Annotated in this window: 35 protein-coding genes, 1 tRNA gene, 2 pseudogenes and 1 riboswitch (2 of these 39 only partly in view); of the genes and pseudogenes, 20 read left to right on the plus strand and 18 right to left on the minus strand. The window is 61.0% G+C overall.

The window, feature by feature from the left end; translation table 11 throughout:
- The 4 genes from gnpA to RAM15_RS08280 all read right to left on the minus strand — a co-directional run.
- On the minus strand, positions 1 to 913 hold the beginning of the coding sequence (gnpA, locus tag RAM15_RS08265; RefSeq protein ID WP_306221510.1) for a 1,3-beta-galactosyl-N-acetylhexosamine phosphorylase. 1,253 nt of this gene lie to the left of the window's left edge; only the first 913 of its 2,166 coding nucleotides appear in the window; the start codon lies at positions 911 to 913; its stop codon lies off the left edge, out of view.
- A gap of 66 nt (positions 914 to 979) precedes the next feature.
- Complete coding sequence (locus RAM15_RS08270) at positions 980 to 1,915, minus strand: carbohydrate ABC transporter permease (protein WP_198199416.1); 936 nt, start codon at positions 1,913 to 1,915, stop codon at positions 980 to 982.
- Positions 1,912 to 2,868: a carbohydrate ABC transporter permease gene (locus RAM15_RS08275; RefSeq protein WP_198199414.1), complete on the minus strand. Its 957-nt coding sequence runs from the start codon at positions 2,866 to 2,868 to the stop codon at positions 1,912 to 1,914. Before RAM15_RS08275 ends, RAM15_RS08270 begins: the two co-directional genes overlap by 4 nt.
- 143 nt (positions 2,869 to 3,011) lie before the next feature.
- Positions 3,012 to 4,337: an ABC transporter substrate-binding protein gene (locus RAM15_RS08280; protein ID WP_306221511.1), complete on the minus strand. Its 1,326-nt coding sequence runs from the start codon at positions 4,335 to 4,337 to the stop codon at positions 3,012 to 3,014.
- A 311-nt stretch (positions 4,338 to 4,648) separates the two neighbouring features.
- Positions 4,649 to 4,827, plus strand: a riboswitch (Lysine riboswitch).
- A 180-nt stretch (positions 4,828 to 5,007) separates the two neighbouring features.
- Here RAM15_RS08280 and RAM15_RS08285 point away from each other — a divergent pair.
- Together RAM15_RS08285 and RAM15_RS08290 are read left to right on the plus strand one after the other, a co-directional pair.
- Positions 5,008 to 6,399 (plus strand): amino acid permease, encoded by a 1,392-nt coding sequence (locus tag RAM15_RS08285; protein WP_372338686.1) that lies wholly within the window; start codon positions 5,008 to 5,010, stop codon positions 6,397 to 6,399.
- 204 nt (positions 6,400 to 6,603) lie between these two features.
- On the plus strand, positions 6,604 to 8,109 hold the full coding sequence (locus RAM15_RS08290) for an amino acid permease (RefSeq protein WP_306221513.1): 1,506 nt from the start codon (positions 6,604 to 6,606) through the stop codon (positions 8,107 to 8,109).
- Between the two features lie 204 nt (positions 8,110 to 8,313).
- On the opposite strand, the gene RAM15_RS08295 is transcribed toward RAM15_RS08290, so the two are convergent.
- The 10 genes from RAM15_RS08295 to fbaA all read right to left on the minus strand — a co-directional run bounded on the left by RAM15_RS08295 (position 8,314) and on the right by fbaA (position 25,692).
- On the minus strand, positions 8,314 to 14,115 hold the full coding sequence (locus tag RAM15_RS08295; RefSeq protein ID WP_306221514.1) for an Ig-like domain-containing protein: 5,802 nt from the start codon (positions 14,113 to 14,115) through the stop codon (positions 8,314 to 8,316).
- A 543-nt stretch (positions 14,116 to 14,658) separates the two neighbouring features.
- Positions 14,659 to 15,351: a helix-turn-helix transcriptional regulator gene (locus RAM15_RS08300; RefSeq protein ID WP_306221515.1), complete on the minus strand. Its 693-nt coding sequence runs from the start codon at positions 15,349 to 15,351 to the stop codon at positions 14,659 to 14,661.
- 111 nt (positions 15,352 to 15,462) lie between these two features.
- On the minus strand, positions 15,463 to 16,812 hold the full coding sequence (locus RAM15_RS08305; protein ID WP_306221516.1) for a D-serine ammonia-lyase: 1,350 nt from the start codon (positions 16,810 to 16,812) through the stop codon (positions 15,463 to 15,465).
- Between the two features lie 55 nt (positions 16,813 to 16,867).
- A complete protein-coding gene (locus RAM15_RS08310; protein WP_306221517.1) occupies positions 16,868 to 18,214 on the minus strand; it encodes a GntT/GntP/DsdX family permease in 1,347 nt (448 codons plus the stop codon).
- Between the two features lie 168 nt (positions 18,215 to 18,382).
- Positions 18,383 to 19,432, minus strand: a complete 1,050-nt coding sequence (gene ilvC / locus RAM15_RS08315; RefSeq protein ID WP_015022635.1) for a ketol-acid reductoisomerase — start codon at positions 19,430 to 19,432, stop codon at positions 18,383 to 18,385.
- Between the two features lie 266 nt (positions 19,433 to 19,698).
- A complete protein-coding gene (locus RAM15_RS08320; protein ID WP_195760154.1) occupies positions 19,699 to 20,955 on the minus strand; it encodes an MFS transporter in 1,257 nt (418 codons plus the stop codon).
- A 399-nt stretch (positions 20,956 to 21,354) separates the two neighbouring features.
- Complete coding sequence (locus RAM15_RS08325) at positions 21,355 to 22,323, minus strand: FAD:protein FMN transferase (protein ID WP_306221518.1); 969 nt, start codon at positions 22,321 to 22,323, stop codon at positions 21,355 to 21,357.
- 9 nt (positions 22,324 to 22,332) lie between these two features.
- On the minus strand, positions 22,333 to 23,634 hold the full coding sequence (locus RAM15_RS08330) for an adenylosuccinate synthase (RefSeq protein ID WP_029678349.1): 1,302 nt from the start codon (positions 23,632 to 23,634) through the stop codon (positions 22,333 to 22,335).
- Positions 23,635 to 23,776: 142 nt separating this feature from the next.
- Positions 23,777 to 24,631, minus strand: coding sequence for a CPBP family intramembrane glutamic endopeptidase (locus RAM15_RS08335; RefSeq protein ID WP_306221519.1), 855 nt, complete (start codon positions 24,629 to 24,631; stop codon positions 23,777 to 23,779).
- Positions 24,628 to 25,692 (minus strand): class II fructose-bisphosphate aldolase, encoded by a 1,065-nt coding sequence (fbaA, locus tag RAM15_RS08340; RefSeq protein WP_306221520.1) that lies wholly within the window; start codon positions 25,690 to 25,692, stop codon positions 24,628 to 24,630. Before fbaA ends, RAM15_RS08335 begins: the two co-directional genes overlap by 4 nt.
- Positions 25,693 to 25,966: 274 nt before the next feature.
- Between fbaA and RAM15_RS08345 the strand changes: the two genes are divergently transcribed.
- The 5 genes from RAM15_RS08345 (at position 25,967) to rlmB (ending at position 31,789) form a co-directional block, all read left to right on the plus strand.
- Positions 25,967 to 26,959, plus strand: a complete 993-nt coding sequence (locus RAM15_RS08345) for a nucleoside hydrolase (RefSeq protein WP_306221521.1) — start codon at positions 25,967 to 25,969, stop codon at positions 26,957 to 26,959.
- 13 nt (positions 26,960 to 26,972) lie between these two features.
- On the plus strand, positions 26,973 to 28,376 hold the full coding sequence (locus tag RAM15_RS08350) for an MFS transporter (RefSeq protein ID WP_045925037.1): 1,404 nt from the start codon (positions 26,973 to 26,975) through the stop codon (positions 28,374 to 28,376).
- Positions 28,377 to 29,222: 846 nt separating this feature from the next.
- Entirely contained in the window at positions 29,223 to 29,804 is a 582-nt protein-coding gene (dcd, locus tag RAM15_RS08355; protein ID WP_045925038.1) for a dCTP deaminase, read from the plus strand.
- 107 nt (positions 29,805 to 29,911) lie between these two features.
- Positions 29,912 to 30,682: a carboxymuconolactone decarboxylase family protein gene (locus RAM15_RS08360; protein WP_306221522.1), complete on the plus strand. Its 771-nt coding sequence runs from the start codon at positions 29,912 to 29,914 to the stop codon at positions 30,680 to 30,682.
- 114 nt (positions 30,683 to 30,796) lie between these two features.
- The gene (rlmB, locus tag RAM15_RS08365; RefSeq protein WP_306221523.1) at positions 30,797 to 31,789 is read left to right on the plus strand and encodes a 23S rRNA (guanosine(2251)-2'-O)-methyltransferase RlmB; all 993 of its coding nucleotides are present in this window, start codon (positions 30,797 to 30,799) and stop codon (positions 31,787 to 31,789) included.
- A 418-nt stretch (positions 31,790 to 32,207) separates the two neighbouring features.
- Here the strand turns inward: rlmB and RAM15_RS08370 are convergent.
- The 3 genes and pseudogenes from RAM15_RS08370 to RAM15_RS08380 form a co-directional block, all read right to left on the minus strand.
- Positions 32,208 to 33,569, minus strand: a pseudogene (locus RAM15_RS08370) (DUF4032 domain-containing protein); the annotation flags it as partial.
- A gap of 172 nt (positions 33,570 to 33,741) precedes the next feature.
- On the minus strand, positions 33,742 to 34,869 hold the full coding sequence (locus RAM15_RS08375) for an ABC transporter ATP-binding protein (protein ID WP_306221524.1): 1,128 nt from the start codon (positions 34,867 to 34,869) through the stop codon (positions 33,742 to 33,744).
- A 203-nt stretch (positions 34,870 to 35,072) separates the two neighbouring features.
- Entirely contained in the window at positions 35,073 to 35,471 is a 399-nt protein-coding gene (locus RAM15_RS08380; protein ID WP_306221525.1) for a carboxymuconolactone decarboxylase family protein, read from the minus strand.
- Between the two features lie 176 nt (positions 35,472 to 35,647).
- Between RAM15_RS08380 and RAM15_RS08385 the strand changes: the two genes are divergently transcribed.
- From RAM15_RS08385 to RAM15_RS08420, 8 genes are all read left to right on the plus strand, one after another.
- On the plus strand, positions 35,648 to 37,651 hold the full coding sequence (locus RAM15_RS08385) for a serine/threonine-protein kinase (protein ID WP_306221526.1): 2,004 nt from the start codon (positions 35,648 to 35,650) through the stop codon (positions 37,649 to 37,651).
- A 61-nt stretch (positions 37,652 to 37,712) separates the two neighbouring features.
- Entirely contained in the window at positions 37,713 to 38,636 is a 924-nt protein-coding gene (locus RAM15_RS08390; RefSeq protein WP_306221527.1) for a DsbA family protein, read from the plus strand.
- A 109-nt stretch (positions 38,637 to 38,745) separates the two neighbouring features.
- Positions 38,746 to 38,819, plus strand: a tRNA-Thr gene (locus RAM15_RS08395).
- 403 nt (positions 38,820 to 39,222) lie between these two features.
- Positions 39,223 to 40,626 carry a G5 domain-containing protein gene (locus RAM15_RS08400; protein ID WP_306221528.1) on the plus strand — a complete coding sequence of 468 codons (1,404 nt, stop codon included), beginning with the start codon at positions 39,223 to 39,225 and terminating at the stop codon, positions 40,624 to 40,626.
- Between the two features lie 33 nt (positions 40,627 to 40,659).
- Complete coding sequence (gene rsmA, locus RAM15_RS08405; protein ID WP_306221529.1) at positions 40,660 to 41,541, plus strand: 16S rRNA (adenine(1518)-N(6)/adenine(1519)-N(6))-dimethyltransferase RsmA; 882 nt, start codon at positions 40,660 to 40,662, stop codon at positions 41,539 to 41,541.
- On the plus strand, positions 41,538 to 42,458 hold the full coding sequence (locus tag RAM15_RS08410) for a 4-(cytidine 5'-diphospho)-2-C-methyl-D-erythritol kinase (protein ID WP_306221530.1): 921 nt from the start codon (positions 41,538 to 41,540) through the stop codon (positions 42,456 to 42,458). The genes rsmA and RAM15_RS08410 overlap by 4 nt, the downstream gene beginning before the upstream one ends.
- A complete protein-coding gene (locus tag RAM15_RS08415) occupies positions 42,448 to 43,080 on the plus strand; it encodes a LytR C-terminal domain-containing protein (RefSeq protein WP_306221531.1) in 633 nt (210 codons plus the stop codon). The genes RAM15_RS08410 and RAM15_RS08415 overlap by 11 nt, the downstream gene beginning before the upstream one ends.
- Positions 43,081 to 43,312: 232 nt before the next feature.
- Positions 43,313 to 47,050, plus strand: a complete 3,738-nt coding sequence (locus tag RAM15_RS08420) for an RCC1 domain-containing protein (RefSeq protein ID WP_306221532.1) — start codon at positions 43,313 to 43,315, stop codon at positions 47,048 to 47,050.
- A 123-nt stretch (positions 47,051 to 47,173) separates the two neighbouring features.
- Here RAM15_RS08420 and RAM15_RS08425 read toward each other — a convergent pair whose 3' ends face one another.
- On the minus strand, positions 47,174 to 48,586 hold the full coding sequence (locus RAM15_RS08425) for a CCA tRNA nucleotidyltransferase (protein WP_306222277.1): 1,413 nt from the start codon (positions 48,584 to 48,586) through the stop codon (positions 47,174 to 47,176).
- Between the two features lie 81 nt (positions 48,587 to 48,667).
- Between RAM15_RS08425 and RAM15_RS08430 the strand changes: the two are divergent.
- The 5 genes and pseudogenes from RAM15_RS08430 to RAM15_RS08450 form a co-directional block, all read left to right on the plus strand.
- Positions 48,668 to 49,335: pseudogene (locus RAM15_RS08430) on the plus strand (NUDIX hydrolase).
- Positions 49,332 to 51,545, plus strand: coding sequence for a DUF6049 family protein (locus RAM15_RS08435; protein ID WP_306221533.1), 2,214 nt, complete (start codon positions 49,332 to 49,334; stop codon positions 51,543 to 51,545). Before RAM15_RS08430 ends, RAM15_RS08435 begins: the two are co-directional and overlap by 4 nt.
- Positions 51,542 to 55,747: a murein biosynthesis integral membrane protein MurJ gene (locus RAM15_RS08440; RefSeq protein WP_306221534.1), complete on the plus strand. Its 4,206-nt coding sequence runs from the start codon at positions 51,542 to 51,544 to the stop codon at positions 55,745 to 55,747. Before RAM15_RS08435 ends, RAM15_RS08440 begins: the two co-directional genes overlap by 4 nt.
- Before the next feature lie 239 nt (positions 55,748 to 55,986).
- Entirely contained in the window at positions 55,987 to 57,270 is a 1,284-nt protein-coding gene (locus tag RAM15_RS08445) for an aminotransferase-like domain-containing protein (RefSeq protein WP_045925052.1), read from the plus strand.
- A gap of 3 nt (positions 57,271 to 57,273) precedes the next feature.
- Positions 57,274 to 57,671: the start of a D-alanine--D-alanine ligase family protein gene (locus tag RAM15_RS08450; protein WP_306221535.1), read on the plus strand. 817 nt of this gene lie beyond the right edge of the window; the window shows 398 of its 1,215 coding nt (coding positions 1-398); its start codon is at positions 57,274 to 57,276; its stop codon lies off the right edge, out of view.

Here is a 57,671-nt window from a genome sequence, read left to right on the forward strand (position 1 = left end):
TGCCTGCCTGGTGGGTCATGTCGACCATGGTCTTCACATTCTCCCGCACGAAATCCGAGAGGAAATCGATCCAATCGCGCTGTGCCCTGCCAGGAATGCAGAAGGAGGAGTTGTAGCTGCCCTTGTTGATGAAGTCCTCTGGACGAAGACGGTAACCGTACCGGGTCTCGAAGTCATCCAAGGCCTGAGGGGAGACCGTACAGGCATATCCGAACCAGTCCACCAGCTTCTCCCGGTGGAGCTGGTCGAAGATCAGCGTGAACTGGTAGAAGAAGGTGGTGAACCGGACCACGTCGGTCGCCGGGTTCTCATCCAGCCACTGCCGATAGGCATCCATGACGAACTTTCGGGTGGCAGGGTGGTAGATGTCCAGGGGAATCTCGTGTTCCTTGTCGCCCCAGTTGTTGGTCAGGTGGTTGTACATTTCGACAGGATCCCAGATGATGTAGGCCAGGAAGGATGCCGTGTACTCATGCATGGGGGTGGCCCCGGTCACGCGAACCAGGTCCTGATCCGGATCCAGGCTCCACTCCGACTGGTCCAGGACCCTCCCGGCGGTGCGGTCAATGACCTCCCAGTACCGGTGGGGGTCGGCATCCCTGTTGGGCCTGAGCTGCTGGTCGAAGTAGCGGTCCATCAAGGGAATCTGCACTTGGTCTTCGTGGGCCAGTATGCGCTCAGACATGAGGTAGACCTGTGGGGTCTCATCCATGTGCTTGCAGATCCACTCGTTGTGGGCGCGAGTAGGGAAGTAGGCGCTGTACACCTTCATCCCTAAGTTCAGCAGCTCCTGGTCCAAGCGGGTGCCGTCCGAGTTACGAATGGCATCCGCGCCCCAGAGCTTGGCCAGTTCCTTGGTCTTTTCGGCAAAGTTCTCTTCGCCCGGCAGGGTAAAGCGCCCGGTCGTGGTCATCGAATCAAATCTCCTTGGAATATCTCGTAACGGAATGACTGAAAAACTGTGTGCAGCCTTGGACCCTTACTCCTTGACCGAACCGGCGGTCAGTCCAGCCTGCCAGAACCGCTGCAGGCAGAAGAAGAGGATGATCACCGGCAGAACACCCAGCAGGGACCCCATCATCAGCGCCCCTCGATCGGTAAAGACCGGCAGAGAGACCAGACCATAGAGGCCAAGGGTCACCGGGAAGAGGTTCTCGCTGGAGAGCATCATCAACGGCAGGAGGAAGTTGTTCCAAGTGGCCACGAAGAGGAAGAGGAAGATCGTGACCATGGCGGGCGCAAGAATCCTCAGCACAATCGTGAAGAAGATCCTGGCCTCACCAGCACCGTCGATCCTGGCCGCCTCCAGAAGCTCGGTAGGGACCGAACTCTGGGCGTATACCCTTCCAAGGAAGAAACCGAATGGCGAGACCGAGCAGGGGATGATCACTGCCAGCATGGTGTTGCTCAGATGCAGGGCGTTGAAGATGGAGTACTGGGGGATGGTCATCAGCGCCGAGGGCATCAGCAGGGCGGACATGGCGATGGTCATGACGACGCCCCTGCCCCGGAATTGGAACTTGGCTGTGCCATATCCGGCCATGACCGAAACCACCGTGCCAATCAGGGCGGAGACCCCCGAGTAGATCAAGGAATTGAAGACCCAGTGCCAGAACTGTGAATGGGTCCAGCCCAGGAGAATCGAGTAGTTGGTGGCCACCGCCTGGGGAATCTTCTTCAGGTCGACCGCAAACCAAAGGCCGTTGCTGCTGACCAGCTGGGAGGGCGACTTGGTAGAGGCGATGATGGCCCAATAAATGGGAAAGAGGAAGTAGATCAGGGCGAAGACCAGGACCACGATGGTAGTGATCTTGACCACCTTGGTGGGCCTCATGGAGCGGGGCAGTTCATCGGCCTTCTGCTTGAGGAGCTTCTCCTGCTTTTTTGCGAGGCGTGCGGGATTGGCCGAGGTCATGATTCGTTCACCTTCCTCTCGATGTATGCGTAGAGGGCGGCAAGGACCCCGGCAATCAGCGCCATGACAATGGCGATGGCTGAAGCCGGACCGTCACCCTTGGGGGTGAGGATGCCTCGTGACGTGTTCATGGCCATCATCATAGGGGTGTAGGAGTTCGATATGCCCTTGTCGACGGTCTGCATGACCTGGGGCTCGTTGAAGAGCTGGATGCTGCCGATGATGGACAGGAGCATGGCCAGGAGGGCGGCCCCCCTGACGTTGGGGAGCTTGATCCTCATGGCGATCTGGAAACCGTTGGCTCCGTCGATCCGGGCAGCCTCATAGAGGTCACGCGGGATGGCCTGGAGGGCTGCCAGGAAGATCAGCATGTTGTAGCCCGTGAAGGTCCAGGTGGTGATGTTGGCCATGGAGGCGATCAGAGCGTTGGATGCGAAGAAGTTGACGTGGATTCCTATGGCTGCCAGGCCCTTGACGATGGGCGAGAACTGGTCGTTGTACAGGAATACCCAGATGATGGCCGCGATCGCGCCCGGGATGGCATAGGGCAGGAAGTAGCCCAACCGATAGGGGGTGACATGCTTGACGATGAAGGAATCCAGGAGCATGGCCAGGGCCAGGGCGGCGATGATCATGACCGGGACCTGGATGACCGTGTAGATCAGGACCCTGCCGATGCCGGTCCAGAAGGCTGCGGAGGTGACTGTAAATCGGAAGTTCTCCAACCCGACGAACTTATTGATCATCTCGCCCCCGCCGTAGGCGCCGCCGCCCGAAGCCACCTGCTGGAAGAAGCTCATATAGACGGCATAGGCGATGGGGATGATGAAGACAATCGCAAAGAGGATGCAGAAAGGCATCATGAATGCCCAACCCGTCCGTTCGTTGCGTTTGACGATCTCGGATCTCCCCTTCTTCTGCGCCCCTGCCTCAGCTGCTGTTCGATGGCTCATGTGAATAACCCATCCTCTCGGAACCTATAAGGCGAGCGACCTTCCAGCAGGCGGGGAACACGGGCCACAGACCCGGGCTCCCCAACCTGGTGAGATTGTCAGGGAAGGCCTCCCTGCTGTATCCGCCGGAGAGCGGTTACCGATCAATCCTTGGCGATCGGAAGGCCATAATCCTTCAGTGTGGCAAGGGAGGTCTTCTGTGCCGCATCGAAGGCATCGGAAACCTTGGCTTGACCCTTGCCGGCCTTGTCGGCAGCCTCGCCGACAGCGCTGCTCACCGCGGAGAATCCGGGCATGTAGTTGAAGGAGCCCATGTTGGCGTTGGCCTTGGCGAACTCCGCCATCACGTCCTGCCCGCCGAAGAACTCGGTCCAGGACTGGGGGGTCTTGGCCTTCTCTGTGGAAGCCGCGACGATCAGACCCTGAGAGGTCAGATCAGGCACCTGGGTGTTGAACCAGTCCAGGAACTCCATAGCCTCTGCCTTGTGCTTGGTGCCCTTGATGGCTGCAACGCCCGAACCGCCGTTGGGCCCGGTCTTCTCGCCGTTCTTGAACCAGTCGCCGATCTGGGTGACCCTCCACTGGCCCTTGCCGGCATCACCGATCCAGTCCATCATGATCGGGGCATTCCAGGCGGCATCAATGGTTCCGATGATGGAGCCGTCATGGAAGGCGCCAGCGAAGGAGGGGTCGGTGCTGGGGGTCAGGTTCATCGCTTTGGCATCGAGCAGCTGCTGGTAGAAGTCGGCCGTGGCCTTGGAACCGGGCGTATCAACGTCGACAACCCACTTGCCGTCCTTGATTTTGTACCAGGGAGATGACGCGCCGGACAGGGCGGAGAAGGCCATGCCTGCACCATCGGGCTGGTAGGTCATGATGTACTTGCCCTGAGCGGCTGCCTTCTTGGCCGATTCGATGAATTCCTCGGCCGTGGTGGGGACCTTAATGCCCAGCTTGTCAAATTCAGTCTTGTTGTAGTAGTAGACCATGGGGCCGGTATCCTGGGGCAGGCCGAAGACCTTGCCGTCCACGCTCATGAGCTTGTTGGGACCCTCTGCAAAGTCTTTGGAGTACTTGCCGGCCTCTGCGGTGACATCCTCGACGATGCCCTTGGTATAGACCTCAGGCAGCTCAGCGTAGCCCACCTGGGCCAGATCGGGAGCATTGCCGGCCTTGACGTCGGTCTCCAGCTTCTTGATCAGGTCGCCGGGGCTGCCGTTAAACTTAGTGGCCTTAACCTGGATGTTCGGGTGATCCTTGTTCCACCTGGCCACGGTGTCCTTGACCATGGTCATGCCCTGCTTGTCAGGAAGACGATGCAAGTATGTCAGTTCGACCTTGCCGCCCGACTTGGTGTCACCGCTCTTGTTGGCATCGGATCCGCCGGAGGAACCACACCCGGCCAGCGCCATGCTTAAGGCCGCGACTGCAGCCATGGCCGCCATTATGCGTTTGTTGCTGGTTCTCATCTAGACTCACCCCTTCACAAAAACATCATTGTCTTACCTCGAAGTTCACATTCAGTATAGCAGTACTTATTTGCAAGGATAGTTTATTAATTCAATTATAAGAAATGTAGATTTAGCAAAGCAGTGCTAAACCACGGGATTTTCATTTGATTACCTTCGTTCACAATTGATATCGATCTATTGGATCCAATGCGTTCTAAGCGAGAGTAGTGATTTGCGGTAGCGGCGCTTTCGACGACTTCACCCTATGCCCTATAGGCGAGCGATCCGGCCTTGTCTGAGAATCCATCTATGCTTACCCGTAATTGCAAAGCCACTGAAGAGGTCGCCGAACCTATCAGTAACCGGGATCAGACAGTGCGGTGTCGCCTATTCCCGGCGAAAGGATGTCCGGCCGAAACGGTTCGGATCCGCCCATCCGACCCGTTGGGCCCGGGTCGAACAGGTCCGGGACTGTCGCAACCCGATGTTGCGGAGCGCTATGTGCAGTGTCACAGACAGGCAACCCGCCTGGATTCCGCCTGAGCGGAACTGGCCGGAACCGTCGTCATAGGGCTCTCAGGTCAGTTCGAGGAGAAGAGCAGCCATGGCGACCAGGCAGGGCGGAAAGGTCAGCCCCTCCACATCCGACGACCGGGTCCAACGCAACCTCAAGACCCGACACGTCACCATGATCGCCCTGGGCGGCTGCATCGGCACCGGCCTGTTCATGACTTCCGGCTCCACTATTGCCAAGGCCGGACCGGGAGGCGCGCTGGTGGCCTACGCGGCCATGGGCCTCATGGTCTACTTCCTGATGACCAGCCTGGGCGAACTGGCCACCCACCTGCCCACTTCCGGCTCCTTCGCCGCCTACAATGCCCGCTATGTGGATCCGGCACTGGGCTTCGCCATGGGCTGGAACTACTGGCTGAACTGGGCCATCACCGTGGCTGTGGACATCTCCACCGCCGCCCTGCTGATCCAGTACTGGCTGCCCCACACCCCAGGATGGGTCTGGAGCCTGCTGGTCCTGGTGGTCATTTTCCTGATCAACGCCCTGACCGTGTCCACCTTTGGCGAGACCGAGTTCTGGCTCTCCCTGATCAAGGTAGTGACAGTGATCGTCTTCCTGGCCATCGGTCTGGCCATGATCTGCGGAATCATGTTTCGCCCGGCCGTGGGCCTAGGCAACTTCACCTACAAGGATGCCCCCTTTGTGGGCGGATTCCCCGCCATCCTCAACGTCTTTTTGATTGCAGGCTTCTCCTTCCAGGGCACCGAGCTGATCGGCGTCACGGCTGGCGAGTCCGAAAACCCCGGCAAGGCGGTTCCCAAGGCCATCAATGACGTCTTCTGGAGGATCCTGCTCTTTTATATTTTGTCCATCTTCGTCATCGCTGCGCTGATCCCCTACACCAGCCCTAATCTGCTGAGCTCCGCCGAGGGGGACATCGCCATGTCGCCCTTCACCATGGTCTTCCAACGGGCCGGCCTGGCCTCGGCAGCCAGCGTCATGAACGCCATCATCCTGACCTCGGTCCTCTCGTCCGCCAATTCAGGGGTCTACGCCTCCACCCGGATGCTCTACGCCCTTGCCAAGGACCATTACGCCCCGGCCTTCTTCGGGCACACCACCCGTCATGGCATCCCCATGGCCTCGCTGGTCGCCACTCTCGTGGTCTCCCTGGCCACCTTCGCCGCCAGCATCTTCGGCCAGCGGATCTACATGTGGCTGGTGGCCGCCTCGGGGCTCACCGGATTCATCGTCTGGATCGGCATCGCACTCAGCCACTATCGCTTCCGCCGCGCCTGGGTGGTCCAGGGCCACCGGGTTGAGGAGCTGCGCTACCATGCCAAGCTCTTCCCCCTGGGGCCCATCCTGGCCCTGATTCTGTGCATCATCGTCATCGGCGGGCAGAACATCGAGGCCTTCGTCAACTGGAACTGGCAGGAGATCGGCGTCACCTACATCAGCGTGCCCCTGGTGCTTGCGCTCTACCTGGGCTACAAGATCCGATACCATACCCGTATCGTTCCCCTGAAGGAGATGGATTTGAGCGGGGATCCGGAATCGCTATGAAAGATTTGTCAACTAGCATGACACATTATGACCATGGGAGCTGGAAAGCCACACCAATGGCATAGACTCCCTAAGCGTTCGAGGACCGGCTCAAGGACCCGGCCATATGAATCTGTTCCGGCATCCAGCCGGCATATCAGGAATCGCAATTTCAGTACGACCCCGGACTCCCCGGTGCGTCGCCCAGCCAAAAGGAGGAGGATCATGACGCGGAACACCAGCAATGCAGCGTCGAACACCAATCAATCCGACCGGGCCGGGCAAGAGCATCATGGCTACGGCAGCGTCAAGCGCAACCTCAAGACCCGCCACATCTCCATGATCGCCCTGGGCGGCTGCATCGGCACGGGCCTGTTCATGACCTCCGGCTCCACCATTTCCACAGCCGGCCCCGGCGGCGGACTTCTGGCCTACATAGCCATGGGCGTCATGGTCTACTTCCTGATGACCAGCCTGGGCGAGCTGGCCACCCACCTGCCGGTGTCGGGATCCTTCGCCGCCTACAGCGCCCGCTACGTGGATCCGGCCCTGGGCTTTGCCATGGGCTGGGACTACTGGCTGAACTGGACCATCTCGGGTGCCGTGGACATCTCCACCGCCGCCCTGCTGATCCAGTACTGGCTGCCCCACACCCCGGGATGGATCTGGAGCCTGCTGGTCCTGGTCATCGTCTTCCTGATCAACGCCCTGACGGTCTCCGCTTTCGGGGAGACCGAATTCTGGCTCTCACTGATCAAGGTGGCCACCATCATTGTCTTCCTGGTCATCGGCATGGCCATGATCTGCGGAATCATGTTCCAGCCGGCGGTCGGCCTGAAGAACTTCACCTACAAGGATGCCCCCTTCGTGGGAGGCTTCCCGGCCATCATGAGCGTCTTCCTGATCGCCGGCTATTCCTTCCAGGGCACCGAGGTGGTAGGCGTGACCGCTGGCGAGTCCGAGAACCCCGGCAAGGCGGTCCCCAAAGCCATCAACGACGTCTTCTGGCGGATCCTGCTCTTCTATGTGCTGTCCATCTTCGTTATCGCTGCCCTGATCCCCTACACCAGCCCCAACCTCCTGGGAGCCTCTGACGGGAACATCGCCATGTCGCCATTCACCCTGGTCTTCCAGCGGGCCGGCCTGGCCTCGGCGGCCAGCGTCATGAACGCGGTGGTGCTGACATCCATCCTCTCGGCCGTCAACACCGGGGCCTACGCCTCCAGCCGCATGCTCTACGGACTGGCCAAGGACCACTATGCCCCGGCCATCTTCGCCAGGACTACCAAGAGGGGCATCCCCCTGGCGGCCCTGGTAGCCACGGTCTGCATGTCCCTGGCCACCTTCGCCTCCAGCATCTTCGGCCAGTCCTTCTACATGTGGCTGGTGACCGCTACCGGGCTGACTGGCTTCATCGCCTGGATCGGCATCGCCCTGAGCCACTTCCGCTTCCGGAGGGCCTTCAAGCTCCAGGGGCACGACCTGAGCGAGCTCAAGTACCACTCCAAGCTCTATCCGCTGGGCCCGGTCCTGGCCATGGTGCTCTGCGTCATCGTCATCGCCGGACAGGACATCCCCTCCCTGCTCAGCCTGAACTGGTCGCACATGGCCATGACCTACTTCAGCGTGGTCCTGGTCCTGGCCCTCTACCTGGGCTTCAAGTTCGTCAACCACACCAAGATCGTGCGTCTCAAGGACATGGACGTGTCCGGCGCCGAATCCGCCCGCTGAAGCAGCAGATATAGCGGACGCCCTCACAGAAAGGCCACGTCCTCTATAACAAAGGATGCCCCTATCCAAATGGTATTGACCATCTGGATAGGGGCACCGCTATGCCGGGGACACAGATCCCCTAGCCCGAATGCTTCATCTCACTGGAACATGCAAGGTGATCCATCCGTAGGGTACGGGATTGATATACCGGCAGCGGGCGGTTCATCGCTCTGTCCTCCTTCGATTCCACAGAATCGCCACGGCTCCCGCCAATAGCAAGGCGGCTGCAGACAGCGTAAGTACACGGACGGCGACACCTGTGGAGGTCAGCGTTCCACTTTTCCCGTCGGTCTGCTTCTGAAAATCAGCTACCTCACGGAGCAAGCCTTCGAGTTCGCTGATTGCTGCATCAACCTGCGCCTGCGTAGCATGAGGATCCGCCATCACCTTTCGTGCCCCTGCCACAGCCCGTGCCAGACGCTCAGACAGTGCGGGAGAGCCTGCTATAGGCTGCAACTTTCCTGCCTGGTCGAGGACCGCCTTAAGACGGCTCTTATCAACCTTCGCGGAGCCATGATCATCTGCATTCAGAGCTTGCAATGATGCCTGCGCCTGCATTAAATCGGACACAGCTCGATCCACCTGATCTTGAGTCGCGCTTTCATCGTTCAACACACCTTTGGCACGACTTAGCGCTTTGGAAAATTCCTGCCAGGACTGAGTGGTATAAGCCTTCTCCTGCAAGGTATCAGCCTCATTGACGGCTTTTTGCAGCGTTCGCTTATCAGCGGCAGGCCGTACCGAGGCTTTGCTCTTCAAACCTTTGATAGCTTGTTGCAAAGTTGCTGTGGCAGCATCGACCGCAGCCTGTCCCGCTTCCGGATCAAGCTGAAGACCCCGTGCCTTGTCAAGAGCAGTGCGAAGAGCAGCTACTGTGTCCTCCGTATAATCACTCTGTCTGATTGAGCCAGCCTGATTGATTGCCTCAGTCAGATGCTCTTTATCTGCACGTTTCGTCAAAGCCTGCTGTGCCGTTGCAAGCTTATTGAACGCATCATCGACATCTTTCTGCATAGCCTTTGCATCGTCCAGCACTGTTCGAGCGCCTTTCAAAGCCGAGCTAAAGTCACCCCAGGTCGCTGGCGTGTAGTCTTCCTCCTGGATGGCAGCTGCTTCCTTGACCAGATTTGCAAGATTAGTCTTGTCGACTTTCTCTGCCTGGTCCGGAGCGTGCACCTGCCATTCCGCTACCGCAACGCCAAAGGTTCCAGTGCCTTGATGAGGATCTAGAACCAGGCGCAACTTATCGGTGTATACAGGGGTAAATTCGGCAGTGCTCCAACCGCCATGGTCGGTGGCGTGATGCGCAGGATCATTGCGCACCGTGGTATAGCGGGCATGCTCTACATCCTGGAATTTTCCATTCTCATCCAGATATTGGATCTTCCAATTCCTGGGAATTTCCAATCCACCTTTGCTGTCATTGACAGTACGGAAATTAGCCCAGAACTGCACTCTGCTGGAGTCGATGGTGATTTTATGCGGCCAGTCGTATTCAGCGTACATTCCATCGACCGCCGCTCCCCAGGATCCCCATACTTTGGCATTGACATCAGCATCATCCTCTGATGGCCAAGTGCCATCGACGACTATGCCATCATTGAGCTTGCCTTGTGCAGGTGACCAGGATGCTTCGGCGCTGACCGATGAAGTCGCGGACTTTTCAACCCATCCCACTTCCTTCTGATACCGATCTACAACATGAACGGTCAACTTGGCTCGCGTCCCTGCGGCAACATCAGGCACCGTGCCTTCAACCGAGTAGTCGCCAGGACGCTGCAGATCAATGGCCACCACCTGTTGAGCATCCCAAGTCACCGGCAGTCCGCTTTTGTGGACGCCGTTGTTGTAAATGCCTGTAACTGTGGAAGGCAGACGCAGAAGGGTCCTATCGCTTCCCGTATACACTGTCTGCTCACTTGGTTCGATACCGTTGATAAAGGGACTGTGCAGGTCAGATCGGACCCATACGGTCGCTGTCGATTTCTGTGAGGCACCAATTATAGTGCCAGTCAGTTTGAACTCTCCTTCTGAAGACACCATATCCTTCGTTATCTGAGGCCAGAGCACGGTCAGATTCCTGCGCCAGCCTCCGCCATAGGCCACTTCCACCTTTGACGGCAACTGCGGCACATGACCGATTTCAGTAGGCAAATCCAGGTCAGGCACAGTCAACGGATCCTCAGCATAGGCCTCGAACTCACTGACTCCGACAATGGCGCCCTTGGGGAATACAGCTCGAATCCCATCGGTATCGACCTGGTCAAAAAGCACGGTATTTGGTCCATCCTTATTGACACCATAAACCGAACCGGACCGCAGCTGGACATCCTTCCAGTTCCCGGAAGCCGCGTCATGGTATTGCAGCTTCCACGAACGAGCCATGGGCACCCCGCCATTGTCGGTCCAGAAATACAGTGAGGCCTTGCTGAGAGGAACTTGCCCAGGCCACTGCAACTGCAGCCACGGCTCCTCTCCCGTATGTGGATCCCCCCAATTGTTCCAGCTGAGATTAGGCGTGCCGCTATCGTTGGAGGTATTGCCATCATTGACTACCTTGACATTCCCGCTGGGGAGGTAGCCATTGGTGTAACTGGCTGTAGCCTTGGCCTGAGGGGCTGTATTGAACAGGCCGTCTGACGGGACTCCATGGACCCGGACATCTGCGTGGCTCTCCTTCTGCCCATCCGATGCGGTCAGTCGTAGGACATAGTCCCCTTCCAAATTGAACTTGACCGTGGTGGTCGGCGAGGAGGGATCGGCGAACGTCGCCTTTCCTGGGCCGGAAACCTGGGTCCAATTCGTCGTAAGCCGACCGAGGGGCATACCATCGTCCTTGACGACCCCTGATAGCTGTGCACCTTGCGAGCCGACTTTCGACACATAGGCCTGCACAGAAGGCGGCTGATTCTCCGCAGTAGGTGCAGGGATGCCCGTATGGTAAGCCTCAATCTCTTTCAAACCAGTACGTGCACCAGGTGCATGGGTGAATGTGACCCTCAGTTTTCCAGTCTGTACTGCAGGGAACCTGATCAGGTTGTAATTGGCCTCGGGCACATTGGGCGATCGATATTGCTGCCCGACTTGCTTCCACTGACCGGCTGCATCCTGATACTCCAACCGATACATAGTGGGTTCCGCATATCCCTGAATAGTAAAGTTCGCCGCTGTCTTATAAAAATAGAGACGGATTTCATCGACAGTCGATTGCCCTGCCAAACTCACCTCTAGGGAATCGGTAGCGTTCGGCGAACCAGAGGTCCCCCAGAAGGGCTCGTTGATGGTGCTGCCGTCCACGGCGGCACTCGCTGGCTGGTTGGGAGCTTCAAAACTGGCTTTGACCTGAGCTCCACGAGCCAGATCGTTACGGTCAATTGCCCTGGGATCGATGTTGCGGCCCGCCTTGGCAAAGATGTCAGTCACACGCGAATCAGCGGAATAGGTGACATTTTTGGCCTCTGCCAAGGATTCACGGTCGAGAACGACCAAGGTCGCGGATGGATCTGCCTGATCCCCCAACCTGGCCTTTCCCGTATGCGCGTCATAAAGGACATGCGTCAATTTGTCCGAAGTCATGACTCTCCGCCCTGAAAGATAGAGGGAAAATCCAGCTGGCCCATGATAATGACTGCCATCCCGATCCCAGACGATTGTCATATCCTGCCCGTGGTAGCTCAGATTGTTGACAGTGAAATAGTCCCAATTCGGTATGGCTATAGGGTTCAGCTCGATTGTGGAATCCTGCCTTGGCACCAGACCTGCAACATCCTCAATCAAAGTCCAGTTCGTGGTTCCAAGCTGGGTGTGATGGATCCACGACCGATAATCGATTCGTCCGCCATGTTCAGCAGTCGCCGTGTTCCAGAATTCATTTTGATCAGGATACCGGTTATCGCCGCCTTGATAGTGTGCGAAGGCATTCCAATACAGCAGCTTCTTGAACATTTCCTTGCTGATATAACCTTTGTCAGAAGCATGATACCGACGAATGCCTTGGGCATAAATACGGAACAGGGGCACAGAATTGATCACGGAGAAATTGTTGGAGTAAGTTTTCCCCGGGTTGGCTTCGGCTCTGGCTTTCACGTCTTTCTGGTTGGCGGTATAGAAAGGAAAGACGGGGAACTCATCAGCATCGGCAAACAATCTCAGAGCGCTTTCATAATCATCCTTGTAGTCAGCATCCCCCTGAGCCGGCATCAGACCAGCTGCGTATGGATAATAGTTGTTGTTCTCTTTCCACTTGGCGAATTGTCCGTTGTGTTCCCCGATGAACTTATGCTGGATGAGTTTGGTATCCGGGTTCCAAAGCTGCCCGAGAATCTGCGAGCGGATCTCATCTGCGGTACGCGACATCGCCTCCGCGCCTTCACTGTTGCCCGCCGTGGCAAATGCCTCCGAAGCGGCCTTGGCGTTCGCCCAGACCCAAGCGCTTTCGGCCCTGTCCATAGGTTCGCGTTCGTGCTCAAAGAAAGAGACAGCATCAGAATCATTGCCGGTCATGGAAGCCCAGTCCCAGTCGATAAGCTTGTTGCCGTTGCGATTGAAAGATGAATTCTTGGCCCCTATCAGCGCATTGACATCATTGCGCCCATAGGTTCCTATTGCCGCGGCAATGTCGGCGGGACCTCCATGCACCTTGAAAGATTCCCAGGCTGCATCGGTTATATACTGCGTGTAGCTGTTGTTCCAGCTCGTTCCGCCCGGATTATCAACATATTGCCGACTTTTGGATGTCTCACCAGCCGCTACCCAAGAGCCATAAGCATATGTGGGATCACGAAGATACTTCAAATCATTGATGAACATGCAGGTAGTGAGCACAATGGAATTGTTGTATCCAAGCACTCCTTCAATGGCTGCAGGGAACTGGTAGGTATTCCCCGGCATGTTGGCATCGATGAAATTGAAACGGCTGAGCCACCACCGGTAGAAAACCGTCTTGTCAATGTTCGGCTCAGGCGTTTCAATATAAGGGATATTATCCGCCCACCATTTGTTATACGCGGTGACATGAGCCTTATAGGACTCTTCAGGCGTTTGAGAGCGAATACGATCGTACTCTTGCTTGGAGGAAGGAAGCTCCTCGGCAAGCAAACCAAGCTGGATTTTCCCCGTCTGCTCACTGTTGGAGGACAGGTGCAGGTCAGCGGTAAGGTGGCCGTCCTCAGGACGCATGCCACTGCCCGAAAAGCGCGGATAGACGGTAGTCAAATCGCGGTTTGTCTTAACTACTCCCGTCAGCTCATCCCCGTCTTCGCCGCTGGCCAGCGGCGAAGTGGCACGCAAGGTCACATCGTTCGCTCCGCCCTTGTTGATAATTCGGTACTGGGCTACAAGAACATTGTCATTAGTGATGTACTTGACCAATTCCATGGATAAGGACGGATCGTTCGTCTCAAAACTGCCCCGCCAATAACTGGGGGTCTGCTTTCGCTTGTCAGCAACCTCGTGAACAGTCAGCTTTTGCTGTCCCTTATAAAAATCAACGGTAAAAGCGCCCTTGCTGCTGATCGTGTCCTTGTAGGCTACCTCGCCTCCAAACCCGAATACTGATGGTTCATGAGTACGCATATATGCAGCTCGCCCACGCGAAAATAGATACTGGTTCGTATCTGCGCCCTCGTAGGTATAGGTTCCGGCATCGTTGGTCCCCTTGCCTGTCGGCTGGTCGCCTTTTCTGGTGAGAATACGATCAATCCAAAAATCATGGTTGGTATCTGTCCCTGCCCCCTGGGAAAGATCCTTATCAAAGACTTTCGAAAGATAGCCAGAAGAGGGATCATAGGCCTGTCCGCTAGCTGGAATCGGATTATCCACACCGCCGAAATGGGGATACCCGATCTCTGCATTTGCACTGGAATGCTCAGCAGCAGCCGCGGGCAGCACCCCTCCAGTGGCAAGCGTCGCCACCGCGGCAAAGGCGACCACCAGAGAGGTCAATCCTTTAGATAATTTGTACATACCACGTTCCTTTCGGACGCATTTGCAGTCAATCCATGCGACTATCCACATCACTGTGAAGCAGCACAGCCCGGTGCCCAGCAATTTACCAAGGACGAAACAGCGAATGGCATTGATTTTGAGACACCGAACTTAGTGTAAATCAGAGAATGCGCTTTCGCAAGTCAAATATATGATTAATTAAATCTGTTTTCGCGTTTTCGCTTTTATTTTCCTCCTATTGTTTCCTTGCCAGCAGCATTTGGACCATCAAACATGCTGATAATCGGGATCACCGACAGCAGTGGTCCAAAAGTGCTGAAATAATCAGACCTTATTGGACCCTCCAATGGTGGAGAGCGATAGACCGAATCGTTGCTACAGCCTCGTTTGCAACTTCCTCACAAGAAATACGAAGCCGGGTTATTCCCTACCAATAGACGCACAGCACTGCCACACCCATGCGGCCAATACGAGTATCTTGTATGGACCTGCCATCACATAAGCCGCTGGATATATATTTCAAAATTCATATAAAGTTAATCGAGACACAGGGGTGGGCCATTACACCATCCGAAGGTATCTATAGGCCGTGGACTCCGAGATGGACAGCAGTCTGGCAACCTTCGCCACGGAACCCTTGATGTTGAAACAACCCTGCTCATTCAACCGCCGTATAGCGCCAAGTCGCTGTTCAGGACTCAATTGATCAACCCTCGCCCCTGCCTCGACGCAGGTTTGATCGATTACCTGTTCTATGACATCATCCGCTGAAGCTACCAGGTTCTCTTCCTGCTGCTCGGAGTCATTACGATCAGAGACGGGGAAGTACATATCCTTCAACTGTTCGACCATATGCTCGATAGCCAGCAATGGCGCTTGATCGCTGTTAATGCACAGTGCTCCAACAATCTTCCCTCGGTGTCTTATCAGGTACGTAGAAGAGACAAGTAGGTTCTTATTGGTGGAAGACCTTCCCCGGTATCCAACCACGTAATCACTGCCATCAGGTGTTCCATCGCGCACAAGACGAAGCAAAAAATCGGTCGCCGGAGAACCGACTTCCCGCGAAGACACCTGACCATTAGCTATGGCAATGATCGAGTTCTTCGTATTGGCAACATCATGCAACACCACTTCGGTTCTCGGTCCTAAAACCTCACCAAGAAAATTGACCAAAGGGATATACTGTTTCAGATATTGAGCATCATCTGCCGAATCAGACTCCTGATCGACTGTCCTGGCATTATGCACCATATGCGTTCACCCCATCGCATCTGTATACAACCATATTTCACACATACCTACAAAGGTCAGAGGGTGCCCTCCCAAAACGCTAACACCCTCCGACCTGTTACGGCAGTAGTTCTAAAGCAGGCTCTCTCCTTTGGCGATATAGTCGGACATCTCATCCCGGGGCACCATGGACCCGCCGGTGCACCAAGCTATATGAGTCGCCCTGGCCATAGAAGCATCATCCAATCCGATCTTTCTGATGTACTCCCTGTCGCTCAGGACTCGCCATGGTCCCACAAATCCGGCAGCAGCCGAGGGCTCGATATCTATGCCTGATGCATCATGAAGACTGGCCTCGATACGGAAGAGCTCATCATCATCTATCGTGAGGAACCCGTCCACCAGACCTTGCATGGCCTTGCCCACAAATCGAGATGGGCGTCCACAGGCCAAACCATCAGCTGCAGTCACATTATCGATTCCGAAGTCCTGAACGCTTACCTCATCATGCAGACCAGTGTAAGTGCCCAGGAACATGGATGGACAATGGGTTGGCTCAGCAAAGATGCAATGCACAGCATCACCGAAGACCGTCTTGAGCCCGAAAGCCACACCACCAGGAGAGCCACCAACTCCACAGGGCAGGTAGACAAAGAGAGGATTATCCTGGTCCACTCGAACATCATAGGTACGCAGCTGGCCCGCCAAACGCCTTCCAGCTACAGCATAGCCCAGGAAGAGGGTGGTGGAATTCTCATCATCGATGAAGTAAGCCATGGGATCGGACTGGGCCTCTTTCCTGCCAGACGCAACTGCGACCGAATAGTCCGATTGATATTCATAGACATGAACACCATTGGCGCGAAGCTTGTCTTTTTTCCATTGTCTTGCATCCGCCGACATATGCACACTGGCATCAAAGCCCAGAGCTGCGCTCATGATGCCGATGGACAGCCCCAGGTTACCAGTCGAACCGACTGCGATCTTATACTGGCTGAAGAATTTCTTCATAGCGGGCGTCGCCAGCTTGCGATAATCATCATCGATAGTCAACAGTCCGGCATCAATGGCCAGATCCTCGGCATGCTTAAGTACCTCGTAAATGCCGCCTCGCGCCTTAATGGATCCGCTGATAGGCAATTCGCTGTCCAACTTAGCCCACAGCTGCCCCGGCAACTGTTGACCATATCGATTGCCCAGCGCTGCAGCCAAGCCCGGAACCGCGACGAGCGGCGATTCTATGATCCCCATAGAACTCGCTGTGGCCGGGAACAGCTCCATAATCAGCGGTGCAAACCTTTTCAATCGATCTGCAGCGTCGTCAACATCTGTGACCGTCAGGCCCACACGCTCAATTCCATCTTTTGCAGGCAAAACCTGATCATTGAACCAGGTCGTTTCTTGCTCCTGCATCAGCTCCTTCAAGAGCGGCAGGTCACTGATCCATTGCGCAGCCGTCTTTCCATGTATCAATTCATTCATGATTCGACTCCTTTTTTATTCTCGCCAAACAGTTGTCGTTTATCGGCCGATCAAGTTAAACGACCAGACTCAGCAGCAAAGTAACTCCTAGAGCTATAACAGATGTGATCGATGTGCCGACAGTCAGCGTCTTGTAAGCCTGTGGAACGCTTATATGCAAATATTCCTTGACCATCCAGAACAGAGAATCAGTCACATGCGTCAGCCCAATGGCGCCGGCTCCAATGGCCAGAGCCAGAATCGCAGGCGAAAGGCCGGGATTCGCCGTCAGCATGGGCAACACGATCCCAGCAGCGCTGATCATGGCCACAGTGGCAGAACCGACAGCGAAGTGCAGTATCAAAGCTATTAGCCAGGCCAGGATGATAGGACTGACCGGCAAATGGGAGAAAGCCTTCGCCAGACCGGGCGCGACACCCGAAGCCGTCAACACCGCATTGAAAGCCCCTCCAGCTCCGATGATCAGCAGAATTCCACCGATCGGGCCGAAGGAACCGTCGGTTATTTCTTGCAACTGCTTCAACCCGAACCCTTTGCTTAGCCCGAGGGACCAATAAGCAAACAGGAGAGCAATGGTCAAAGCCGAGATCGGGTTTCCGATGACATTGATCCACTTCATCGCCAAGGTGTCACCCGGCAGCACCCGTTCGCATATGGTTCTGGTCACCATGATCAACAGAGGCAGAAGAATGGTAAGCAAGGTGATGCCGAAACCAGGAAGCTCCTTCTCGCTCTTTTCGTCAAAAGAGCCCATGCCGCCTTCTTCGTCTTTCATCAGAGCAGGGTCATGTGCTGGTATGGCAAAATGCGCAAACAAGACTCCGCCGACGAGAACGGAGGGGACCGCAACGCACAAACCCAGTAAAATCACTGTCCCAATATCGGCATGCAAGGTCCCTGCGATTGCCGTAGCGGCCGGATGAGGCGGAAGAATACAGTGCACCACCATCAAGGAAGTAGCCAAGGGAATGCCAATTTTAAGCCGTGATATGCCCGCCTCTTTAGCCACCACAAAGACCAAGGGCACCAGAAGAACAAAACCAACCTCAACAAAAACCGGTATCCCGCAAATCAAGCCAAGCAAGGCCATGATGATTGTTGCATGCTGTTTGCCGAACACCCGCAGCATGGTCTGCGCCAACCGCTGAGCCCCGCCCGAGACCTCCAGCAATTTACCCAGAACAGCCCCGAATCCAATGATCAATGTAAGAAATCCCAGGGTATCCCCAACACCCTTTTCTATGGTATCGGTGATTTTATCCAAAGGCACCTGGGTCACAAACGCCACAAAGAAAGCCGCAATCAACAGAGCGAGTGATGGATGCATCCGGACCTTGACGATCAGTAACACAATTAGAGCTATGGCAATCAATAAGACCACCAAAAGCGGACCAGTATCCATGACAACTCCTTTGTTTCCAGAACACCAAGTAAATAAAATTTTACTGTTGTAACTATTTATTGTCAAACACAGTGACAAATCTCTCTAGGAATATGTCAACATCAGGTCAAAAAAAAAATCGCCGCCACAAAGACGGCGATTCGCAAGAGGCCATAGACCTCCTAGAGGTCACTGCACCTGGGAACGGGCGATCTTGCCGGTGAAGGACTGGGCCTCGTCGGCATCCTTGACGTCCTTGTTCCAGGAGAACATGGCGCGCAGCTTGGGGCCGACTTCCTCGATCTTCTCGTGGGAGTACTTCTCCTGCAGCTCCTTGAACTTGGGGGCGCCGGCATCCTGGTCGTCGATGAACTCCTTGGCGAAGGAGCCGTCCTGAATGCGCTGCAGCTGGTGGCGCATCCTGTCCTTGGTGGACTCGTCCACCACGGTGGAGGTGAAATCACCGTACTGAGCGGTGTCGGAGCAGGACCAGCGGGCCTTGTTCAGGCCGCCCTCGTTCATCAGGTCGACCAGCATCTTGAGCTCGTGGCAGACCTCGAAGTAGGCGATCTCCGGCTGGTAGCCAGCCTCGGTCAGCACCTCGAAGCCAGCCTCGACCAGGTGGTTGACGCCGCCCATGAGCACATCCTGCTCACCGAAGAGGTCGGTCTCGGTCTCTTCCTTGAAGGTGGTCTTGATGGCGCCGGCGCGCAGGGCGCCCAGAGCCTTGGCATAGGCCAGGGTGATGTCCCAGGCGTCGCCGCGCGGATCCTGCTCCACGGCCACGACCACGGGCACGCCACGGCCAGCGACATACTCACGACGGACGATATGGCCCGGGCCCTTGGGGGCCACCATGAAGACCGGGTGGTCGGCGCTGGGCTTGATGTAGCCGTAATGGATATTGAACCCGTGGGCGAAGGCGACAGCCGCACCCTCCTTGATGTTGGGCTCGATGTCGTCCCGCCAGATGTTGCGCTGGTACTGGTCAGGGGCCAGGATCATGACGATGTCGGCCTCCTTGGTGGCCTCGGGCACGGTCTTGACCTCCAGGCCCTGCTCCTTGGCGAAGGGCACCGACTTGGAGTTGGCACGCAGGCCGACCACAACGTCCACACCGGAATCACGCAGGTTCAGTGCATGAGCATGTCCCTGGGAACCGTAGCCGATGATGGCCACCTTCTTGCCATCCAGAACCGAAAGGTCCCCATCCTTCTCATACCAGATCTGTGCTGCCATTATCTACACTCCTTTATGTGCGGTCCAACCGGACCGGCTCTTCCAGGCCGGGGGAACGCAAAATACTGTGAATTCCTGTTGTTGTTCCAGGCGGACGATGCTCTTCCGACCGGGGCGACGGATTTTGTCCTTGACCCCGATCCGTACCCTATGGATACGGTATGCCTCCAACCATACTCGTGATATGGCCAGATGGACTGTCCGCAATTCGTTGTTCGGACACCGGCGCGATTCGAGGAACCGGCCGGCGGGATGCATCCCAAGGCTTACTTGGTGAAGTCCACATCCTTGGTTTCGTGGCAGGTCAGCACTGCCACCAGGCAGCAGACCGCCATGACGGCCAGGTAGAGCCCGACCGAGCGCACTCCCCAGTGGGAGGAGAGCCAGGTGGCGATGGTAGGCACGAAGGCCGCGCCCACGATGGCCGCCAAGTTATAGCCGATGCCGGAGCCCGAGTAGCGCACGTTGGCGTCGAAGAGCTCCGGCAGGAAGGCGCCGATAGGCCCGAAGGCGATGCCCATCAGGGCGAACCCGACGCAGAGGAAGACCATGACCTGGAAGGTGTTGTGATGGGCCATGAGCAGGTAGGGGAAGACCAGGCTGAAGACCACCAGCATGACGGAGCTGCCGATCAGCACCCGGCGACGGCCGATGCGGTCCGCATAGACGCAGGCCAGCACGATGAAGAGGGCGAAGACCAGGATGGAGACCATGAGCATAAGCAGGTACTCCTGGTTGGTGAAGCCCAGTCCGCCGCCGCCCTGGGACTTGGGCTTGGTGCCGTAAGCCAGCGACCAGGTAGCCAGGGTATAGAAGAGCGTGTAGGTGACTGCGACCAGGAAGGTGGCCTGGAGCACCTGGCGCCAGCTCTTGCGGAAGACCTCCAGCAGCGGGGTCTTGACGACCTTCTGCTGATCCAGGGCCATCTGGAAGATAGGGGTCTCCTGCATGGAGACGCGCACAGCCAGACCCACGACCACCAGGATGGCGGAGAGCAGGAAGGGCACGCGCCAGCCCCAGCTCAGCATCTGCTCGGGGGTGCAGAACATCTCCAGCAGGAAGTAGGTTCCGTTAGCCAGGAAGAAGCCGATGGGGGCGCCCAGCTCAGGGAAGGAGCCGTAGAGCGCCCTCTTGCCTTCCGGGGCGTTCTCGGTGGCCACCAGGGCCGCGCCGGACCACTCGCCGCCCAGGCCGATACCTTGCACGAACCGGCACAGGCAGAGGACCACCACGGCCCAGAGTCCCCAGGTGGCATAGGTGGGCAGGACGCCGATCAGGACCGTGGAGCAGCCCATGGTCAGCAGGGAGACCACCAGGGTGGTCTTACGCCCCTGGCGGTCCCCGAAGTGTCCGAAGATCAAGGATCCCAAGGGCCGCGCGATGAAGGCGATGGCAAAGGTCAGCAGGGAGGCCAGCAGAGCCACGGTCGGATCGGTCTTGGGGAAGAAGAGCTTGGGGAAATAGTTGGCCGAAGCCGTCCCGTAAGCGTAGAAATCGTAGAACTCGATGGCCGTGCCGACCATGGAGGCCCCGATGACTGTGCGAACCGAGCTGCGGGTCACACGGGTGCTGCCGGGCGCGGACGCTGCCGGGGCCGGGGAAGCAACACTGACGTCGTTTGCCGTCACTTCATCTCATCTCCTTATAGAAAAACCCCGCTGTCGGCAGGGTCTGATGCGATGAAGCCTATGCGTCCAGCCCCGCCTTCCGACGGGGTCGAACAATGAAGATTGTCGAGTCAGTCCGCCGGTGAGGACGGGCTAATAATTCGTGCGGACACGGTGCCGAATCGGCGGGTGTCTGACAAGCTGGTCATCACGGCGAACCTCCCTTCATCATCCTCGAATCGGATGCGTTCTCTGCACATCCGCATTGCTGCCGACCATAGGCCTGACACCGGCTTGCTCAACGAGACAGGTCCACTATGTGGACGGATGGTTATTGGAGCCAGTAAAGAACCAACCAGGAAATTCGTCTGAGACCACGGCCTGACGGTCGGCATACATCAGGGCGCAGGAGAAGGAAAATCCGGCGGCCAGCACATCCGGCGGCACTAGGAAGAGGGCGGTGGCCAGACCATCAGCCAGGCCCGTGGGGTGTTCATTGTCCTTTTCTCCGGCCACCACCCAGGAGGCCAGCACACGGTCGACCGGACGGCCGTCGATGGCGTCCAGGATGTGGTGAAGTGCTGTCAATCCCGCCGCTGCGGCCTCCTCGGACCGGTCGGTCCAATGGCGACGGCTGGGTGCCGAGGCGCACAAGGAGCCGCGAGACAGCTCGATCCGACCTACGCCTGCCGACAGATCACCGGGATCCTCCATGGCGATGGGGACCGGGTGAGAGGTCCGCATACGCATGTCGCCGCCGGCATCGATCAGGTACTCTTCGACCCGAGGTTCGAGTAGATCGGCAATGAGGTCTACCAGATAGCCCTTGCCGACTGCCCCGAAATCAAGACTGACTGGGCCGGCAGTCATAAGGACAGCACCCTGACGCCTGAGGTCATCACCCCAGGTCGGTCGCCCGTGGATCCGTCCCAGATGACCGGCGGCATCGGCCTGCAGCCGGAAGGTGGGCTGTCTTCCGTAGCCCAGACGGGTCAGGTCCTCGCCCACCATGGGGTCCAGGGCCCCGTCAGTGGCGGTATACAGCCTGTCATATAGGTCAAAGAGTCCTTGACAGTAATCCGGAAAGACGAACCTGCCCCCGTGACAGGCCTGGGCCATCTGCGCAGGTATGGCATCCTGCCTGAACCGTGACAGGGCCCGCTCGTAATCCTCGATCAGATCGGCAATGGCATCATGCAGCCGTTCTCCCAAAGGTCGATTCGTGGAGATGATGATTCCCGTACCCACCGCCCCCGGGAAGGCGGTCAGGCAGGGCAGACCCATGGAAATTCCTCAGTCGATCAGGGAGTGGATCTGCACGATCTGGTCGCGGCCCGGGCCCGAGCCCACGGCCGAGATGCGGCAGCCGGACAGGTCCTCCAGGCGGTGGATGTAGTCCTTGGCCTTGGTCGGGAACTCCTCGAAGCTCTTGGCGCCGGAGATGTCCTCGCGCCAGCCCGGCAGCTCCTCGTACACCGGCTGGGCGGATTGGAACTCGGCCTGGTCCACGGGCATCTGATCCACCCTGACCCTGGAGCCGTCGGAGCGGGTGATGTCGTAGCCCACGCAGACCGGGATGGTCTCCAGACCGGAGAGGACATCCAGCTTGGTCAGCACGATGTCGGTCAGGCCGTTGATCTGCACTGCATAGCGGCTGACCAGCGCGTCGAACCAGCCGCAGCGGCGGGAGCGGCCGGTGGTCACCCCGTACTCGTGGCCCTGACGGCGCAGCCATTCGCCCTGCTCGTTGTCCAGCTCCGTGGGGAAGGGCCCCTCCCCCACACGGGTCACATAGGCCTTGGCCACGCCGACCACCCGGTCGATCTTGGTCGGGCCCACGCCGGTGCCGGTGCAGGCGCCCCCGGCTGTGCAGTTGGATGAAGTGACGAAGGGATAGGTGCCATGGTCCACGTCCAGCATGGTGGCCTGCCCCCCCTCGAAGAGGACATTCTTGCCCTGCTCCAGGGCCTGGTTGAGCATCAACGAGGTATTGGCCACGTAGGGCTTGAGCCGCTCGGCGTATCCCGCCAGTTCTTCAACGGTGGCCTCCACCTCGATGGCCCGGCGGTTGTAGAGCTTGACCAGCATCTGGTTCTTCTGGTGCAGGCTGGCCTCCACCTTGTCGCGCAGATGGTCGACATTGAACAGGTCATGCACGCGAATGCCCACACGGTTGATCTTGTCGGCATAGGCCGGGCCAATCCCGCGGCCTGTCGTGCCGATCTTATGCTTGCCCAGGAAGCGCTCGGTCACCTTGTCCAGCGTCCGGTGGTAGGGGGCGATGATGTGCGCGGACTCGCTGATCCTCAACCGGCTGCAATCAACGCCGCGGGACTGGAGCCCATCGATCTCCTCGAAGAGGGCGGCCGGGTCGACCACGACGCCGTTGCCGATGACCGGGGTGATGGCCGGGTGAATGATTCCCGAGGGCAGAAGATGGAGGGCGTACTCCTGATCGCCCACGACCACGGTATGGCCGGCGTTGTTGCCCCCGTTGAACCTGGCGACGTAGTCCATGTGCTCGCCGATCAAATCCGTTGCCTTGCCCTTGCCCTCGTCGCCCCACTGGGCCCCGACGATCACGATTCCAGGCATACGATGCTCCTTATCCGCTGGTCGCCATCCAAAGAAAACAAAGGCAGACCATCCATAGACGAGCCTAACCCTACGTATGGAGCTGGAGGTCTTCCAGACCTTTCACATCAGCATGGGTAGATCCGAAATTGGAAAAGTCTGGTCAGGTCCTGGATCCGATCATGGTGTCCCGGCCCCGACAGAGCAGGAAGACCACACTGACGAACAGCCCTAGGATGACCGGAATCAGGGATGCTTCGATGCCGAATGATCCACCGGTCAGCAGGGTCGGCCCCTGAACCTTCATGACCATGAAGCCGCGTATATCCTGGCCGGAGACCGGAATTCCCAAGAGGGCCTCAGTGAGGTTCCACCCTATATGAAAGCCTATGCAGATCCAGAGATTATGCCTGGATACCATGATGGAACCCAGCATAAGACCGGCTTCGATGGCTATGGCTAGACACGAGAAGAGGGTAGCCCCAGGGTTGAGAGCATGCATGAACCCGAAAAGAAGCGAAGTCAAAATCAGAGCAGGTACCCATCCCAGCCAGCGATCCAAAGCATGGAGAGCCACGCCCCGCATTATGAGTTCTTCAAAAACCGACGCGCAAGCCAGAACTCCTAAGGTCAGGATCTGGGAGACGCCGAATGGGCGGAAACCATCCACCCTGTAAAACCCAAAGATTATGAGGATGAAAGCCGAAAGAGCCATCAATCCGAGGCCGATGCCCAGTCCGCCCAACAAGGAGACGAAGAAACCATGGGCCGTCAACTCGGTAGGCTGACGTCCGGCCCACCTCACCATGACAACTTTGGCATAGAACCAGATGCCGAAGCCCATGAGGAGGATGGCGACCAGCAGCACCAGCCATTGGGCCCATAAGGGACGGCCGGTCATCGGGGTCGTTGAGGAATCGAGCATCAGCAATACGCCGAACCCGAGCAATCCCCAAGCAGCAGTCTTGTGTATTCCCTGTCTGGGCGGGCGTGAATTGGATTGCGTATGCCGTTTCATCTCATGGCCCGCCCTGCGCTGCCCAGCTGCTGGCAGGCTTCGACTACACGAGCCGCCATCCCGTCCTCGGCCTGGCGCCCCCAGGAACGGGGATCGTACTCGCTCTTGTCGCCGACCTCCCCATCAACTTTCAGAACCTTGTCGTAATTGGCGAACATGTGCCCTGCCACGGCCCTGGTGAAGGCGTACTGGGTGTCGGTATCCACGTTCATCTTGACCACCCCGTGGGCGACGGCCGAGGCGATCTCCTCCGGCTGCGAGCCAGAGCCCCCGTGGAAGACCAAGAGGAAGGGCTTGTCGGCAGGGGCGCTCGGGGCGGGGATGCCGCCAACCTCCCCATCAGATATTGCCTTGGCGGTCCTGGCCTGGATCCGCCCCAGCAGGTCGGGCCTGAGCTTGACCACACCGGGCTTGTAGGACCCATGCACGTTGCCGAAGGTAAAGGCCACCATGTAGCGGCCGCGCTCGCCCAGACCCAGGGCATCAACCACCTTGGGACCGTCCTCGGGCGAGGAATAGAGCCGCCGGTCGATAGCAGCCGAGTGACCATCCTCCTCGCCGCCGACAGTGCCCACCTCGATCTCCAGTACGGTGTGGGCAGCGCGGGACAGCTCCAGCAGCTCCGCGGCCGTGGCCAAATTATCCCTCAGGGGCAGGCTGGAACCGTCCCACATGTGCGACTGGAAGAGCGGATCCTGACCGTGAGCCACCTGATCCTTCTCGTAGGCCAGCAGGGGACGCACCCACTCGTCCAAGTATTGCGGGGCGCAGTGGTCCGTATGCAGGGCCACGGTGATGCTCGGATAGCGGGCGACCACCTCATGGGCGAATCTGGCAAAGGCGATGGAGCCAGCCACCCGGTCGGCCAGACGCTGTCCGGACAGGTAGGCGGCGCCTCCCACGGAGACCTGAATAATCCCGTCAGACTGGGCCTCATCCAGCCCCTGCAGGGCCGCGTTCAGAGTCTGGCTGCTGGTCACATTGATGGCGGGATAGGCGTAGGACCCCCGTCTGGCCGCATCGAGCATTGCCGCATACCGTTCAGGAGTCGCTAAAGTCATACCCTCATTATCGTCGGTTGCGCGGAAAAGCGGCCGGTCACTCGCAGCTGCAGACATCACCGATGGATTTGCAGGTCTCTGCCCTGATGGCGAACACCCCGCGACGCACTTTGACAAGCCTCCGAGCCGCAGGTAGTTTAGCTCCGTACAGTTTGATGAAACGTTACATCAAACAGGTTGTTTGTTTCACGGCAGTAACGAATCAGCCTAGGGAAGGCACGACATAGGTAAGCAGAGGGTTGGGGCTGCCCATCCTTCTGGGAAGGAGACCAACGTGTCAGCAAGCAAGGAAACCGTCCGCAAGATCATCCTGGATCTGGACACTGGCATCGATGACACGCTGGCCCTGTCCTACGTCCTGGGTTCCCCAGACGCCGAACTGATCGGGATCACCGGCACCTACGGCAACGTAGTGCTCGACCAAGGTGTCGACAACGATCTGCGGCTGCTGGCCATGTATGGCAGGGAGGACATCCCGGTCTTCAAGGGAATCGATCACCCCAGCACGGCCGAATCCTTCAGCGTTCCGCCGGACTCCGAAATCTTCCACGGAGCCAACGGCACCGGCAACATTGAAATCCCCGCACGCACCGACCGGCAGGCCAGCCAGCAGAGCTCGGTGGACTTCATCATCGACGCGGTCCGCCGCTACCCCAAGGGCGAGCTGGTCGTGGTGCCCACCGGCGCTCTGACCACCATCGCCGCCGCCCTGGAAAAGGCCCCCGACATCGTCGACCGCATCAGCATTGTCATGATGGGCGGCACGCTGACCCAGCCGGGCAACGTAGGCCCCTTCGCGGAAGCCAACATCAACCAGGATCCCGAGGCCGCCAACCGGGTCTTCGCCACCACCGCAGACATCACCATGGTTGGCCTGGACGTGACCACCCAGGCGCTGATGAGCCGCGAGGACACTGAGGCCCTGCGTGCCACAGGCACCAGCGCCGGCCGCTTCCTGGCAGACATGACCGACTACTACATCGACATCAGCGAAAAGGAGAGCGGGGTCTACCTGGGCGGCTGCAACCTGCACGACCCCCTGGCCGCCGCCGTGGCCATCGACCCCAGCCTGGTCACCACCTTCGCCACCAACCTGATGGTCGAGACCGAGGGGCCACAGCGGGCCCGTACCATCGGCGACCCCAGCAGGCTCCTGGACCCGGTCAAGAACACCAAGGTGGCCCTGTCAGTCGACACCGAGCGGTTCACCCGGCGCTTCATGGACAGGCTTCTGACCCTGGTGCGCAAGACCGAGAGCGAACGATAGAAGGACGGCAGTCATGAGCGAATCCATCACCACCGAGGCTACCGAAGCGACCGTGGACGAAAACCGCCGCAGCACCAAGCGGGCCCTGCCGGCCCTGCTGACCATCTTCCTGCTGGGCACACTGATGATCCAGGCCTTCAACCTGGTCTTCCAGAACGTGGGCGACTCCCTGGGGATGTCCGCCAACGCCTCGCTGATCAGCACCCTGCCCGGCATCGTCCTGGGCGTGGTCTGCATGCTCTACGGAACCCTCTGCGACTACATCTCCCCCCGGAAGATGACCCTGTTCGGCGTGGGCGCCCTGATCATCGGCAGCCTCCTGGGCTTCTTCGGCGCATCGAACTTCTGGGCCGTGGTCCTGGCCCGCATGATCCAGACCGCGGGTGGCCAGGTGGCCGGCTCGGTCTTCCTGGTCATGGCCATGAAATACCTGAGCGACAAGGAGCGCGCCTTCTATCTGGGCATCTTCAACGCTGTCTACTACGCATCCTCTGCCGTGGGCATCTTCGCCGGCGGACTGATCACCTCCATCGATTGGCGCTACCTCTTCCTGGTGCCGCTGGTCTCCGTTCTTTTGATCCCTCCGGTGCTCAAGTACACGCCTGACACCGGCATCAAGGGCGAGCGCATCGATGTCTTCGGCATCGCCCTGTTCGCGCTGATCGCCGGATTCGTAGCCGTCTACTTCTCCTTCCCGGCCACCTGGATGCTGGGAGTGCTGGCCATCCTGATCCTGATCTTCGCCGGCTACGTCTGGAAGGGCGCCAACCCCTTCCTGAGCCGCGGATTCGTGACCAACGGCGCCTACATGGCTGTCCTGCTGGCCCTCTTCGTCTTCTACTTCTTCAACTTCGCCTGCGTGCCCATCTACAACGTGATCGGCGACCGCATCTACGGGATCTCCCTGAGCCAGGTCTCCCTCTGCCTGACCATCGTCTACATCGTGGCCACCCTGGTGGGCTGCCTGTCCGGAGTCATCATGAACGCCATGGGACGCCTGCCCATGCTGATTCTGTCTGCCCTGCTCATGATCGCCGGAGCTGCAGGTTCGGCCCTGATGCTCACCTCGGGCTTCTGGGTTCTGACCGCGCTGGCCTCGGTCTTCATCGCCGGCATCACCATGTCCTACACGCCTCTCTACGACTCCTTCTCGGCCACCCTGCCGGTGGACCAGAATGGACGCGGCATCGGCATCGGGGATCTGATGATGAACACCTCGGCCTCCATCGGCATGGCCGTCTACAGCGGACTCATGGCCAATCCCCAATTCGGGTCGCATGCACTGGCGGGCGTCAAGACCGGCATCCAGGCCCAGGTGGCCAACATGTTCTGGGTCATGGCGCTGGCCGCCCTGCTGGCCCTGATCATCGTGGCCGTCTTCCACAAGGCCATGTCAGCCAAGGCTCCCCAGGAGTGAGGCTGGTGTGACCCACACATTCTTGGTCGGATAGCCGCACGGCCCGGTCCGCTCTTCCCAGCCTTGGGAATGGGTCAGGTCCAGGCCCGGCACCCGGCCGCGCGAACCGGGGAGGAAGCGGAGTTCGGACTGCTTTCGGCATTGTGATAGTCCCCCTCTTCCCTCAGCCGCCGAAGGCAAGAAGATCGCCGCCCCTCCCCCCGGTGGAGGACCCCCGTCATAGCCATAACTGACGGGGGTTCTTCCATATCTTCAGCTCCTGTCTTCAATTCTGTGCCTACGACTCGGGCCGTACACCGAAACATAATTTATATAGACATCAGAGAAGAGGAATCTGAACCAGAGAATGCGAGTGCCCGGAACTTTCGAACCCATCTTGGAGATCTGCCGACCATGAGTCTCAAATCCAAAGGAGATGGAAGCTCAAGGAACAGAAGCCCGGCCCGATCAAACACTAGACGTCTCATGGGTTTGCGAACGCCCTACTGTCCTGCAATAAGCCTCAACGAACTCAATCGAGCCATTGGCCAGGTGGTTTCACGTGAAACGTCGGCACACTGATCCTTCCCCCAAAATGAAGAGAACCCGGCGGTGCTTGAACACCGCCGGGCGAGAGAGAAGAAAGGGAAATCAGTTGTCGGACGGAGGTCAACCGCCCGTTCGGTTTTTGAGCCGATATCTATAGTAAAGAACAGCTACCTTGTAGTGACGATAGTGTTATCTGAAAATTCTCTGTGAATCCGGCCAGGTCAGAAAGCGGGCATAGGGCCGGTTAGACTGGATTCCGGATGGTTTCCCGTCAGAGGAGAGACCCTCGATCAACGAACCTGAAGGAGATACCTAGGCATGTTGCTCAGCGACCATGACATCCTGGATGCCCACCAGGCAGGACACCTGAATCTGGACCCGTGGACGCCTGCCATGGTCCAGCCCTCCAGCGTGGACGTGCGCCTGGACCGCTACTTCCGGGTCTTCAACAACCATCAGTACACCTACGTGGATCCGGCAGAGGACCAGGGCGCACTGACCGAGCAGTTCGAGGTGCCCAAGGACGAGCCCTGGATCCTGCATCCAGGCGAGTTCGTTCTGGGATCCACCTGGGAGTACGTCAAGCTGGACTCGACGCTGGCCGCACGGCTGGAGGGCAAGAGCTCCCTGGGCCGTCTGGGCATTCTGACCCACTCCACCGCCGGGTTCGTCGATCCGGGCTTTGAAGGGCACATCACCCTGGAGCTGTCCAACGTGAGCACCCTGCCGGTCAAGCTCTGGCCTGGCATGAAGATCGGCCAGATGTGCTTCTTCCAGCTCTCCTCGCCCGCCCAGTACCCCTATGGATCCAAGCACAACGGCTCCCACTACCAGGGCCAGCGCGGTCCGACCCCTTCCCGCTCCTACGTCAACTTCTACAAGGCCGACGTCTCGGGCTGACTGCCAGCAGCCGCTTCCGCCATCACCTTGACTTCGAGCGCACTCGAAGGGGTATAGCTGAACCTGCCGGAATGACCCGGCCAAGATGACGGCAAGGAGATCAACCCATGGCAATCAAACAAACGGCGGGCCACGACCAACTCGGTCGGCTCGCACCACAATTCGCCCACCTCAACGACGATGTGCTCTTCGGCCAGGTCTGGTCCCGCGAGGACGAACTTTCGGCTCGGGACCGCAGCATGATCACCTGCGCAGGTCTGATGAGCATGGGGCTCTTCCCCCAGTTGAAGAGCCATATGGCCATGGCCAAGGGCAATGGCGTTACCCGCACTGAAATGGTGGCGCTGATCACCCACCTGGCCTTCTATGCGGGATGGCCCAAGGCATGGTCGGCTTTCGACCTGGCCAAGGAGGTCTATGGTGAGGGCGACAGCGACGACGAGAACCAGGATACCGCTGCAACCCCATCTAAAGCCGGGACTGAGCCGGATTCAGGGCCCTATCCATTGGGAGATTCGGCAGACGGACCCAACTTCACCGGCCATGTCTGGCTGCACCCCCTGACCGATCCGGACGCGGAATGCTCAGCCAGCAATGTGACCTTCGCACCCGGATGCGTCAACCGTTGGCACACCCACCCGCATGGTCAGCTCCTGATCGTCACCGCCGGGCAAGGGTGGGAGCAGGAGGAAGGCCATCAGCCGCGCAGACTGGAACCAGGTGATGTGGTCTTCTGCCCGGCTGGCGTCAGACACTGGCACGGGGCTTCAGGCCGGTCATCCATGGCCCACATCGCCGTCACCCCGGCATCGAAGGGACAGTCCCCGGTCGAGTGGATGGAGTTCCCAGATCCTGATCAGGTAGCCGCTCTGGGATGACCCGCACGGCCGGTCTGCGCGGCCTGAACGATAAAGGTAGAGCGTGTCTTCACCCTGCAGATGTTGAGACCGACAGACAGCCAACCGGTTCCCGCCTGCCTTTACACTGAAGACATGGCTAACAAGAAAGGCCCGACCAAGGGTTCGGGCGGCAAGCACCGCAACAAACTGCGCGGCCGGGGGCCTACCCCCAAGGCCGAGGATCGCGTCTACCACAAGGCCTATAAGGCCCGGCAGGCGGCCCAGCGCAGGCAGGCGGCCGATCCACGTCTGGCAGCCCGCCGCCGGGCCGACCGGTTCACCTCTGATTCCGACGATCTGGTCATCGGCCGCAACGCAGTCCTGGAAGCCCTGCGTGTAGGAGTCCCGGCCAGTCAGCTCTATCTGGCCGCCCGGATGGAACACGACGACAGGACCAGGGAGATCGTGCGGCTGGCAGGACAGGAGGGACTCAACCTGCTGGAAGCCGACCGTCTGGAAATGAACCGCATCGCCCGGTCCAGCAACCACCAGGGCGTGGTCCTCAAGGTTCAGCCCTACCAGTACGCCTCCCTGCAGAGCCTGGTCGACAGGGCCGAGAAGCACGCGGCCGCCCTGGAAGGGGCCGACCAAGCAACCAGGGTTGCCGCCCGCCCGCTGTTCATCGCCCTGGACGGGGTCACCGACCCACAGAATCTGGGGGCAGTGATCCGTTCAGCCGCGGCCTTCGGAGCCTCGGGGGTGGTTCTGCCCGAGCGTCGCAGCGCCTCGGTCACAGCTGCAGCCTGGAAGGTGTCTGCCGGGGCCGCCGCCCATCTGCCCGTGGCCCGTGTGGTCAATCTGACCAAGGCCATTCAAGGACTCAAGGAGCACGGCTACTATGCGGTCGGCCTGGACGGCGCAGGCACCACCACAGTGGGCGAGACAGGCTTCGAAACCGATCCGCTGGTGGTGGTCCTGGGCTCCGAGGGCAAGGGGCTGAGCCGCCTGGTCCGAGAGAACTGCGATGCCCTGGCCTCCATCCCCATCTCCAGCTCGGTGGAATCCCTGAACGCTTCGGTGGCGGCCGGCATCAGCCTGTACGCCGTAGCCATGGCACGCCGACGGTCCGCCAGCCAAGCCAAATAGCCCCAGACAGGCACCGGCAATCTGAAGACGGGCAGACCCAAGCGGCAACAGCCTGCGCGCCTCAGCCAGCATGCAACAGACCGGTGTCGCACAAACTCAAGAGTCAACTGGAGGCCCAGACCGCATCGTCCTGATCGTCCTCATCGGCAGCCGCATCCAGGCTGCCGGGGGCGTAGACCGATCTCAGCGAGCCTCGGCCGCCATTCTCGTCTTCAAAGGCTGGTTGCGACGGCACCTCCTCGCCTGCCCGGTCACGATCCTTCTGGGTGCCCGCTCCGGTCTGGCCTCCAACACTGGTTTGGTCAGTCATCCCACTGTTGGCTGCGTCATGGCCCCCCGCTTCATGGCCATTTGCATCCTTGTCAGTCTGATCACGGGCAGTTTGCTTACTCTGACCAGCCTGGGCATGGGCGTCCTGCCAACTCATCTCGTCATCGACCACCCCGGCGTCGGCCTCTTCGTTGATGGTCTTCATGTCCTCGGAGTCCAGCCGGTACTCGGGCAGGGACTCGCTGATGTAGCTCTGCACGGCCTCGGCCATGGGCACGTCGTGGCCGGCCTTCTCGGCCATCAGCCAGCGGTGGGTAAGCACCTCATGGAAGAACTGGGCCGGTTCGATCTGCGAGCGGTATTCCGGCGGGATCATGCGCACGGTGGGCTCGAAGACCTCGCGCATCCAGTCGGTGGCCACAATCTCCAGGTCCTCGCCCTGCCGCCAGGTGGATGCCCGGTAGGCATCCAGATCGTTGAGCAACCGCCGGGCCTGGTTCTCCTGCACATCCAGACCGGTCAGCCTCAGCAGCTTGCGGGAGGCGTAGCCGGCATCGACCACCCTGGGGCGCACCAGCACCCGATTGCCGTCCTCCTCGGTCTTCATCTCCAGCTCGTCCACGTCGAAGCCCAGATCGTTGAGCCGGTTGACGCGGCGTTCGATCTTCCACATCTCGTCCGGATCGAAGCTGTCCACGTCCGTCAGGGCGCTCCAGAGGGAGTGGTAGCGGTCCACCAGCCGGTTGCCCACACCGACCTCGTCCACCTCGCCGGCCAGCAGGTTGCCGGAATCCAGATCCATGAGCTCGCCGATGATGTTGGTTCTGGCCAGGTCGATGTCGTACTCGCGCTGACCGTCGGTCAGGCTGGCGTGCAGATCGCCGGTCTCGGCATCGACCAGGAAGGCCGAGAAAGCATCGGCGTCGCGCAGGAAGAGCACGTTGGACAGGGAGACGTCGCCCCAGTAGAAGCCGGCCAGATGGAGCCTTACCAGAAGAACCGCCAGAGCATCGATCAGCCGCTCGGCCGTGTCCGGACGCAGGTTGCGGGCAAAGAGGGCACGGTAGGGCAGCGAGAACTTCAGGTGCTGGGTGACCAGCATGGCCTCAAGGGGCTCGCCCTCGCGAGTGTGCCGACCGGTGACCACGGCTATGGGGTTGACCGTAGGCAGCTCCAGCTTTTGCAGCTTGCGCAGGAGCTCGTACTCACGCTCCGCCACCCGCTGGGTGATCTCCTTCATGGCATAGACATCGTCGCCCACGTGGACGAAGCGCACCACGTGCCGGGATATGCCTCTGGGCAGGTTGGCCAGCAGATCCCGGGGCCAGGTGGCCAGCGGCCTCTCCCAGGGCAGGGTGAACATCCTGGGGTTGGAGCTGGTGGCTGTGATGTGCAGGGCTGCCGGCTCCCGCTCGGAGGAGGGGTCGGCTGTGGTCTTTATCGAGGTGGCTTTCATGGCGCGGGGGTCCAGAGAGGAGGCCGTCGCCCGGTTGATATTCACGCTAGTCATGCTTCATCCATCCCATCGCCGCCCATCCTATACGGGAAGAGCCCCGCACGGATGCGCCGCGCGGGGCTCCTGGTCACCCGGTCGAACAAGGAAAGGAGATGATATCAATGATCGATACAGGCCCTGCGGACCGGCGGGAAACCGTGGCCGAACCGCAGGGTCGCAGGAAGACTCAGTTCAGCCGCAGCTCGCTGGCCGGGGAGAACAGGTGCATCTTCTCAGGATCGATGTGGATCTTGACCACGTCGCCCACCTTGGGCAGGTCGCGCGGATTGACGCGGATGGTGGTCAACTTGTTCTGGTCAGACATGACGATGGCCTGCTCAGCCGCGCTGTTGTCGGTCAGAATGTTGCCGTAGATGTAGCCGTCGGAGCCTAGATCCTCCACGTTGGCCACCTTCAGGGAGAAGGCATCCGGCTCGTCGGCACCGGCCAGAGAAGCATTCTCGGGACGGAAGCCCACGACGATCTTGCCCTGGTCGTCGGGGGTCAGCTTGTCGACGGCTTCGCGCGGCAGGCTGATGGTGTCCTCGCCGATCTTGGCCTGCCCGTTGACCACGGGGTGGATGTTGATGTTCATGGAGGGCGAGCCGATGAAGCCGGCCACGAAGACGTTCTCGGGCCGATCGTAGAGCTCGGTAGGCGCACCCACCTGCTGCAGGACGCCCAGCTTGATGACGGCGATCCTGTCGCCCATGGTCAGAGCCTCGGTCTGATCGTGGGTCACATACAGGGTGGTGACGTTGAGCTGACGCTGCAGGGCGGCGATCTGGGTACGGGTCTGGACACGCAGCTTGGCGTCCAGGTTGGACAGAGGCTCATCCATCAGGAAGACCTTGGGCTGACGCACAATGGCGCGCCCCATGGCCACACGCTGACGCTGGCCACCGGACAGAGCCTTGGGCTTGCGGTCCAGGTACTCGGTCAAATCCAGCACCTCGGCGGCCTTCTCCACCCGCTGGCGAATCTCATCCTTGGGGGTGCCGGCGATCTTCAGGGCGAAGCCCATGTTGTCGGCCACGGTCATATGAGGGTAAAGGGCGTAGTTCTGGAAGACCATGGCGATGTCGCGGTCCTTGGGCTGCATGGTCGTCACGTCCTTGTCGCCAATCATGATGCGGCCCTTGTTGACCTCCTCAAGGCCGGCCAGCATGCGCAGGGTGGTGGACTTTCCGCAGCCGGAAGGCCCTACCAGAACAAGGAATTCACCGTCTCTAATGTCCAGACTGAGGTCACTGACCGAGGGCTCATCGTTGCCCGGGTAGATACGAGTGACGTGGTCGAATACCACTTCTGCCATTATTCATCCTTTCATCGGCAGGTACGTGCCGAACGATCCGTAGTGAAGGGGTTGATGTTCACTGTGGTTTCCGTCCCGGGGTCAACACCGACATCGGTATGGCCATGCGACGGTTTTCTATTTTGTGGTTAAGAGAAACTCTCCCTTGAGCCAGTGCCCACTATACACCAAGGTCTGAATTCGACGTGTGAACCCTTGCCGACTCAATCCTTGGGCTTGTCGGAATCCTCAGCATCGCGCTCGAAGACCGTCCTGGCCACGTTGATCGCATTAATGACCCTCGGGAAACCCACGTAGGGAGCACATTGGAGTATGGCTTCAACCACGGCCGCCTTGCTCAGCCCCACATTCAAGGCCCCCTGTATGTGAACGGCCAACTGCGGAGCCGTGTCGCCCTGCGTCACCAGGCTGCCTATGGTGACCAGCTCACGCTGCTGAAGGTCGAGTCCCTTCCGGGTGTATATGTCGCCAAAGGCGAATTCGACAATCCAACGGCCAAGGTCCGGCGCTATATCCTGAAGAGAGTCGATGACAGCCTGGCCACCCTTGCCATCGATGGCGGCCAAGGCCTCAGATCCCTTTTCAAAGCGCGAAGCTTCCATGAAGCCCCTTCTTTCTTGATATTTGGATGTTTCCCCAACGATAATATTGTATCAACGCCTGTTTATGCATTATGCCGCTGGCTCCGATCAGGCTGCCAGATTCCCAGCGGCCGAGGCCGCGAAACAGCAGAGGCCACAATCAGGTCCTTTTCAAGCAGTCGGGGCACAATGGAGATATGAGCGATCTTGAGGGTTTGGACCTGAAGCCGGGACGGCTGGTCGGGGGCTACACCCTGATTGAGCCCCTGGGCGGCGGCGCCATGGGTTCTGTCTGGCGTGCGCGGGATGGCGGGGGCCAGGACTACGCCATGAAGATCCTGCGGGAATCCCTGGAGGAGGACGAGCAGACCTCGCCAGACAACTCTGATGAACGGGACCGCGCCTCGGCCCGCGAGCGCCTGCGACGCGAGGCTCTGGCCCTGCAACGGATCCGTCATCCGGGCGTCTGCCGGATCGTGGATATGGAACTTGATGATGCCCTGGCTTTCATCGTGACCGAACTGATCGAGGGGCGCAATCTTCGCGACGACGTGGCTGTCAACGGCCCCTATCGGGGCGACGATCTGGAGCGGCTGGCACGGAAGCTGACCGATGCCGTCGCAGCCGTCCACCAGGCGGGCATCGTCCACCGGGACATCAAGCCCACCAATGTCATGATCTCGGTCTCGGGGCCGGTGCTGGTGGACTTCGGCATCGCCATGGGCCAGGGGCAGAGTCATGTGACCCGGACCGGGCTGGTCATGGGAACCCCCGGCTTCATCGCCCCGGAGATCATCGACGGAGCCGAGGCCGACCAGGGAACCGACTGGTGGAGCACGGCCGCTGTTCTGGCCTATGCGGCCACCGGACGTGCGGTCTTCGGCGACAAACCCATGATGGCGGTCCTGGAACGGGAGGCCTCGGGCAATGCCGACCTGTCCGGACTTCCCACCGGCACCATGAGAGCCTTGCGCTCGGCCCTCTCCCCCGATAGGAGTGCGCGTTGCACGCCCGAGGAGCTCCTGGAGGCCATCGGCCAGGACGCCATGGATCCGCAGGCCTGGCAAGGGGAGCAAGACGATCAGCAACCCAACAAGGGCGGTCAGGGGACGATGCGCCCTTTTGGCGGCGACTCTTCGGAGGCTGAGGGGCAGGCCGACGCGCCCACCATGGTCGTTGAGCCGGCCACCATGCCCATGCCGCCGATCACCCAGGCCGATCCAGACAGTCCGCGGACGGCCTGGTCACGACCTCCGACAGATAACGGAACCGATGAGCAGACGACCCTTATGCCCGACTCGGAACAGCCCACCAGCCTTTTGAATCCCCTTCCAGCAGCCCAGGAGCAGCAGGAGCAGACGCAGACCTGGCAGGATCTCCAGCCAGTAGCCGATCGTCAAGATCTCCAAACCACCACCGTCCAGGATCCGCTACCGCCGGCACAGCCCCTACCCAGCGGATACGGCAATGACGCAAACGCCCACTGGTTGGGAGACCAGCCCCCTGCCCAGATGCGACGTCTGCGCTACCTGAAGGCCGGAACCCCTTGCCTGGTCATGCTGGGAATGTTCCCTGCCCTGCTGACAGCACTGGCTCCGGTTTCGGCCCTGGCAACCGCCGGAATCCTTCTCTGGGCCCTGAGCACTGCCGGATGGAGCATCAAAGCCCAGATCGAACGCGAGCTGCGCCGCGACGGCCCTCGGCGGAGCACCGACCGCCTGCTGAACGCAGCCGCCCTCCCCTGGCACCTGCTCAAGGGCCTGGCGGCCGCCCTGCTGCGCCTGCCGGGCATGATCCTCGTCCAGGCTTTGGTGGCTCTGCCGCTGACCTGGGCGGGCGCCCTCACCACCGTCCACGCAGGCCTGACCCTGGGCGAGCACCTGCTGGCCCTCCCCCTGCCGGCGGCCAGGCCGCTGTCCGCCGGCGGACTGGCCATGGCCCTGGCGACGCTGGCAGGCTGGCTGTTGACGACCCTGCCGACGCAGAACCGCTCTGCCCCCAAGGCCAACAGCGGCAACATGGTCCTGCGGCTGGCGGCGGGTCGCATCCCCATGGGCCGCCAGGATCCCACGGCGCCGGGCAACCCCCGCCGCAGGTGGATCCTGCTCCTGATCTGGCTGCTGATTATTGCCGTCCTCCTGGCCGGGCTGATCGCCCAGCCCTCCATGGACTGGGCCCCCATCCACCTCCTGCGCGCCTAAGGCCGCGCTCCACCCCTGGCGGCTACACTATGCTCAGTACGCCAAGGAAAGGATCCAGGTCATGTCCAAGGGCAAGCAGAACCGCAAGGCCGCGCTCAAGGCCCAGGAAGAGGCCCGCCGGCTCCAGGAGGCCAAGGAGCGCCGCCAGCAGACCATGATCGGCGTCATCGTCACCGTGGCGCTCGTCGCGCTGATCGCTCTGGGCGGATTCCTGTACTGGCGCAGCCATCGCCCGGTCAAGACCCAGGACCTGGAGCAGGCTCGTCAGGCCGTTGCAAAGGTCAAGGAAAAGCCCTCGGCCGCCAACGACCAGGGCGGCTTTCTGATCAGCTCCCAAGGGCTGGGCAAACCGGTGGCCAAGGCTCCGACGGTGGAGATCTACATGGACTTCATGTGCCCGGGCTGCGGCGCCCTGCATCGCGGGCTGGACTCCACCCTGACCGGTCTGGTGGATGCCGGGCAGATCAACCTGGTCATCTATCCCATGAGCTTCATGGACAGGCTCTCCACCGACAACTACTCGACCAGGACGGGCACGGCCACCATCTACGTGGCCCAGCACGATCCGGACCACCTGCTGCCCTTCATCGCCAATCTCTACGCCAAGGACTTCCAGCCGGACGAGTCCGACTACCACCCCGTCAGCAACGACAAGATCCGTCAGCAGGCCATCAAGGCCGGGGTTGATCCCAAGGTTGCTGACCAGGCGCTCAAGGGCCACTACCAGGCTTGGATCAAGGCCATGGACACCTACACCCCCCTGCGCAAGGAGCTCTGGAATCCCTCCGGGTCCAACAAGGGGCAGATGACCACGCCCACGGTCCGCATCAACGGCAATTACTGGGAGCTGGGCAACCTGTCCCAAGCAGGTCTGGACTACCGCTCGGGCCTGCTCAAGGCTCTGGGCCTGGACCAGTCCAAGGTGGGTGTCAAGGGCGCCATGCCCGCCATCGGCGCCTCCGGCCAACCGCGCTCGCTGGACTGAACCGGGCAGGTCGAGAGAAATTTCGCGTCCAGCGTCCCCCTTGGGGGCACGGTGATGGTACGATATCATTCCGTACCGCGGCCCGGAGCTGTAATGGACCACCGGGACCGCCTCCTTAGCTCAGTTGGCCAGAGCAGCCGCCTTGTAAGCGGCAGGTCGTCAGTTCGACTCTGACAGGAGGCTCTACGCCAGGAACGAACCATAAAATCCGATTATTCAGCTTTGTCTCCGGGCAGGCTATAATGATGGACATTACCTGGATAATTGCAAATACTTCCCTCGAGTAAGTCATTTCGGAGGCTCGTTCTCCGAAGTACGAACGGAGCTTTTCCCCAACCATCTCCGTTCGTATTCGAGGACGGGATCATTCCCCTTCATTCCCGTCCTCTTGACGTTGATCCGCCGGCCCAGGGCCCGGGTCTTGAAAAGCCGACTGACCGATGACGGTCAAGTCGGCTTTTTTATTGCCACCCGTCTGTGACAAATGTGGATGTTTGCCCGACCTTGCTGATTGTCTGGCTTGGCTCCATGCCCGCGCCGCTAGAATTGCCAGGTACAGACAAGGCAGGAACGGGGAGGCGAGCACATGGCCAGACGCTGGACGCCGCGGCGTTTCGTCGTGCTCAGAAGGATCCGCGTGGCCTCCTGCGCACTCCTGGTCGTTCTGGCCATGGTCCTGGCCTTCGGCATCACCGCACGCAAGAGCGTGGCTTTAAGCGTCAACGGCCAGACCAAAATGGTGACCACCTACGCCTACAGCGTGGACGGCCTGCTGCGCCAGCAGGGGATCAAGGTCAAGACCCACGACCTGGTCGATTCCAGCTCCGGAGGCCAGCTGCGCAACCATGCGGCAGTCACCGTACGTTCCGCCTATCAGACCACCATCGTCATCCAGGGCCAGCGGGTGCCCTTCTGGACCACAGCCACCAGCATGGACCAGCTGCTGGGATTCTTCGAGGAGAACCGCAAGCAGGCCATGAAGGTCACTGTGGATATAGGCAACGTCTACAACCAGCTGACCGGCGGTCTGGTCATCAACCAGGCGGGGCCGGTCACGGTCATAGCTGACGGGAAGACCTCGGTGGCCCCCGACGGCAAGCTCCCAGCCGCCTCCATCCTGGACTCAAAGGGCATCGTGCCAGGCAAGGAGGACCGGGTCAGCGTGGAGCGCGACCAGGGCGTCACCGTGCTGCGTGTCCGTCGGGTCACCCACGGGAACACCCAGAAGACCATCCCCCTGGCCTTTGCTACACGTACCGTGGTCGACCCAAACCTGGCGCCAGGCCAGACCCAGATCCGACAGGAAGGCGTAGCCGGCCAGCGTCTGCAGACCATCCAGGTCACCTATGTGGACGGACAGGCAGAATCGGAGCAGGTCGTCAAGGAGGAGACTGTGGCCATGCCAGTGGATCAGGTGGTGGCCGTCGGCCCTGACAAGCCAAAGGAGGGGCAGAGCAGCGGGCAGCAGTCCAAGGACAAGGGGTCCGATCATGCCAAGGACACTTCCTCCCCAAGCGCCTCGCCGAACAAGGATGCGCAGTCGGGAAAGACAACTGCCACGCCCCCGCAGGCATCACAGCCATCAGGCTCGAATGCAACGACCAAGCCGGATCCCCCGAGTCAGGCCGAAAACACACCAGCCCCGCCGCCATCGCCAAGCCCATCGCCAAGCGGCCTTTGGCATGCAGGACCCGGCGTAGCCCAAGCCTATGCCTCGGGTGCAGCTGCTCAGCGCGGATGGACAGGTTCGCAATTCGATGACTTGGTGAAACTCTGGAACAAGGAGTCAGGATGGCAATGGGATGCCGAGAACCTTTCCGGTGCCTACGGCATCCCCCAAAGCCTGCCGGGCTCTAAAATGAGTCAATTCGGTGCCAACTGGCGTGACGACGCTGCCATCCAAATCGACTGGGGCCTCTGGTATATCGGCCAACGATACGGAAACCCCAGCACGGCCTGGCGCCACTCCGAGCAGTACAACTGGTACTGACCCCCCTACTACATTCACGAGCAGCGAACCGACATGAACACTAGAAGCGAGAGCGACCGCCTTCTGGGTGCCGCCGATATCCGACGCATCGCCGACCAGGCCGGCATCCATCCCACCAAGCGTCTGGGCCAGAACTTCGTTATCGATCCAGGCACTGTCCGCAGGATCGTGCGCCTGGCAGAGGTGAAACCCGGTCAGTCCGTTCTGGAGGTGGGTCCAGGTCTGGGATCCCTGACCCTTGGGCTACTGGAGGCGGGCTGTCTGGTGACCGCCGACGAGATCGACTCCGGGCTGGCCCGGCGCCTGCCTGAGACCGTCAGCGAACGCATGCCGGAAGCCTTGGACCGGCTGACCGTGATCAACCGGGATGCCCTGACCCTGACCCCTCAGCTGGCAGACGACGCGGGCAGAAGCGCCGACCTGACCCTGGTAGCCAACCTGCCCTACAACGTAGCCACTCCCATCATCCTGACCCTCCTGGCCCGGTTCGCCAATCTGAGCCGGTTCCTGGTCATGGTCCAGAAGGAGGTGGCGGACCGCCTGACTGCTGGCCCGGGTTCCAAGGTCTACGGCGCCCCCAGCCTGAAGCTGGCCTGGTACGGCCGTGCCGCCCAAGCGGGCAAGATCGGACGTCACGTCTTCTGGCCTGCTCCCAATGTCGACTCGGCCCTGGTCTCCTTTGTCCGTAACGAGGAAGGGCACATCGGCGAGGATGAGCGCACGCGGAATCGGGTTTTCGCTCTGATCGACGCCGCCTTCGGCCAGCGCCGCAAGACCCTGCATGCTGCCCTGAAGGGCCTGGTGCCCCCCGAGGCCTTCAAGGCGGCGGGCATCGATCCGAGCCGACGCGGAGAGACCATGACCATTGCAGAATTCGCCGCCCTGGAGCGGGCCGGCCGCGAGGTGGCCGCGTGAGCCCGGCCGTCGGCGGGGAGGGAATCGCCCTGGACTGCCCGGCAAAGATCAACCTGCTGCTTCGGGTCGGACCCGCCCGAGCGGATTGGGGCGGCCGTCACCGCCTGGACACCATCTACAGTGCCGTAAGCATCCTGGACAGAGTGGAACTGAGCCCAAGAGAGCCCGGCAGCGGCTTCAGGCTGCACATGGAGGGCGAGCATCTGGGCGATCTGGCCGACCATGACGCTGATCCCCATGCAAACCTGGCCGTCAAGGCCCTCCTAGTCATGGCTCAGGCCACCGGGCGCCAGCCGGATGTGGCCATCCGCATCATTAAGCGAATACCGGTGGGTGCCGGTCTGGCCGGGGGCTCCACGGATGCGGCCGGAACCATGCTGGGCCTGAACCGGCTCTGGGAGCTCGGGCTGAGCGCAGCTGAACTGGATGAGATCGCCGCCGGGCTGGGCGCAGACCTGCCCTTCTGTCTGCATGGTGGCCTCAGCCACGGCTCGGGTTTCGGCCAGGTTCTGGAGCCCTTGGATCCGACAGGTGCGGAGGCTCGAAGTTTGCGCAATGCCGGACTGACCGGCCGCCTGCTGATCGGCGCCTATGAAGATCAGCTGAGCACGGCCCAGGTATACAAGGCCTTCGACGCGATCGGCCCCGGCCCCGGCGACCTGAACGACCTGCAAAAAACCGCCTGTGCTCTTCACCCACGCTCGCTCCTGGCTCTGGATCTGGCCCGGCGGGCAGGGGCAGGGCCAGCTTTCGTCTCGGGATCTGGCCCATCGGTGGTGGCCATGGTTCCTCACTTGGACCAAGCGGCTACACTGATAAGACTCTGGCGGGAGCAGAATGCCGTAGACAGAATCATTGAGGCTGACTCGCCAGTCCTGCCCAGGATGGTCCCCCTACGAGTCACCCATGGACAGTAGAGTAGGCAACATGATGAATCCCGAACCACTCGACGAACGCGAGGCCCGCAGGCAGTTCGTACGACGGCGGCAGAAGATGGTCTTCACTATAGCCGTCAGCGCCCTGGTGGTCATCCTGGTCATCTGTGGTCTGATCATCTTCGGATCCATCGGGCATACCGCCAAACATGCCACCATCGCCAAGCCCAACTATGGGGTCGCTGTGCCCTGTCCGCCCGACAAGTCCAAGCTGGTCAACCACCCCGACATCCGTGTGCGGGTGCTCAACGGAACCAACAAGTCCGGTCTGGCCACTGCTCTGGCGTCGGCCCTGCGCAATCGGGGATTCAACATGCAGGATGTAGCAGACTATCCGGGCAAGACCGAGACAGCGCGCACCCAGATACGCTTCGGCGCCTCGGCCATTGACCGCGGCTACACGGTGGGATCCCAATTCAACGATGCCGTGCTGGTCATGGACGACCGCAGCGACGATCTGATCGATGTGGTCATCGGGGCAACCTTTACCGATCTGAACGACGAGGACAGCACCTCTGTCGTCGGCCGTAACATCAAAGCCATCAAGGGCTGCCTGGCCGACCCCTCCTCCCTGAAGAACCTGCCCAAGGCTCCCAAGGCCTGACACCGCAGCAATGTTGCCGGCCTGGCATCCCGCCCAGGAGCGCGGACCCGGCTGTTGTAGAACCTTCAACCGTAGGCGTTTGCGCGCATGGTATGGTAGTAGGTGTAACACCTTGGGGTCGTGGGTGTTTGGGGACTTGATACAGCTTCTTAGTACAGCTTTTTGATACAGTTTTGAGTGCGATCTCCGGGGGATGCTGTACAGGCTCTGCGAAGAAGGGGGTCGACTCATCATGCGTCAGCGTTCAGGCATGGCAGCAGCAGCCCTGGCCTTTCTCCTAGCCCTGTCCTGCACACCTGCTTTGGCCGGGAGCACCGGCAGTCCATCCGGAGAAGCCACGCCCATCACCCTGGACAAACAGCAGGGGGATGATAGCCCGCAGGCCGTATCGCCGTCCTCCTCCCCACCAATGCCTTCCCCACCAACGTCCTCACCCCTGAGCCACACGACCCCGATGCCTTCCTCACCCACGCTCGACACTGCCGGCGATGCTGATGCCGTCCAGGCCCGGTCCTACGCAGCCTGGACGGTCAGCTTCGACACGGCAGGCGGCGGCAGCGTTGGCAGGCAGACCGTCCCCGACGGGGGCCAGGCCAGTCGGCCCAGCCCCGACCCCGTCAGGGACGGATACCTGTTCGACGGCTGGTTCCAAGGCGACGTCGCCTACGACTTCACCCAGCCCGTCACCGGCAGCATCACCCTCACCGCCCACTGGACCAAGGGAGACGGCCATTGGGCCATCAGCCCCAGCCAAGGGCCCATAGCCGGGGGCGCCAAGGTCACCCTCACCCCGCCCGCGCAACGCGGCATCAGACTCAGCCAACTCAGCATGGGCGGCCTTCATTCCGCGGCCATCAGCTCGGACGGCAACCTCTACACCTGGGGAGACAATGGCGCTGGCGAGCTGGGCGACGGCACCAACACCAACCGGTCCACACCAGTCCAAGTCAAAAAGCCCAAGGGCACGCCGGAAAAATTCATTTGGAAAGAAGTCAGCATAGGCTGGGACCATTCTGCGGCATTCGGTTCGGACGGCAACCTCTACATCTGGGGCCAAAACGGCCGCGGCCAGCTGGGCGACGGCACCACCACCAAGCGGAACGCACCGGCCCCGGTCGACAAGCCCCAAGGCACGCCAGCAGGATTCACCTGGAAACAATTCACCCTAGGCGACTTGAGTACCGCAGCATTCGGTTCGGACGGCAACCTCTACATCTGGGGAAACAACCAGTATGGGCAGCTGGGCAACGGCACCACCACCAACCAGACCAGGCCGATCAAGGTCGACAAGCCCCAAGGCACGCCAGCAGGATTCACCTGGAAACAGGCCAGCCTTAGCTGCAATCATTCCGGAGCTATAGGCTCGGACGGCAACCTCTACACCTGGGGATGGAACTTCAGCGGCCAGCTGGGCGACGGCACTACCACCGACCGGCACACGCCCACCCTGGTCAAGAAGCCCCAAGGCGCACCCGCCGGGTTCACCTGGAAACAGGTCAGCATAGGCTGGCAGCATTCCGCGGCAATCGGCTCGGACGGCAACCTCTACACCTGGGGGCAGAACTACAGAACCCAGCTGGGCGACGGCACCAACACCGACCGGCACACGCCCACCCTGGTCAGCAAGCCCCAAGGCGCACCCGCCGGGTTCACCTGGAAACAGGTCAACCTAGGCGACTGGCATACCGAGGCGTTGGGCTCGGACGGCAACTTCTACATCTGGGGAAGCAACGAAAACGGTCAGCTGGGCGATGGCACCAACACCACCCGGGGCAGGCCAATCCCGGTCAGCAAGCCCCAAGGCGCACCCGCCGGGTTCACCTGGAAATACACGATCCCAGGATGCAACCATACCGCAGCGATCGGCTCGGACGGCAACCTCTACACCTGGGGAGTCAACGGCAACGGCCAGCTGGGCAACGGCACCACCACCAGCTGGAATAAGCCGGGCATGGTCAACTTCCCCGGCGCCGTCACGCCCACCAGCGTCCTGTTCGGCCAGGCCAAGGCCACAGGGATCACGGCCAACCAAGACGGCACCTGGCAGGTATCCACGCCCAAGCATGAGCCGGGGGGCGTGGACGTGACGGTCGGCTGGAGCCGGAACGGGCCGCAGCCGGACGATCACCTGCAATACACGTACATCGCCCCCCAATACCAAGTCGGCTTCAATTCCAAAAACGATTCCTGCCCCACCCCCACGGGCATGCCCCCCAGCCAGTCCGTCACCCAGGACGGGCAGACGGAACGCCCCTACCCGGACCCGAGGGCCGAAGGCTGCCTGTTCGACGGCTGGTTCCAAGGCGATGTCGCCTACGACTTCAGCCAGCCAGTCACCCATGACACCACCCTGACCGCCCACTGGACCAGGGAAGACACGCAGCACTGGTCCATCAGCCCGGACCATGGGCCCGAGACCGGCGGCACCGAGGTGACCCTGACTCCGCCCGCACAGCGAGGCATCAGATTCAACCAGATCAGACTGGGCTACAACCATTCCGCAGCCATCGGCTCAGACGGCAACCTCTACACTTGGGGAGGCAACGACGACGGACAGCTGGGCGACGGCACCAACACCAGCCGGAGCAGGCCGACCCTGGTCGACAAGCCTCAGGGGGCGGCGGACGGGTTCACCTGGAAACAGGTCATCCTCGGCGGCTGGCATTCCGCAGCCATCGGCTCCGACGGCAACCTGTACGCCTGGGGGGACAATGGCAGTGGTCAGCTGGGCAACGGCACCACCACCAACCAGAACAGACCAGTCCTGATAAGTAAGCCCGATGGAGCACCCAAAGGATTCACCTGGAAACAGGTCAACCTAGGCGGCTTTCATTCCGCGGCCATCGGCTCCGACGGCAGCCTCTACACTTGGGGGTACAACGAATACGGCCAGCTTGGCAACGGCACCACCACCAACCAGAGCAGGCCAGTCCTGATAGGTAAGCCCCAAGACGCACCTGAAGGATTCACCTGGAAACAGGTCAACCTAGGCGGCTGGCATTCCGCAGCCATCGGCTCCGACGGAGGCCTCTACACCTGGGGAGACAATCAGTACGGCGAACTAGGCGACGGCACCACCACCAAGCGGAACATGCCAGTGCAAATCGGTAAGCCCCAAGGAGCGCCAGAAGGATTCACCTGGACACAAGCCAGCCTAGGAGAACATCATTCCGCAGCCATCGGCTCCGACGGCGGCCTGTACACCTGGGGAAGAAATTCCGAGAGCCAGCTGGGCGACGGCACCACCACCGACCGGCAGACGCCAATTCAGATCGCGAAGTCCAATGGATTCACCTGGACACAAGCCAGCCTAGGCGACGGGGATTCTGTAGCTTCCGGATCCGATGGGAACCTGTACGCCTGGGGATGGAACATCAGCGGCCAGCTGGGCGACGGCACCACCACCGACCGGCAGACGCCGACCCTGGTCAGCAAGCCCCAGGGGGCGCCCAAGGGATTCGCCTGGAAACAATCCGGCGTGGGATGGTATCATTCCGCAGCCATCGGCTCCGACGGCCAGCTTTACACCTGGGGAAACAACGGCAACGGTCAGCTGGGGCGCGCCCCCTCCAACGCCTGGCCGGCCAGCCGGCCGGGACCGGTCAGCTTCCCCGGAGAGCCGCAGACCACCAGCGTATGCTTCGGCCAGAATCAGGGGCAGGGCACGTGCCTCGCCGCAGGCAAGGACCTCAAGCCCAGCCCCGACGGCACCTGGAAGGTGACCACTCCCCCTTACACGCCAGGGCTGGCGCCCGTGGCCATCGACTGGACCCAGGACGGCAAACAGCAGGAAACCGACAAGGGCAACACCTACCGGTACCTGCCCATCGCCAGCCTGCCCCTGACCGGAGGCGACGGCATGCTCCTTCTGCTCGCCATAGGACTGCTCACCGCAGGAGCCGCCACAGCCGCCAAAAGCCGCCAAAAGCAGGCCCGCATGACAGGCAGCATGAACACTTCACACAAGTAAGCAACAGTCCGGGCCGTACAACAATCACAGCCAATACCAACCTGGCACCTGATGACCAGGCAAACATCTTCCACATATAATCCGGCGGCAGCCGAACCTGCAGAATGCGGACCAGGCCTGGCTCTAGCCCTGGCTCTGCCACCAGTCCCGCAGCTCCTGCTCGGCTGTCTGCTGGTCGACCGGGCCCTGATCCAGGCGGTAGTCCAGCATGTGCTGATAGGCGCGTCCCACCTGCGGTCCCGGCTTGAGGCCCAGAATCTGCATGATCTGTTTTCCATTCAAGTCTGGCCGGATGGCATCCAGATCCTCCTGCCGACGCAGTTGAGCCACCCTGTCCTCCAACTCGTCCATAGCGGAGGAGAAGACCTGGGCCTTGCGCTTGTTGCGGGTGGTCGCATCGGCCCGGGTCAGGCGGTTGAGCCGCTCATAAAGAGGACCGGTCTCCCGGGCGTAGCGGCGTACGGCCGCATCGGTCCACCGCTCGTCCACGTAGCCGTGGAAGCGCAGGTGCATGGAGATCAGGTCGCAGACGTCGGCGATCAGGTGGTGGTCGAAGCGCAGGGCCTTCAGGCGCTTGCGGGCCAGCCGGGCCCCGACTGCATCATGGTGATGGAAACTGACCTTGCCACCGGGCTCAAAGCGTCTGGTGGCGGGTTTGCCGATGTCGTGCAGCAGGGCAGCCAGGCGCAGGGTCAGATCCGGGGCGGGCACAGGTCCGTCAGGTCCGGTCTCCAGGGCGATGGCCCGGTCCACCACCATCAGGGTATGCTCGAAGACGTCCTTGTGCCGGTGATGCTCGTCTATCTCCAGCTGCAGGGCGGGGATCTCGGGCAGAACGATGTCAGCCAGGCCGGACTGCACCAGGGCCTCGATGCCCTGGACGGGGTGGTCGGCCAGCATGAGCTTGGTCAGCTCGTCGCGAATCCGCTCGGCCGAGACGATGCTGATTCGATCGGTCATGCGGGTGATGGCCTCTGCGGTCTCCGGTGCGATGGTGAATCCCAGCTGGGCCACGAACCGCACGGCCCGCATCATCCGCAGGGGGTCGTCGTCGAAGGACTGACGGGGGTCCACCGGGGTCCGCAGCACCTGCTTGGCCAGGTCGTTGGCCCCCCGGTAGGGATCCACAAAGACCAGGTCGGGCACCCGCAGGGCCATGGCGTTGACGGTGAAGTCGCGCCGCGAAAGGTCGCCCTCAAGGCTGTCCCCATAGTCCACCTCGGGCTTGCGGGAGTTGGGATCGTAGGTGTCTCGCCGGTAGGTGGTCACCTCCACCTTGACCTCGGTTCCGTCAGGACGCCGCCGCAGCGCGCCCAAGGTGCCGAATTTGCGCCCCATGTCCCAGAAGCCCGATCCCCAGTGACGCAGGATGGGCTCGAATTGCTCGGGCCGGGCTGAGGTGCAGAAGTCCAGGTCGTGGGAGTGCCGGTGCAGGAGCAGATCGCGTACAGGACCCCCTACCAACGCCAGTTCATATCCCTGCTCGGCGAAGAGGCGCCCGAGCTCGATGGCCTCCGGCCAGACTTGGAAATCCACGCTCACCCTTTCCTACGGAGTTGATGCGCCTACTAGCATACCGTTACCCCACCTGCACATTACCTTACGTAAAGTTGGAGTATGATTACGCCCGCGGACATGGCGCGCATGCTTGCACATAGCGCCGACTCTGCGGGCACCCATGCCCGCGGACAGCAGGGGCGGGACCACCTGGTGGAGACTGTAAGCGAACGTCTGGATCCGCGGGTCCGCGAGCGCATACAGACCGAGGATGACGCTCCCACGCCTGCCCTCATGCCCCGGCATAAGCATGCCTCAGGGCCTTCCACCTTTGCCTCCCTGGATGCCCAGGAACTGCCCGTAGTGCGGGAGTATTCGGCGGGTGGACTGATCTTCGACCGACATGACCGGGTGGCCATCATCGCCCGGCACTCCCGCTCGGGCCACCTGGAATGGTGCCTGCCCAAGGGGCATATCGAGAAGGGGAAACACCCGAGCAGACGGCCGTGCGCGAGGTCCACGAGGAGACGGGGATACTGGGCAGGGTGACCGATTCCATCGCCACCATCGACTACTGGTTCACCGGAACCAACCAACGGGTCCACAAGCTGGTCCATCATTTCGTCCTGCGTATGATCGGCGGATCCCTGAGCGTGGAGGGCGACCCTGATCATGAGGCCGAAGATGCCATCTGGGTGGACTTTTCCGACCTGACCTCCGTGCTCAGTTACCCTAATGAGCGTAAAATAGCCTGGCTCTACGCGAGGAAGTATAAAAAACAGCCATGATCCAGACCCCCCTGCGCCCGAACGGGCGCACCAGCCAGCGCACCCATGCCTTCAACCGATGGGCTCGGTGGGCTCGAATCCTACCGGCGATCGTCCTCCTGCTAGCCTTGGTGATGACTCCCTGGCTGCCAACACCGGCCCTGGCTGCCCCCAATCATCAGAACTCGGCCGAGGTGGCCCTGCGCTGGTCGACGCCTGTGGTGACTGACAAATCCGGTTATGCCCTGCGCGCTACGGTGACCAACACCGCGAACCAACCTATGGAAAATGCCCATCTGAGCGTGTCCACCAGCGCCCTGTACTCCTTCAGCTCCCGGGCCGACATGCAGGCCTGGTCCGAAGGCCACGCCCGCATCCCCACCCCGGACGTGCTGGGCACTCAGAGCGTACCGACAATCCCGGCCGGGCAGAGCGTCGAGGTTTCAGTCAACGTGCCGGCTGATCAAGACGCGATCAAGAAGATGACCAGCTGGGGCCCCAAACCCGTCCGGCTTTCCCTGAGCGACAGCCAGAACCGGGTCCTGGGCGACGTGTTCACCTTTCTGACCCGGACATGGGATGGCCTGCCCACTGCAGGCACACCCGCCCTGTCTCTGACCATGGTCATGCCGCTGATCTCCTCGGATTGGAACATTGACGACAAGGCCATGACAGCGCTGATGACCCAGCCCGGTGCCGAATCCGATCCAGGCTCGGGCAAGGATAAAGACCAGAGCGTGACACTGACCCGTCAAGGGAGCCGCCGCCAGGAAGAGCAGAGTCTGCTGCTGGCCAAGCACGGGTCCCTGCAGGCCTTGGGCGATCCGGTCTACCTGTCCGCCTTCGCCAACCGTCCCAAGATCCAGGGGCTGATTCAGCCAGCCGACTTCGACATCACCGGATACGCCTCCCAGAACCAGGATCGCTATGCCAGGGCCGGGGTCACCCCCGAGTCCTGGAGCGCCCAGACAGCAGCCAAGCTTTATCCTGATGCCGCTTCCGGCACATACGCCTGGCAGGGCAAACAGGAGTGGACCATGGAATCCATCGCCGCAGCCCGTCGCGCCGGCTACCAGACGGTCATTGCCCCACAGGGCTTCGAGGTAGGAGCCGGCACCTCCGCCCACACCGGCAAGTACACCATCGACACCCAGGCCGGACAGGTGACCGTCCTGTCGGCCCAGCGCGAACTCAGCAACCTGGCAAGGGGCAACCCAAGCTCCACGCGGGCCACCGGGGAGCAGACCCAGGCGGGGCAGACGGCACGCTTCATGGCCCAGAGCGCCTTCTATCAGATGGAACAGCCCTACGCCGAGCGCTCCCTTATGGTCTGCTTTGATGCCGATCAGGACACTCAGCATGCGGACAGGATCATGACCGAGTTGGAGCACGCTCCCTGGATCCACCTGGAACCCATGGACAATCTGATGCGAGCACCCGACTTCACCGGCGGCTCATCTGGCCTGCTCAAGGCCCTCGAAGCCGATGACGGTCAGGGCGGCGCCAAGCATGGCGACAGCTCGGCAGCCACCTTGGATTCCCTGATCGCCAGCAGGGCGGACATCGACCGGTTCGCCTCCTCCATTCTGGCCGACGATCAGCAGGCCTCCCAGCCCACCGCCAGCGCCACGACCGGCAAGACCGACAGCCAGGCCTTGGCCCGACAGGATGCTGACGCCACCGCCCGCCAGCCCAAGGATCCACACCAGTGGCTGAACCGGCTGACCGCCGCCCATGACGATCTAGCCCTGAAGTCCCTGGGCGGAACCGCAGCCGCCGCCGGCCTGGCCGATCAGGCCGGCGCCATATCCCACCGGCTCCTGGACGGCATCAGCATCACGCCCAGCGAGTCCCTGAACGTGGTCAGCGAGACGGCCTCCATGCCCGTCACCGTCAGCAACAGCCACCCCTACCCGGTCCACGCCCGCATCAGCGCCCGCACCGACTCCATGGAGATCGTCACCTCGCGCCTGGCGGATGTGGTCATTCCCGCCCGCTCCGAGGCCCAAGTGACCTTCAAGGTCAGAGTGGCGACGGCCGGCAGGGCCAACGTGGACATCGGCCTGCTGGACAGCCAGGGCCGCCCCTTCGGTCAGATGCGCCGGGCCCAGATCACCAGCAATCTGCGCCTGAGCGACATGAGCGGCCTGCTCATCATTGTCTTCGCCGTGCTGCTTGGGCTCCTGGGGCTCTGGCGGCAGTTCCACCGCACGAAGGATCCGGACGAATGAGCTCCGTAGGGCGCAATTCCGCCATTATGGCCACGGGCACTGCGGCATCCCGGGTGACCGGGCAGATCCGCACCATCCTGCTGGCAGCCGCCATCGGCACCACCGGGATCGCAGCCGATGCCTACCAGACCGGCGCCATGATCCCCCAGGTCATGTTCACCCTGATCTCGGGCGGCATCTTCAACGCCGTCCTAGTCCCGCAGATCGTGCGCACCCTCAAGGAGCGGGACGCGGCTGACCGGCTGAACAAGCTGATCACCGTCGCCATGGTTCTCCTGGCCCTGCTGACCCTGTTGCTGATGCTGGGCACTCCGGTGCTGACCACCATCTATCTGAATTCCAAGTGGAACCCCGCACAGCGGGCCCTGGCCAACTCCTTCACCCTCTGGTGCATGCCCCAGGTCTTCTTCTACGGGCTCTACACGGTACTGGGCCAGATCCTGGCCGCCAAGGGCCGGTTCACCGCATACGCCTGGAGCTCGGTGGGCGCCAACCTGATCAGCTGCCTGGGCTTCCTGGTCTTCATCCTCCTGTTCGGCAACGCCCGCAGCCAGCCGGTCGGCTTCTGGGACAACGGCAAGGTGGCCCTGACCGCCGGAGCCTGGACCTTGGGGGTGGCCTTCCAGGCGCTGGTCCTCTTCATCCCCCTGATCATGAGCGGCTTCCGCTACCGACCGCGCTGGGGTCTGCGGGGCATCGGCCTGCGATCCATGGGCTCGGTGGCTGCCTGGAGCATGGGCGTGGTGGTCATCGACCAGCTGGCCAATGTGATCAACGCCCGCATCAACAACGGCGCCCCCCTGGAGGGCAACCCCTTGGACATCGCCGGCAACGGCTCCTACCAGAACGCCTACACCCTCTTCATCCTGCCATACTCCCTGGTGGCCGTCTCCGTCAGCACGGCCATCTTCCCCAAGCTGTCCAAGGCGGTTTCGGACGGCCGCATTGGAGATGCCCGCGAGGATCTGAGCCAGGCCCTGCGCAATGTCGGGCTGATGATGTTCTTTTTCACTGCGGTCATGCTGGCCATTCCGGTGCCCATCACCCGTGCCCTGCTGCCCTCCGTGGGCGTCCACGAAGCAGTCCTGATCTCGGGACCCCTGATAGGCCTGTCCCTGGGGCTGGTGCCCATGAGCGCCTTCCTGCTCATTCAGCGCACCTTCTACGCCTTCGAGGACGGAAGGCATCCCTTCATTTTCGCAGCCGTCTCCAACACCATCCAGGTGGTGCTGGTCCTGGCATCCATCCGCCTGGCCCCTCCCCGCTATTGGGCGGCCCTGGTCGGACTCAGCCTGTCCTTGAGCAACATCCTCAGCTTCCCCATGTTGGCAGGCATGCTGCGCAGACCCTTCCAGGGATATTTGGACGGTCGGCACATTCTTAGCACTTACGCCAAGGCTTTTCTGGCGGCGGGCCTGGCGCTGGCAGCCTCCCTGACGGTCAAGGCTCCGCTGACCCGCCTGGTCGGCGCCTGGGTCCAGGACCGGCAGGGCCACATGAGCTGGGTGCAGGCGCTCTTTATCTGCGTGGTCATCACCCTGCTGACAGCGGCCATCTACGCCGTGACCCTGGTCGCGCTGCGCACCGAGGAATTCACCCGGCTCATGGTCGACCTGGCCCGCCGTCTGGGCAGGACGGCGCGGCACCCGGTCCGCAGCCTGGACGCCTTGGAGGGACGGCCCTCCCGGCTGGCCGACCGCTCGGTCAGGGTGGTGCACTCCTCCTCCCCTGATTCCACCCAGCCTGGCATGGACGCGGCTCTGGAGAACTTCGAAGAGACCCGCGAGCCCGGCACTGATGGAGAATCCGCGACAGCCGGGCCCCCACCGGCTCCTCCGGCCCCCCAACCCGTTAGGATTGTGCCTAGGAACAGCACGGTCCACCACGGCGTCGCCAACCACAGGCGACGCCCCACTTCTGATGAGAGCTCGACAAGCATGAACGCGCATATCGGAGACACCATCCTCGGCAGATACACCTTGGTCACCCTGCTCCGCCGTGCCAAGGGCTTGAGCGTCTGGCGGGCCAAGGACAAGGTTCTGGACAGGGACTGCCAGCTCTTCATCGCTGGCGATTCGACCTGCACGGACCTGATCAACATCAACGCCTCCGGCCTGGCGCTGAACAAGGACCGCCGATTCACTCCGGTCTACCAGCTGCACACCCGGGACGGGGTCTCTCTGATCGTCACCGCCCCCGATGCGGGCATGTCCCTGAGGGACTATATGCACGGGCCCGCCGGCGAGACGCTGAGCGACCGGGCCATGGGCACCATCATGGGCGAGGTCACCGAGGCCATGCGCACCCTGCATGCCGCCGGCATGGTCGACTATGCAGTCTCAACCAGTACCATCAGGCTGGCGCCGGCCTCTATCACCCTGGCAGATGCCCCCATCTCGCCCATGATCGCACACCCGTCAGTCCCGAACGAGAAGGGATTGGCTGACGAGGAGCATGCCATACGCGAACTGGCTGGCGTGCTCTACGCCATGCTGACCCGCCGCCCCGACCAAGACGGACGGCAGCCCAGCCTGCAGGAGCTTCCCAAGCACACGCCCGAGGAGTTCAGGATCATCTGCATGCGCGGACTGGGATTGACTGATGACCAGGGGGCCAAGCCGGTGCCCCTGGTCACTCTGGCCGAGCTGTCGGCGCTGCTCAGCCCCTGGATCCCTCCCGAGGAGCTGACCGACAGCGATCTGATCTGGCCTGAGATGGACGGCCGCGCCTCCATCGAGACCGTGGCTCTGAGACCGGTAGATCCCAAGGATGTACTGCCCCTGCCCGATGGGCTGACCTCCTCCGCCCTGCCTGCCGCACAGACTGTGACCCATCATGAGCCACACTGGAAGACCAACCAACTGCTCTTCCCCGGCCGGGGCGAAATCGAGATGCTCAATCCCGAAGACACAGACACCGACCTCTTCTCGCTCTTCGACGAACGTCAGCGGCAGCGCTCGCTGAACAGCCGCTCCCGCAGGACCGCAGCCATGGATGTGAGCGCACTCAGAACGACGACTGCCAGGCCCGCTGCCTTACATGACGAGGAGTCCAAGGCAGTGACCGGGCGGATGCCGACCGTGGGAGACGATCAGCATCGGCCGCCCGAGGCCATCAGCGGCAGCGGCGTGACCGCCGACAACCCCGTTGAGCGCGGCTTCTCCCAGTGGGACTTCGACAAGTCCGGCGGTCGTCAGGCCAGGGCGGCATCCAGCCGGTCCGCCTCACAGAGCGCCCCACAGAGTAATGGAGACTCACATGCCCGGCGCGAGGATGATGCCGAGGCACACGACAGGACCCATGCCCGCGTGGCCAGCGGCTCGACCGACCAGGCATACGAAGAGCAGCAGAATGTCGACCCGAATCAGCATGCCGAACGAGCGCCCCGATCTCCCAAGAAGCGCGATGTTGATGAAGAAGAGCAGCAGACCACGGTCATGGAGCCCCTGCCCCCCAGCTTCACGCCTGAGATCCACTCCATGCCGGCGCCGGTGACCTATTCGGAGCTTCCGGACGATGGCCAGGACGAGGATCTGGATGACGAGACAGACATGGCCGACACCCGTCTATTCGGCCGTTTTACGACTCGCTCTGTAGTCATTGCGGTAGCGGCCGCAATCATCGTAGTGGCCTTGGTCTGGGCGGTCTCGACCATCTCCGGCTCCCGGCCCAACGTCGGCAAGGAGGAGGGCGGCTGGCCGGTCATGTCCAACGTCCCCTTCCCCGGTGGGACTGATGGGGACGAGGAGGCGACAACTTCCAGCAATGGCAAGGCCAAGGCTAACGGCAAGGCCAAGGCCGGAGCCGACAAGGTCAGCCATGCCGACAAGGAGGCCAAGAAGGTCCCCGATCCGCCCAAGCCCAAGAACACCACGGCCTATCAGTCGGATCGGCAGCTCTTCCTGAACAAGCCCGCCGGCCTGCAGGGATTCGGATGGTACATGCACCTGACCAAGCCGGAGGAAGTCTCCCGCCTGACCATCGTCATGCCCCAGAGCGGCGGCCATGCTCAGATCTACGCGAACTCCACAGCGGCCCAGCCCAACCAAGGGCAGCCGCTGGCCGACTTCAGCTTCGATCCCTCGGGCACCACACAGGTCACCCTGCGTGAACCGGTCACAACCCAGGACCTGGTCGTCTGGGTGCCCATGGACGGCATGCCGGGCAACTCCCTACGCTTCACGTCTGTCCAGGCCTTCTAAGCAGGTCCGTCACACGTCCTTGGCGAAAAACTTGGCTGTTCATCCTTACCGCTGCCTTGCTGTTGCCGATCTTCAAAGCAGCTAGGATTGGAAGTTCCTGGAAAATGGGCAGGAATCCCAGGCGGGGTTCCGACCATGGGTGTACCGAAATGGTAATGTGTTGGATTTTTCCTCCAACAAAGCCCTAGCAGGTAATACAGTTTCCTTAGACAACGGCGGCAGGAAGGCGGAAGTCACTTATGGCGGATGATCCCAATATCGCATCCAAGGTCATCAAGAACGATCCCTGGTACAGCTCCTATGCGGCACGGGCCGAGCAGATGCGCGCCTCCGAAATTCGCGCCCTCTTCGCTGTCGCCAATCGACCCGAGGTGGTCTCCCTGGCCGGCGGCATGCCCTACCTGGGCCGGATGCCTTTCGATAAACTGGCCGACCAGCTTGGCGACATGCTACGGAGCAAGGGCCAGGTGGCCTGGCAGTATGGGTCAGCACAGGGCGATCCCCACCTGCGCGAGGATGTGCTGCCCATTATGGAGCTGGAAGGCATCAAGGATGTCCAGCCGGATGACGTGGTTATCGTAAACGGCTCCCAGTCGGGACTGGACCTGATCACCAGGATTATGTGCGACCCCGGCGATGTGGTGCTGGCTGAAGCACCTAATTATGTGGGTGCCCTGGGCGTCTTCCAGTCCTTCCAGGTCGATGTGGTCAACGTGGCCATGGACGGAGACGGACTGATTCCCGAGGCTCTGGAGGAGACCATTCTGGAACAGCGCCGCCAAGGCAAAGCGGTCAAGTTCCTCTACACTGTACCCAACTTCCACAATCCTGCCGGCGCCACCATGAGCGTCGAGCGGCGGCCGCGGATCATCGAGATCGCCAGAAAGTACCACGTGCTCATTGTGGAAGACAATCCCTACGGACTGCTGGCCTTCGACGGCCAGACCTATCCGGCCCTGCGCTCCTACGATTCCGAGGGCATTGTCTACCTGAGCAGTTTCTCAAAGATCATCGCCCCGGGCATGCGCGTGGCCTGGATGGTTGCGCCTCCTGGCATCCGACAGAAGCTGGTTCTGGCCAACGAGTCAGCCATTCTCTGCCCCTCCAACATGAGCCAGATGACCATCACCACCTACCTGGACAACTTCGACTGGAAATCGCAGATCAATGATTACCGGGGGATGTACAAGGAACGCTGCGATGCCATGGACGAGGCTTTGAAAAAATATTTGCCCTACTGCTCATGGCTCAAGCCCAAGGGCGGCTTCTACATCTGGCTGAAGATACCCCAGGGGCTCAACGCCAAGGACATGCTGCCCAGAGCGATCACCGCCAAGGTGGCTTACGTGTCAGGCACAGCCTTCTACGATAACGGGGAGGGAGCGGATCACATGCGCCTGTCCTTCTGCTACCCCACCCCAGATCGGATCCGGGAAGGAATACGCAGACTGTCCACAGTCATCGAGAACGAACTCGCCACCGTCCGGCTGTTCGAGCCTGACAGCGGCAAGGAAAGGGGCTGAATCATGGCGCCCAAGCACAGCAAGACACCTCGGCAGCAGACCGGGGGCAAAACCGCGGCAGCCAGCAAGGCCAAGGCAACCGCGAGCGCGACGACGACCACGGTCGCAAGCCCGACCAGCACTGCGGCCACCACTTCAGCCACAGCTGCTGGCGAAGTGGCCAAAAAAGCCAAGCGGACCTCACATCGCTCCATCCGTGAGGCTACGCCAGTCACCATGGACGATGTCACCTCCCTGGCCAGCAAGGCCACCAAGCGTGCTGATAAGTCGATCCTGGTGATCTGCGGCGGCCTCAGCCATGAGCGTGATGTCTCCATCAGCTCGGGACATCGAGTCCAGGGGTTCCTGGAGGAGGCCGGGTGGACAGTCCGCGTCCACGACATGGATGGCTCGCTTCTGCC

This window comes from Bifidobacterium asteroides, assembly GCF_030758775.1.
In the GTDB taxonomy this organism is placed as follows: Bacteria; Actinomycetota; Actinomycetes; order Actinomycetales; family Bifidobacteriaceae; genus Bombiscardovia; species Bombiscardovia kimbladii.

Coding starts and splice junctions, on each gene's coding strand:
- RAM15_RS08270 (WP_198199416.1), bottom strand. CDS start 1,915: ATGACCTCGGCCAATCCCGCACGCCTCGCAAAAAAGCAGGAGAAGCTC.
- RAM15_RS08285 (WP_372338686.1), top strand. CDS start 5,008: ATGATCGCCCTGGGCGGCTGCATCGGCACCGGCCTGTTCATGACTTCC.
- RAM15_RS08310 (WP_306221517.1), bottom strand. CDS start 18,214: ATGGATACTGGTCCGCTTTTGGTGGTCTTATTGATTGCCATAGCTCTA.
- RAM15_RS08295 (WP_306221514.1), bottom strand. CDS start 14,115: ATGTACAAATTATCTAAAGGATTGACCTCTCTGGTGGTCGCCTTTGCC.
- RAM15_RS08385 (WP_306221526.1), top strand. CDS start 35,648: ATGAGCGATCTTGAGGGTTTGGACCTGAAGCCGGGACGGCTGGTCGGG.
- RAM15_RS08335 (WP_306221519.1), bottom strand. CDS start 24,631: ATGAAACGGCATACGCAATCCAATTCACGCCCGCCCAGACAGGGAATA.
- RAM15_RS08400 (WP_306221528.1), top strand. CDS start 39,223: ATGGCCAGACGCTGGACGCCGCGGCGTTTCGTCGTGCTCAGAAGGATC.
- RAM15_RS08330 (WP_029678349.1), bottom strand. CDS start 23,634: ATGCCTGGAATCGTGATCGTCGGGGCCCAGTGGGGCGACGAGGGCAAG.
- RAM15_RS08415 (WP_306221531.1), top strand. CDS start 42,448: ATGGACAGTAGAGTAGGCAACATGATGAATCCCGAACCACTCGACGAA.
- RAM15_RS08390 (WP_306221527.1), top strand. CDS start 37,713: ATGTCCAAGGGCAAGCAGAACCGCAAGGCCGCGCTCAAGGCCCAGGAA.
- dcd (WP_045925038.1), top strand. CDS start 29,223: ATGTTGCTCAGCGACCATGACATCCTGGATGCCCACCAGGCAGGACAC.
- RAM15_RS08445 (WP_045925052.1), top strand. CDS start 55,987: ATGGCGGATGATCCCAATATCGCATCCAAGGTCATCAAGAACGATCCC.
- RAM15_RS08275 (WP_198199414.1), bottom strand. CDS start 2,868: ATGAGCCATCGAACAGCAGCTGAGGCAGGGGCGCAGAAGAAGGGGAGA.
- RAM15_RS08360 (WP_306221522.1), top strand. CDS start 29,912: ATGGCAATCAAACAAACGGCGGGCCACGACCAACTCGGTCGGCTCGCA.
- RAM15_RS08375 (WP_306221524.1), bottom strand. CDS start 34,869: ATGGCAGAAGTGGTATTCGACCACGTCACTCGTATCTACCCGGGCAAC.
- RAM15_RS08290 (WP_306221513.1), top strand. CDS start 6,604: ATGACGCGGAACACCAGCAATGCAGCGTCGAACACCAATCAATCCGAC.
- RAM15_RS08380 (WP_306221525.1), bottom strand. CDS start 35,471: ATGGAAGCTTCGCGCTTTGAAAAGGGATCTGAGGCCTTGGCCGCCATC.
- RAM15_RS08320 (WP_195760154.1), bottom strand. CDS start 20,955: ATGGTCGGCACGGCCATCGAGTTCTACGATTTCTACGCTTACGGGACG.
- RAM15_RS08305 (WP_306221516.1), bottom strand. CDS start 16,812: ATGAATGAATTGATACATGGAAAGACGGCTGCGCAATGGATCAGTGAC.
- RAM15_RS08420 (WP_306221532.1), top strand. CDS start 43,313: ATGCGTCAGCGTTCAGGCATGGCAGCAGCAGCCCTGGCCTTTCTCCTA.
- RAM15_RS08350 (WP_045925037.1), top strand. CDS start 26,973: ATGAGCGAATCCATCACCACCGAGGCTACCGAAGCGACCGTGGACGAA.
- RAM15_RS08325 (WP_306221518.1), bottom strand. CDS start 22,323: ATGGGTCTGCCCTGCCTGACCGCCTTCCCGGGGGCGGTGGGTACGGGA.
- RAM15_RS08435 (WP_306221533.1), top strand. CDS start 49,332: ATGATCCAGACCCCCCTGCGCCCGAACGGGCGCACCAGCCAGCGCACC.
- rlmB (WP_306221523.1), top strand. CDS start 30,797: ATGGCTAACAAGAAAGGCCCGACCAAGGGTTCGGGCGGCAAGCACCGC.
- ilvC (WP_015022635.1), bottom strand. CDS start 19,432: ATGGCAGCACAGATCTGGTATGAGAAGGATGGGGACCTTTCGGTTCTG.
- RAM15_RS08280 (WP_306221511.1), bottom strand. CDS start 4,337: ATGAGAACCAGCAACAAACGCATAATGGCGGCCATGGCTGCAGTCGCG.
- RAM15_RS08300 (WP_306221515.1), bottom strand. CDS start 15,351: ATGGTGCATAATGCCAGGACAGTCGATCAGGAGTCTGATTCGGCAGAT.
- rsmA (WP_306221529.1), top strand. CDS start 40,660: ATGAACACTAGAAGCGAGAGCGACCGCCTTCTGGGTGCCGCCGATATC.
- RAM15_RS08440 (WP_306221534.1), top strand. CDS start 51,542: ATGAGCTCCGTAGGGCGCAATTCCGCCATTATGGCCACGGGCACTGCG.
- fbaA (WP_306221520.1), bottom strand. CDS start 25,692: ATGACTTTAGCGACTCCTGAACGGTATGCGGCAATGCTCGATGCGGCC.